This is a genomic window from Allobaculum fili (genome assembly GCF_020969955.1).
Taxonomy (GTDB): Bacteria; Bacillota_I; Bacilli_A; order Erysipelotrichales; family Erysipelotrichaceae; genus Allobaculum; species Allobaculum fili.
This window is the reverse complement of record NZ_JAHDSX010000014.1, coordinates 1-51,650: the sequence shown is the minus strand read 5'-3', so window position 1 is coordinate 51,650 and position 51,650 is coordinate 1. Positions and strand designations below refer to the sequence as shown.

Genomic DNA, 51,650 nt, shown 5'->3' with positions numbered 1-51,650 from the left:
GTTAATCGTAGTTATGGTCATTGAGCCAGGGGAAAATTAAAAAGAGAGCCTCGGAAAAAGGCTCTCTGATGGGATGAAATTTCAAAAACGAGCGATTTGTATAGTTAAGCTCATTGGGAAAGTTCTATTTCATTACTTCAACCATAGAATCATCCTGTCAAGACCATAAACGTGTAAACCGAAAAAATCTTCGAATCTTTCAAATAAACTCAATCCTTGTCCTTGTTTCTCCCATGGCGCACTGATCCGCTGCAGCAAAATCCACTCGATCTTTCCCACGTACAATTATTCTCCTCCAATCAGGGGTAAACGGGCAGGCAGAAGGGAATTTTTTGCGGGGATTCTAAAATGGAAGAGTAAGGGGGCATTTTATGAAAATCAACTGGTCCGCCGATCTGATTCATTTTCTTCAGACGGCCTGGATTCCCATTGTGGAAGTGACGGCTGGCATTCTGATCGGACCGCGCGTGAAAAAGATGATCGTGAAAGCCGCAGATAAGTCGCAGGATAAGGGGCTGATGACGTTTCTGGGCTCTACAGCCAATATAGCGATCATCGCTTTATCGTTCATTATGGCTGCCGAAGCTTTAGGTATTAAAGTATCGAGCATTGTCTCGCTCGTATCGGCTTTAGGTCTTGGCGTTGCACTTGCCTTAAAAGGCAATATGGCCAATGTTGCGGGTGGCATTCAGATTCTGGTGACAAAACCGTTTAAAATCGGGGACTACATTCAGGTGGCCGGCCATCGCGGGTATGTCACGACTATTGAACTCATGTTTACAACGATTCGTACCGACAATCAGAAAGAGGCGGTTATCCCGAACGCCACCATTGTAGAAGATACGATCACAAACTATACCAAATATCCATATGTACGTGTAAAAGTACCCTTCTCCGTCGCGGTTGGCAACGATATGACAAAAATCCGCACGGAGGCGCTGGAACTGATGAAGCAGAATACGCTTCTGGAAAAAAGCCAGCCCTGCTACATTACCGTTCGGGAGATTTCTTCCGGCTATGTGACCATGGAAGCCATTGGCTACGTCCAGGTAAAGGACCATGAACTTTGCAGCCATCAGCTGGCTGAAACGTTTGCGCTCAATCTTTCGATCTATAAGCCGCAGCACGCTTCCATAGAAGAAGTCGAACTCGTTCACAAAGAGAAAGAGACGGAAGAACAAAGCGATAAGACCGATTCCAAAGCAAGTGAAACCTTCAGTCCAGAAACGCAATTCGAAACGCGTCCAGAGCTGCATCCAGAGACAGTATCTTACGCGACTGTAGAAAAGAAGGCATCTTCTGCATCCTCCGCTTCTTCTGCCGCTGCAGTCTCCTGCAGCGGCGCGCCCATTGGCCAGTCCGCTGCTTCTCTGAAATCAGGCAAATCAAAGTCAGGCAGCAAATCGCAAAATGGATCGGGGCCCTCTTCCTCTTTGTCCGCAGCCGGAAGCAGCTCCAGCGACGAAACGAAACCCGGCAACTGAACCGATCGGCCAAACGAACTGAACCGATCTTTTCTCCAATATAACCGCTTAACCCTCTTCGAAATTCAGGAAGAGGGTTAATTTTTTTGGCAAAAAGAAAAGACTCCGCCTTCTTAGCCGGGATGATTCCGGAATCGAACAGGAGTCCTGATGCGTGAGCCATTGCGCTCGCGCGCCGACTCGTGAGGGATAATGGGCAGAAGAATGAGGGACTTCTTCTATCCGGTCTGTAACAGCGCCGCAAAGTGGTCAGCCATTGCGGCCAGATTTTCATCTGTTCTGTTTACGTGTTTCATTGTAAAAAGAAGCCGTATGCATGCCAATTTGAACGCTTGAATCGTTTTGGGCAGTCCATAAAAAAAACAGGGAGGACTCCCTGCTTTTTATAGATCATTTGTGATGGAGAAATCTCTGGACTTAGTAGTCGACTTTGAGAATCTGTCGATAGCCTAAAGACGGCGAATTGATATTGACGGTAATTCCATTGTGGAGTTTGGACGCGAAATCTGGAACGGAATCCGGCGCTTCAAAGAGAATCGAAGCAGAAACTTCCTGCTGCGGTCCGAGATAGAACAGCTCATAGCCGTACGACTGTGCGCGAATGCTTTCGGTTTTTGCCGGCAGACCTTTATCGGTAAACGCGTACTGTTCGATCTGCTCCTGACTCATTGCCCGGAGCTCGTCGGCGTTGGCCATACCGGAGAAATCGTAGCCGTCGATCGTGCAGATCGGGGAAAGATACGGAACAACCAGGCGCTGATCCGTTTTATTGCGGTAGTTAATTTTCAAGCCTTCGATGATCGACTTTCCGTTTTCATAACGATAGGAAAGCTGTGATGCATCCACATCAAATTCGTAATATTCATCTTCATAAATCGTGAATTTCTTTTCATCGGAATTCTTGATTTTGGAATCATCGATTTTACGGATGCTTGTGGACGAGAACGGAAGGAAAGTATCATCCTTTTCGATGTAAAGACCAAGGTTTCGATCTGACGTTTTGGGAACGCCGATATAGCCGTAAATGTACGTCGACAGGCCTGGCTGAACATCGTTGGTAACGATCGTCTTGAACTGATCGATCGGATTGATCGTTTTGAAGTCATTGCTGTTTTTCGCCCGCAGCGAATACACCAGGTTGCTCATGTGATAGACGGAATCGGAATTATTGTCTACGCCGGCCAGAAAGTAGAAAAAGACTGTATTGGCCGACTTGTTATCGACTTCGAGCACATCTACCATGGAAAGGGTTACCCCCTCCTGAAGCTGTGCGCTCGAAGCGCCCTGTTCCTTCGAACAGGCTGCCGCGCTGTAAGCCAGTAAAAAAGCCATCAGCAGTTTTATCCATTTTTTCATAAAAATCACCATCCGTATTGTAAGGGTTCCTGTCATTGGGCTCAACCGCACCGGGTTTTATAACACAATTGTACACATTATCCTGCTCTTTCTTCCCACACCCGAAGGTCTTATGGCAGCCTGAAGGCGGGTTTCGTGACTTTTTCAGAATTTCTTTCCCGATTCAAAGACGCTTCCTTTTTCCCATTCGATGCGATTTTTGGGGGAAAGACGACAAGAAAGGGGTATTTCCTTTCCAGAATCCCAACGTCTTTCAGGGGAATTGTGCCGCTCTCTATCAAAACCAGCCGGCCCTTGTTTAGATTTTTGATAAACTGAGACTATGACTGACAACGAATCAAAAGAAAAGCTCGATCAGATCGCCCGCAATCTGGCGACCTATCAGGGACCGCGCTTTGCCGAATTCCCGAATGTACCGCTGTACATGGATCAGGTCGTGGAACTGCTCAACCGCTGGCTCGATCCGCTCTATTTCAACCAGAAGCCGGGATGCATCACTTCCAGCATGATCAATAATTACGTGAAAAACTCCATCGTTCATCCCCCGCTGAAAAAACGCTACAAAGCGTATCATCTGGCCTATCTGTATGTAGTCATGATTCTCAAGCAGTGCTTTACGCTGCAGGAGATCGCCTCCCTGATTACGATTTATACCGAAATTAGTTCAAGCGACCGCTTCTCTCATGACTTTGACTGTTTCGTGCGCGTCTTTGAAATCCTTCTGCACAATGTGATGGAGGGCGGCGATACGGCCGTGGAAATTTTCGATGAGCCTTCCTGGCAGCAGACGCTCATGGTGGATGTGATCCGCGCGGCGGTATGCCGGTTGTACGGAACGTATCAGATTTACCGCTTCAATATGGAAAACGAGGAGAATCCATCCAAATAGGGCGCCGGTCCGTATACAGACTTCCAATCGCCCCGTTCCTATTTATCGGCTATACAAAAAGCTGTGTCCTCTCATCACAGCTTTCCAGAGAATCGGCTGGCAGATCTGCCTGCAGCCGGCATTTGGAAAGCCAAAATGGATAAGAACACAGCTTTTATTATGGATATCGAAAAAATGAGGACTGGCTTTTCTACGCTCTGGATCGGAGCTATGCGTCCAGTTCCTGCAGACCGAATCGGTCGAGCAGAGCTTTTCGGGCTTCCGCTTCCCAGGGATTATCGAGCTCAGCCAGATCGCTGAGGGTAAATCCTGGATGGGTTCGGGCAATCGCTTTGGCCAGAACAAAATCGGCGAGCCGGCCGTTTTTGGGCAGAAGCGGACCGTGCAGATACGTTCCGAGAATTCGGCCGTCGTAATAGCCTTCAAAGCCCGCATTGAACGCATTTCCGCTTCCCTTTACGACTTTGCCTAATGGGGAGGTGACATTCAGGGTCTGGCCGCCGTGATTTTCAAATCCGATCAGACGCAGTGTCTGTCCATCGAGATCGGCATCGATCACGATATTGCCGATGCAGCGGCTCTTCCCTTTTCCGGTTTCTGTATACAGATCGAGAATCTGCAGACCGGGAATCTTATTGTGATCGGCGGTCTCATAATACTGACCAAACAGCTGGTAGCCGCCGCAGATCAGAAGGAAAAAGGTACCGCCATCAAGTGCTTTTAAAATGTTTTCCTTCCGCGCCAGCAAATCCGGAATCAGCGCCATCTGCTCCCTGTCTGCGCCGCCGCCCATGAAGACCAGATCAAACGCGGATAAATCCGCTTTTTGACCAATCCCGACGGTCGTTACCTCGAGATCGATGCCGCGCGATTTTGCGCGGCTCTGCAGGGTCATGATATTGCCCTTGTCTCCATACAGGTCCATGATGTCGTGATACATCCATGCGCATTTCAGTTTCATAGCGACATCTCCTTTTCAATGGCTTTGCGGCTTTCGAGCAGTGCCGTATACGTGGCCATGACGTACACCACATCCGCTGCCTGCAGTCCCTGCGCTGCGGCCTGTTCGAGATTGTGCTCGATCGACATGTCTCCGGTATAGCCGCCAAAGTACATGCGCAGCGCCATATCCCCTGCACGAAGTCCGGTGCAGATGACTTTTTTCGTCTGATCGTTCATGAACTTTTCAAACTGGGTGTCGTAAATCCAGGAAACGTCGGTGCCATCCTGTTCCCGGTCGTTTAAGACGATAACGATGGATTTCTCACGGTCGTCTTTTTCGATGACCTTCATGACTTCGTTGGCTCCGGTCGGGTTTTTGACCAGGTTCAGAATGACGCTCTTGCCGTTCTTTTCGAATTTTTCATTCCGTCCAGCCGGCTGCGGAGCGCTTCTGGCCATGGCATCAAACGCATCAGCACTTACGCCAAACGCCTGACTGGCCGCCAGTACGCCGGCATAGTTGTACATCGAATACAGGCCCTCATACGGTCCTTTGTGCTTCTTGTTTTCAAACACAAAAGACTGATCGTCCAGATTGATATCTTGCAGTTCGACATCGAGCTCTGGCGTTTTAAAGCCGCACTTTGGACAGTGAAATGAGCCGATATGGGAATACTGATAAAAATCGTATTCGAGACGCTCGCCGCAGACCGGGCAGAATTTGCCTTCGCTCGCTTCGTTTGTCGTCTTTTTGGAATAGGCGTTTTCGGCCAGACCAAAATAGACGGCTTTGGCTTTCGGAGCCTTGAGCGCGAGACGGACAGTATTCGGGTCATTGCCGTTTAAAACGAGCAGGCCCTGGTATTCGGGAAGAACGCCTTCAATCGAATCAATCAGCTGCTCCATTTCTCTGGCGCGATCGAGCTGGTCGCGAAAGAAGTTATTGACGACCAGCGCTTTTACCGGAAGGACCGGGAGAACGTGGCGGATATTGAGTTCATCCACTTCCAGAACGACAGCATCCGCATCGATTTCCCCGTTCATTTTCGCCGCCTGCAAAAGTGCCGAAGTAATGCCGGCTTTCAGGTTGTCGCCCTTGCGGTTGGTGACGACTTTGCGCCCGGCTTTTTCAAAGACGGACGATAACATGTTCGCCGTCGAGGTTTTTCCATTCGTGCCGGTCACAAGAATGACCGGTCCGCGAAACTTCAGTCTGGAAAGCGAGTTCGGATCGATTTTCAGTGCGATCGATCCCGGCATGGATCCACCCCGTCCAATCAGAGACAGCAGTCCGGCCGACGTCTTCGCTCCCAGAATGGAGAGTCTGCTCATACGTGTTCAGCTCCTTTATAAAATCCTCTTGCATTAGACCGCTTTTGGGGCCGGTCTGCAGGAATAGAGGATGGATAGAATTTTACATCAATTTCCAGATTCGTTTTGCGAATAGGGTTTCCTCTATTTTACCGGATCTTCCTGCAGGAACGCTTCAATCTTTGCCGCGTCCGCAACGCCTTCTTTATAGAGGGCGTCGATGGCTTCCGGTGTTCCCATAAGAGACTCTACATGATGGAGCGTTTCGGGAGAAAGGATGAGCGCTTTCCCCTGCTCTTCCAGCTCTCTGGCTTTTCGCATCGACGCATTATTGACGTGCGGACGCTTCTTGAGCGCATCAAGCACAGCGGGAAAATGCGTTCCATAGCGGGTGTAAGCCAGAAGACGATTCATTGGGCTTTCCGATTCGTCTTCTTCGATATTGGACGCTTTGCGCGGAAGCAGAATGACGATCTTCTCTGCCCCCATTTCCAGCGCCTTATCGACTGGAATCGGATCCGAAACGGTACCGTCACAACACGGAACGCCAAAGGCTGTATAGGCATGACAGATCAGCGGGACAGCGCAGGACGCCTTGAAAATGGAATACTCATCCTGCGTAAGGTGTTTCTTTGTAAAGTATGCTGGCCGCCCGCTCAGCGCGTTCGTCGCTACGGTAATCAGTTTGGCGGGATTTTGAAGAAGAGCCGGCGCATCGAGCGGATATTCGCCGTCGGAATTGCTTAAGTCCGAATAGATGTAGTCCAGATCAAAAAACGATTTTCGAAAAATGAAGTTTTGCAGGGAAGCATATTCTTTTCGAAACGAATAGTCGTGATAGTACGTGTACGTTCGTGTTTTCTGTCCGGCAATATAAGTCGCCAGGTTGGCTGCGCCGGCGGAAACGCCGATGTTCAGCTCGGCCATGATTCCGCGATCAAGAAGACCGTCCAGAACGCCGGCAGCATACACACCGCGCAGTCCTCCGCCCACATCAATCAGGCAAAGGCCTTTACAGAGGGTGTATTCCGGCAATTTTGAAGGGATAGCAGGGGTAAGATGAAACGATTGCATGTACGCTCCTTTGAAATGAGTCTGCTTTTTTCTCACGCAGCCGCTTTTCAAAAAGAAAGTCCTCTGCCGGCTCAGCCTAAGCCCCTTTCGTTGGGCTGCCACGATTTTCGGGACAAAAAGAAAAGAGCCCTGCAGGCGGGTGCGTGAAAAGAGTACGGGATGGAAAAAGCACTGCCTTTCTTGTTCGTTTTCTATAGTAACAGGATAGTCGAGTGTCTTACCCCTGCGCCGCCTGCAGGAGCATTCGACACTTGCGCCGATCTGTCGAAAAGCAGAGGCAAACGATTTGAGGATTCTGTATAAACTTCTGAGCTGTCGGCATTCATGACTGCATTCTTACTGAGTTTGCCTAAAATTTCTAGCTTTACCCCCTTTTTGAATCAGAAGAGAAAAGAAAATGTCGCAGAAGAACCAGACTGCTGCGACGTATCAGAGAGAGATCAATAGTCTTGTTTAGTCCATCTCGCTCCAGGAAGAACGGATCTGAAGCCTTGCGTACAGATCCAGCAGTTCGCTGACAAACAGACGGAAAGTTTCGGCGGTCATCATCTGATCTTCGGCATGCATCAGAAGCAGACTGAATTCATACCGGGCTCCGCCGGCTTCCTTGGAAAGCAGACGGGAATGAGCTTTCTGTGCTTCGAGAAGCGCTTCATCCCCCGCTTCCATCGTATGTTCTGCCTGGGCAAACCGGCCATCCTTGGCTTCTTTAAGAGCACTCATGTAAAACGTCTTGGCGCTTCCGCTTGATGCGATCATTTCAAAGCAGATCTGTTCGAATTCATTCATGGCGAATCCTCATCTTCCTTTTTCGCTCGTTAAGCAAAACGATCATGCAAAACACATGATCGTCGGATTTCAAATCATCAATTCTTTACAAAAGAACAATATCAGCCAGATCGTCTATCTGCGAATGGAGTAGACGGAGAAACGGAAAAGATCGTAGCGGTGTCTGGAAATGGAATATTCAAAAGGTACGCCATTATCCAGAAAAGCGATCTGCTCCACTACAAGAACCGGTTCCACTTCGGAAAGGCCGAGTTCCTTATGGTCTGTCTCATTGGAAATATCCGCGCTGGTCGTTTTCTGCGCAGCGCCGATCCGAAGGCCTAAATCGTTTTCGATATACGAATAGATCGAATGGTTCAGGATGTCGAGAGTCAGGCCTGGAATTACAGCCGGAGACATATACGTCTGTTCAATTACGTAGGGGCGATCATTGAGCAGACGGACACGGCAAATATCATAAACGGGATCATTCACATGGATGTTCAGGGCCTTGGCGATCTTTTCCGTGGCGAACATCAGCTGGAAACGAAGGACTTTGGAGGTTCCTTCTCCATTGGTTGCCTTAGTAAATCCAACGAGTTCTCTCTCCTGGATTTCTACTTCCGGACGATTGATTTTACTGGAAAGAACAAAGCTTCCCTGTCCCTGCTTGCGATAGATCAGTCCTTCCATCACCAGCATGTCATAGGCTTTTTTTACGGTCATGCGGGAACAGCCAAAGTTCTGGCAGACCGTTTTTTCATCCGGAATCTGAGCGCCTACTTCGTATTCTCCACTTAAAATACGGCCTTTAACATCCTCATAAATCATCATGTACTTTTTTTTCATAGCGGTTACCTTTTCACAGATTTCGTCATATTGCTATAAGTAGTATACCCATCATTTGATTTCCTACAAAGGGTTCTGGTGAAGGAAACTCATATTATTTATAAGTTAAACACATATTGGATAGAATTATCTTGTATGAATATATGTCTAGTCAAATAGTAGGATTATTTGACAGCGGGTATTCTGTCCATTTATAACGGACAAATGTATTTAATTGAAAGACGATTTGAAATTTAACAGCAGAAATAGTGTTGCTATTGAAACGTTTCAAAACCATTAAATATGACACGAATATTCAGAAATACAATTTATTTGTCTGTCAAATTCAGATTACGCGTGTCATTAAACAGCATCGAAAAAAGCCAATGAGAATTGTAAATTAAGCAACAGGTTACGCAATATTGCTTCTGCCATTTTCAATGAATTCGGACGATTTTCCTTTAAAATTCCGTTGATTCAGGCGATTTTTACGTATTTTGAAACATGAGTCGGTTGCATGTTTCAAAAATTATCAGCATTCACAGGTCTCAATGCTCCATCAAATCCAGCGGCAGGATTTCCGGCGGATCTGTTCTTTTCTTCCCCTGACGAAAGAAAGGGAGCGGGCTGTAAAGCACCGTTCCCATAGTCTTGGTACGCTTATCGAAAAACTGTATGAATTGAAAAGACAGGAAAAGAAAATTTGAAGAAAATCCCCAGAAAAAATCCGCTCAGCGCGAAACTGTCCCTTTGGTCTGACTGGCGCGCTCTTTGTTTCGCCGTTTGAGCATCGTCCGAAAACCAGATCCGCTCTCTTCTTTTCGTCTTGCCGGTTTTGCATTCTGCTTTTTTGATGCAGAAGCGAGGCTGACTTTTGCGGCAGGCATCTGCGGATCCGTCGCTCCACCTGGATTGTGTACCCGAACCTGTTCCTTGAGCTTACGGCTGGATCTGGCTTTCTGCTTTTCAAGCTTGGATGTCTGCATCTGAATGATTTTCTGCTGGACGCCTTTTAAGCCGTACCAGTTCACCCCATGACCCTGCAGCAGCTTAATGCCGCGGTTTAAAACCCGAATGGCATCGTATTGCATGTTCAATCCTTCGTAGGTCTGGGCAAGCCGCATGTAAACCGAGGGAGCGAGCGATTCTTTGGCGATGGCGAGTTCATAGTTGAAAATGATGCCTTCATAATCCTGGGCACGAAACGCCTGATCGCCTCTGGCCTTGGCTTTCTTTTTCGAGATCTGCGCATTTTCCCCGTTTTGAGAAATCTGCCGGCGCGTATACGTCAGAAACTGACTCATCTGATTGCGGGACGGCTTATGCGAGGGTTTTGGCGGTTTTGGCCGATATTCCGGGATCGGCTTGATAAAGGGCATCAGATCCATATCGAAATAGCGGTACATGTACTTCAGAATTTCAAAGCAGACGTTGACGTCGCTTTCCGGATTGTGATGATCGATTTCAATGCCAAGACGCTCGGCAATATGGTTGAGGCGCAGATCCCCTTTTTTCTGCTTTTTGCGGTAGTAAAACTGCTCCATGATATCCATCGTATCGATGTAGTAGGAAGCGTGGATTTTTTCATGGAAGCGGGAGAGATCCTTATTGATGACGCACATGTCGCTGTTCGTATTGTGAGCGACGAGAATATACGGCTCTTCAAAATAGCGGCCGTAGTCTTTCCAGTATTCTTCCAGCGAACGGGCGTTTAGAACGTCCTTGCGCAAAATGTGGTGAATCTGAATGTTCTGTGCGGAAAAGAACGTTTTCGGATTGATCAGTTCGGTATGGCGTTCCGTTTCCTTATGATTTTCCACAACGATGATGCTGATGGCACAAATACAGTCATTGTTCAGGTTTGGAATTTCCACGTCCACAAACGTGAATTTTCCTGGATAGGGGAAATCTTGCATAGGCCATCCTCCAAATTCTAATCTTTACTGGTCATCCGGCTGCTCCATTGGACAGGCAGCTGAACCGCCTTCCCGTTCCAGCGGCGATCGTTATTTAGTACAGCAGGCAGAAAAAGCCATAAACCGTCTGAAACATCCACAGGTTCTGTCCTCATTCTACGCGTTGGCATTGTGTTCTTTTTAGAATCACGCTCACGAAAGCCAGAAAGCAGGACAAAGGTCCGACTAGCGTTTCTGATCGCGATTTGCTTTAGTCAGGTCCGCATTCAGGCTTGAGAGCATGGCGGCCAGCCGGGCAATCCGCCGCCGCTTTTCCAGGCGGGCTTTCAGTCCTTCTTTCTCACCGGAAAAATCGTTGGATTCCACCGTCTGGCGAATGGTGAGCTTCGTACTGGATCCGTCCGCGTCCAGACGATAGTCATTGGAGATTTTCTGTCCTTCGAGCAGGGTGACCAGTTTAAAGGACTCTCCACGAACCGCCTGCAGTATGCGCAGACGCAAAACGGGCCCTCTTCGATCGTCAAGCAGACGGGTTTTCAGAGCATAGCCGGACGTCAGATCTTCCGGTTCGATGCGTACGCCATACTGCTCCGAGATCTGACGGGCAATTTTTTCCATGAGAAAATCGTAGAGGACATCGCCGGGCGTTTCAAAAATACGGGTGACTTCTACTTGCATGCGTTCTCCTTTGCCTGTATCGTTCTGTCTTTTCTATTGTTTCGTTTCCGCCTTATCGGGCATTCCTGTTTTCTGGTCTGCCGATGGAAGAGATGTCTGTCCGCCTTCAATCAGAGCGAGCGCCTGTCTGAACGCTTCCGGACTGGCCACGCGAAAAATGAGTGTCGTCTTTTCCTTTTTTACGCTCAGGCGTTCCCCGTTCTGGCGCAGTTCAAGACGATTCAGCGGATAGGAAAAGGCGAAATCCTCATCCAGACAGGTCAGGCTCTGATCGGTCAGATAAATAATGTGCACTTTCGCCCCTTCATAATCGACACGCATCGCATCCGCCCAGTACAGGGTTTCTCCAGGTTTGCATTTCAGAGCGCTGCGATACGCCGGAATCTCGCCTCTGGCCAGTGCATCCTTGGCACCCTGCGGCAAAACGGATGGCAGCGCTTCGGATTTTTGCCGATTGCCTGCATAGCGATAGAGATACCAGCCAAGAAGGACGAGCGTAACGGCCAGCGCGATCGGGCTGGACGAAGACTGGCGGGTACATAAAATGGCACTTACAGCGGCGGCAAGAATAAGGAGCCAGAAGAGCAGAGTTTTTTTCAGAGGCGTTTTCATATACGACAAATCTTAGCACGATTTAAGCGAACTGTGTTCCCTCCTCTGATTCCTTTTGCGCAGTTCCTTCCCGCTTCTGGACTGACCGCTTCTCTGATTCAAACCGATTCGTCTGGAGCTGTCTGTACCTGTACCCGTCGCAGTCTGAGACCACATGCAGGTCCCTCTTGGCAGAAAACTCCTGAAACCGTGAAAGGAGGGAAAGCAAAATAAAAAGCCCCGGGATTCCGTCGGGCTGAATCCAGTCAGCTCGGCTCAGAAATGCGCGGGGCACAATACGACGGGTTTGGATCGATAAACGGCTCATGAAAGCCGAGAAGATCGCTCGACCACTGGCAGAAGACGCCCTGCAAGTCGAAACTTCCTTCCTGACTGGCCCAGACGATGCAAAGGCCATCGTTGATCTGCATGAGCAGAGACGCGAGCGACATCGGATCCTGGCGGGATTCGATCGCGTTTTCTTCCTGCAGCTGTCGAATGCATTCTGCGGCCAGATCCAGCCATTTTTCATAGTCCACATGATAGATGTCCGGATTTTGAAGGATGTAATTGGAATAGACCGCATACAGTTCCGGACCCATCCTGTTCGCAATCTGATGAAAGCAGGAGAAGAGCTTAGGAAAAGCAGCGCGCGGACCCTTTTCTTCCAGAATCTGCCGGGCTTCGGGCAAAGCATTCACGCTCTGTTCGTTGAACCAGTGGATGAGAATCATTTCCTTGCGGCCGATCCGGTTATAAAACGTCGGTTTGGTCACATGGATCCGCGCGCAGATTTCTTCCACCGAAACTTTCTCATAGCCTTTTTCCTTGAACAGGGCGATACCGGCGGCAATCAGGGCCGCTCTTTTTTCTTCCATTTTCATACAGTCGCCTCCCCATTGCGACGAAGCAGCGCATGAAGTCCTTCATGCATCTCTTCAAACGTACCTTCGATCTGCGAAACCGAAAACTGCATGCAAAGGCCGATAAGCCAGCTGCCCACAATCTGCGTCAGCTGCAGAGGGTCAATCGTGCTGAGAATCTGTTTCGCATTTTGTGCATCGAGAACAGCATCCACAATCGAGTTTTTCCATTCGGGACTGATGATGATTTCAAAAACCGGCCGCTCCAGTGAGACCGCCAGCAGATCGCTCAGTATCTTCTTGCCTGAAAGCAGAAGCCGCGCGTAAAGCTTGTCGCAAAGGGCTTCAATTTTTTCCAAAGCGCCAAGCGGCGATTTGGCAATTTGATGAATTTCCTTTTCGTCAAGACAGAACACGTTGACGAGAAGATCGGATTTCGTCAGTCTGGCCGCGTAAAACGTCGGTTTGGAGATTCCGGCCTGATCGCAGATTTCATCGATCGTAACCGCCTGATAGCCCTTTTTCAAAAACAGGGCTTTTGAAATTTCGCAAATATGGCGGCGGTCCGCCTTTTTCTTTCTCATAAGTATCGCTCCCTTCTGTCGGGCAATGTTTAAAGCGATTCTCCTTCTGTGTTTTTCAGAGTGAATGGTGGATGAGAAAAATTTATCAGAGTGATGCGCGAACAACTCAAAGAATGCCTGATCTGTTTCGCAATGGTTTACAGGAATATCGATTGCGCCGGACTCAATCTGTTTTGTAAACGATATTGTCTTTTCTGTGAATCAATTTTATCCAAAATAAGAGCTCCATCCCAAGACTGCTTTTCTGAGTCGTCCCGAATTTACCCAAATATATGCATATTTCCCAAATAAATTTAGATGAAACATCAATGTTGCCTATTCTCACAATCGTTGCTTTCCTGCGCCTGCACCATAAAAAAAGACCGGTACGTCCTGAGGCACAGGACATACCGGAAAGAGGCGGAAACTTACTTTTCGAGCTTTTCGAGATCTTCGCAGAGTTCCTTAGCGAACTCGACAAAGAGCGCTTTGACTTCATCCATCTGCGCGATGGTAAAGGTATCAAAATCATTCGTACGGCGCAGCAGATCATCGGTCGGCAGCATCGCGTACATCTTGACTTCTTCAAGGCCTTCCATGCCGACAAACTTGCCGTTTTCATCGGTCGAATAGAAATTGATGCGTTCATTGCAGTGCGGGCAGTTCATGTAGGCCATGTTTTCAACCATGCCCAGTACGGGGATATTCATCTTTTTGCACATGCGAACAGCTTTCGTAACGATCATGGAAACCATCGGCTGCGGCGTGGTGACCATAACGACACCGGTTACCGGCAGCTCCTGCAAAATCGTCAGCGCAGTATCGCCGGTTCCTGGCGGCATGTCGATCAGAAGTACATCGAGATCGCCCCAGATGACGTCCGTATAAAACTGCTTCAGCATATTGGAAACGATCGGACCTCTCCATACGACTGGATCGCCTTCGTTGGCCATCATGTAGTTTAAGGACATCGTCTTGATATGATCGCTCGTTTCTACCGGCAGAACGAAGTTCTCGGCATTGGCGTACGCCTGTTCATCCTGCAGATCGAACAGACGCGGAATGGACGGTCCAGTCACATCGGCATCCATGATACCTACCGATTTGCCCATGGCAGCCAGCGCGCGTGCGAGCATAACCGTCACGGTGGATTTGCCTACACCGCCTTTTCCGGACATGATCGGAACAATGGCTTTGATATGATTAGCCGGATTGGGCTGCAGTCCGCAGCTTTCCGGATTTTTTGAACAGTTACCTTTTGAAGGGCATCCTTCACAACTCATGCTTATTCCTCCCGGCCAGATTGGCCTTTTCAAAATAGAAAAGAGAAAGACTCTTTTCTGGTCGGCCTGTGCGGCCGGCTTTTTCATTTTGCCACGATTTCATACTTCTGTCTCTATTCTTCGATTTAGCCCGTCCGTGAGGCTGAGCGTATAGGGCTTCGATCGTACAAAAGGACACACATTTTTTCAAAAGTACTCCATCGTCTATTGTTTCGACGCCTTTTCGGCTTTCTTTCGCTGCGCTCTCGAAAGCCGTCTGCGCTCATGAACTTCCTGACTCGCCGGTTCGATCGAAGAGGATACATCCGTACTGGAGATCGATTTTGCATCCGACACAGATGACTCCAGCCGATCGGCTCGTTCTTTTGGTTCAGACACGTTTTGTGAAAGCGATGGAGCGTCTTTCTCCGCGACCGTTCCTTCTTCCTGTCCATCCGCAATCCCGCCAAGGGTGCCGAAATCGGGCAGCGCCTGATCGTACGTACTGAGCAGGCGGTTTGTATCAATATGGGTGTAAATCTGGGTGGTCGAAATATCGCTGTGTCCAAGCAGTTCCTGGAGCGAGCGCAAATCGCTTTCGTGCTCCATCAGTCTTGTCGCAAAGGAATGGCGAAGCGTATGCGGACTCGAAGAAGGCGGAAGACTGCCCTGAATTGACGCTTTCTTAACCAGACGATAGACGTACTGCCGGTTGAGCTTTTCGCCTTTGAGCGAAACGAAGAAAAACTTGCGCATGCCGGCTTTGGGATCCCGTACGCGCTTTCGGTATTCGTCCATCTGAGTGCAAAGCGAATCGGGCAGCGGAATGACCCGCTCCTTTCTTCCCTTTCCAATGACGCGAAGCAGCTTCTGATCGAGACGGACGTTCCGCTCTTCGAGCGTGCACAGTTCACTGACACGCAGTCCGCAGCAGTACAGCGTCATCAGAATCGTTTTATCCAGTATGCCCTTATCGTCGGCTTCAAAGATTTCGAGCGTCTTTTCAAATTCTTCGGCGCTCACCCACAGCGGCAAAGCCCGGCTTAAATGCGGCGCGCGCAGCGTCATAGCCGGATCGGGCTGATCGAGACGAAGCGACAAATAGGAATAAAACGAACGAAGCGTCGAACAAAGACGCGCGATGGAAGAAGGGGCATAACCGGAGGCAAGTCCGTCGATGACGCTCTGCATTTCGCTGGTATTCAGATTCAGCAGGGAAAGTTCTCCTTGCCTGCATTCTTCAAAAAAGAGGCGCAGATCATTTTTCTGCGCCTGAATGGAAGACTGAGAAAGCATGCGTCCGCCGGCTGCCTGTGAAAAGTAGTCGGAAACGATCGACTCGAGCATCGGATCCATCGGCTTTGAAGAAGCCGATGTCAGAGAAGACTGCATAAGATCTTCATCCGCGGGATTTTTATCCAGGCGTTCTTCGGTCGATTTATTGCTTTCCGTCATTTTCCTCGCCTTCCTTTCTGACCATACAGGTACCGTCCGTACTTTCTGGATTGATCTCTGCGCCGCCAGCCGATCCATTCAGATCGTGAGTCCGGAAATATTCTTCCATCGTTTTCGGACGGCACGTTCCATCATAAAGAAGAGCCGTTTCCAGTACGGGATCAACAAAGCGATCCAGCACGGCTTCGACCAGGACGGCACACGGCTGAAACGTTCGAATATCGTAGGCGGTCTGCAGACGGGAAATGGAAAAACGGTTTTCCTTCAATAATGCAAAAATCTCGGTAAGCCGGGAAGGACGATGGACAAAGCAGAACCGCCCGCCCGATTTCAAATGGCGTCTGGCACTTTCAATCATCGTCTTCAGATTCAGATCGCCTTCTACGCGAGCAATTTCCCGTGAAGTAAGGGGTCGTACGGCCTGCTCAGGAGACGGGGCAAAATAGGGCGGATTGCAAAGGACCAGATCGAACTCTCCCGCATTCAGATCCAGAATGGAACCGTTTCGAATTTCAAACGAAGACGTTTTCGAAAAAAGCTTCATGTTGATCTGCGCGAGCTTTGCGGCGCTTTCCTGCAGTTCCACGCCGCAAAGGAAGGCAGGATTTTCCTGGGAAATATACGCAAGAATGGCTCCGTTGTTGCAGCCGATTTCAAGCACTTTGCGATTGCGGATTTTGGAAACGAACAATGCAAGCGCAGCACTGTCGCTGTTGATGCAAAACTGCGTGCGGTTCTGGATCAGGCGGTTATAGGGGGCCAGAAAATAATCCAGTGCAAAATTTGCTTCGCTGCGCAGAAAGTGCAGCTCGTCCTGATTCAGACGCTCTTTCTGCGCAGCGGAAAGCAGATCGAGAATGGGCGGCCGTTTACGCATACGCGTTCTCCGAAGCCGCAGGCGCGGCTGTCTTTTCCTCATCCGGATTGGCTTTCGGAGATTTGGCATCCGCCTTGTCGCTGCTTTTTTCTTCTTCCTTTTTTCGCATGAGATCGCCAAGCGTCATGAGCTTTCCGCCCGTTTCTTCATTAGACAGCGAGCGGTTTAAGGACTCAAGCAGATGATCGGGCGCGCCGGCGTCGAAATCAAAGAGCGTCGGCTGAAACAGCATCTGTTCTTCATTGGCCAGCGAACCGACGGTTACTCCGATATGCCGGTAGCCGACGGGATCAAACTCCTTCTGGAGCAGACCGCTGACGGCTTCGTACAAAATGATCGGATCGTTCGTATAGCCGGAAAGCTTTTTCGAGCGCACCTTATTGCGAAAGTGAATATCGCGCAAAACGAGCGAAACCTGCGCGCCGCGCTGATTTTTCTTTTTCATGCTTTCCGCCAGCTCGTACACGAGCGTACGACACTGGCTCTGCAGATCTTCGAGCGAGTACAGATCCGACAGAAATGTCCGGGAATGTGAAATGGATTTGCGCGAGCTCGAGAAGACGAGCTGGTCGCTCGACTGCCCATGAATTCGCGCCTTCATTTCCGGCCAGGAATTTTTGAAAATCTGCGCACAGAGCGCTTCGTTTTCCGGATCCGCCAGATCGCCGATTGTTGTAATGCCCGCTTCCTGCAGCTTTGGGACGGTTTTCGTTCCGATGCCAATGCACGTTTCCACGCCAAGCGGGTAAAGCTTGGCCGGGATATCGCGTTTTCGAATAACGGAAAGGCCCATCGGCTTGCGCAGATCGGAAGCCATTTTTGCCAGGAAGCGCGTCGGCGCCACGCCGATCGAACACTTCAGACCCAGCTTTTCATAAACGGCACGCTGAATGGCGACGGCCAGATCGAGCGGTCTTGGATACTTCGTAATGACATCGGTCGCATCGACGAAACACTCATCAATGGAAAGAATTTCCATGCGCGGACAGTACTGACGGATGAGCGCGAAAAACTGACCGGACAGCTTGCGGTAGTATTCCCCGTCGGGCGGAAGCAAAACCAGTTCCGGACACATTTCCTTCGCCTGCAGGACCGGCATGGCGGAATGCAGACCGGCCTGACGGGCGATGTAATTGCAGGTGCTCAGAACGCCGCGCGAAGAATTGCCGCCAATGCCAAGCGGCTTTCCCTTCAGTTCGGGATGGCGCAGTTCTTCGGCGAAGGCAAAGAAGGCGTTGAGATCGATATGAAAAAGCACTCTAGCCATGGCGTACCCGTCTGGCGAGCTCTTTCATGCTCGAAACGCCGGCTTCATCGGCGTTGCCGCTGGCCATGATGGCCAGCTCTTTAAAATGATCTTCTTGAGACAGTTCGCTCACCTGGGTTGTCGTAATCGTTCCGTCGGTCGATTTGGAGACGCAGTAGTGATCGTCCGCCCATACGGCAACGGACGGAAGATGGGTAATGCAGAGTACCTGATAGTCTTTGGCCAGCGCATGCATTTTCGATCCCATCGCCAGTGCGACTTTTCCGGAAACGCCGGTATCGATTTCGTCGAACACCAGGGTTCCGATGCCATCTTCGGCCTGGAACACGACTTTCAGCGCCAGCATCAGTCGGGACAGCTCACCGCCGCTGGCCGAAGCTTTTAACGGGGAAGGAGCCTGGCCGGGGTTCATGGACGCGTAAAACTCCACTGCATCCATACCATCGCTTGACGGCTGCTTTTTATCGAAATGAATGTCGAACACGCAGTGCTCGAGCATCAGATCCCGCGCGTGCTTTTCCACCAGTTCCTTCAGTGCAGGAACGACCGCCTTGCGCGCCTGATGCAGCAATGACGCCTGCTTCGTGTATTCGCTCATGACATGGCGGCGTTCTTTTTCCAGACGTTCAAAGACATCCTGACGATGCAGAATCTGATCGATCTGCTCTTCCATATCTTTAGCGGCTTTGGTCATCGACTCGTACGTGCCGCCGTTTTCCCGGAAGAGATCCTTAATGAGAAACAGACGTTCCTGCATTTTGTCGAGATGGCCTTCCTGCATCATCGTTTCGTTTTTTACATCGGATACCCGCTCAAACAGATCCTGGACTTCAAAAGCCAGATCGGTCAGACGGGTTCCGAATTCTTCTTCAGTCTGATGATTTTTCAGGCAGCCGGCCGCTTCGACGAGCAGATCCTGAATGCCGCCTTCCTTGCGGTAGAGATAGAGCGCTTCGGACATCGAGTCAAACGCGTCCTGAATCTGTTCGGCTTTGGCGATTTTCTGTTCTAAAGCTTCGAGTTCGCCTTCCTTGATTTTCGCGTTCTGAATGGCGTTGAGCCGTGTGGTCAGATAATCGAGACGATCCTGCGAAAACGTTTCGTTTTTGAGCTTGCGAATTTTGGCAGAAACCGCACGCAGACGCGAATAGGCGGCGCGGGTCTGTGCCAGCCGCTCCTCATTTTTTGCAAAGCGGTCCAGCATTTCCAGCTGCAAAGCTGGATCCATCAGCCGGATGGTATCCATCTGGGAATGGATGTCGACCATGCGGGAGACAATTTTGGCGACAAAGCTGTTCGTGGTGGTCCGGGAATTGAGAAGCATGCGACTTTTTCCCGAAGCGCTGACGATGCGGGTAATGATGATCGTATCTTCGACATCAAATCCGTTTTCCTCGAGCATCTGGCATACTTCTTTAGACGGGTTGGAAAGGACCATCTGCAAAATGGCCTTGTCCTTTCCCTTACGGACGACGCCTTTTCCGATGCGTTCGCCGGAAATCGCCTGAATGGCATCAATGAGCAGCGATTTACCGGCACCGGTTTCGCCGGTGATGACCGACATGTTCTGATCAAAATCGATCTGAGCCTGATCAAAGAGGATGTAATCCTGGACTGTCAGCTGTTCAATCATGGTGATCCCTCTTTCTAAATGATTTTGTTCTTTGGAAATACTTTCGTTTTCTTTAAAACGGGCCGTATTTCCATATTCCGTTAGTCAGTCAGCCGCCTGCTTCCTAAGAGGCAGGCGGCTGACTGTATTGTCTTCAGTTGTATCCGCAAAAAGGCTATCCAGCCGTAACGTCTTTTCGGCTTCTTTCCGTTATACGTCCAGACGCGATCCTGGTTATTTGAGTTATTCCGGTTTTGCCGGAGCATCCGTCGGTTCAGGCGCGCTGTGGATCTCTTTTGGCCGGCACGCGTACAGGAGGTATTCCTGATTGCCGCTGCGGCCGACGACCGGCGAGGGAATTTTGCGTACTTTTGCGTAGTGCATCAAAAGTGCGTTCTGAATTTTCTCTACGGCCTGCGCTTCGTATTTCGGATTTTTAATGACGCCTTTTTTGTTGAGTGCGTTTTTGGTGCATTCAAACTGCGGTTTTACGAGCACGCACAGATGCTCGGGCATCATCTGCAAAAACAGCGGTTCGAGTATGGAAAGGGCGGAAATAAAGCTGACATCCATGCAAATAAAGTCGATTTTGTCCGAAAACCAGCTTTTTAAAATGCTGCGCGCGTTCATGCCTTCCATCTCCACCACCCGCGAATCCGCTTTGAGCGCGGGTGAAAGCTGCAGATGACCAACATCTAAAGCGTATACTTTGCGCGCACCATGTTCAAGTACGCATTGCGTAAAACCTCCGGTGGAGGCGCCGATATCGAGAACACACTGATCTTTCACGTCGATGTGAAAGGCGTCAAAGGCGGCCTGAAGCTTTCCGCCGGCACGGCTGACATAATCGTGCTCGACAGGACGGATTTCAATCTGATCCTGTTCTTCTTCCTTCAGTTCATACGCCGGCTTGGTAATGGTTTTTCCGGCGATCGAGACGCGGCCCTGCTTGATGGCATCGGCTGCACGGGTGCGCGTCTGCAGTTCTTTGGCCAGATACTGATCAAGACGCATGATCTTTCAGCCTTTCCATTAAATCGTCGAGCGAAATGTGCTGCTCCTTTTTGAGCTGTTCCACGCTTCCCTGCTCAATAAAGCCATCCTTTAACGTCAGCACATCGATATCTCGCTTATAGTCAGAGGCTCTGGCCTGAATCTGCATCGCCAGTCCGCCTTCGTACGAATCCGTTTCATAGACGGTAATCGGCTTGCCGGATTCAAAGAGCTTTTTGAGCAGATCGTCATCGAGCGGTTTTAAAAAGCGTGCGTTAACAACCATCAGGGACAGATTTTCCTGACGAGCCCGGTCGAGAATACGATCGACGTCCGGACCGTAGGCGATCACGATCTGATCGGCTGGCCGATCCGCAAACGTTGAATACACCGTCCACGTTCCAGCGGGAATGAGCGCGAGATGCTCCTTTGGCGTAAAGGGTACTTTTCCACGCGGATAGCGGATAAACCAGGGCATATTCTGATGGAAGCCCGAATAGAGGAGATCCTGCGCTTCGAGCGCATCCTTTGGCTGGCACAGAACGATATCAGGAACGGTCGACAAAAAGGCGATGTCGTAAATGCCCTGATGCGTATCTCCGTCCGCGCCGACCAGACCGGCGCGGTCTATGCCGACAACGACCGGCAGATGCATGCGTGCGGTATCGTGCAAAACCTGATCGTACGCTCTCTGCAAAAAGGAACTGTAAATCGAAAGAAACGGGTGCAGACCGCCGGCAGCCATTGCCGCCGTCATCGTCATGGCGTGTTCTTCCGCAATGCCGGTATCGAAAAAGCGATCCGGATAGCGGCGGGCAATGGGCAGCAGTTCGCTTCCAGTCGCCATGGCCGGGGTAACGACGGCCAGCTTGGGATCGAGGGCCAGAAGACGCATGAGCGTGCGCGCGATCGCTTCCGACCAGCTTAAAACGCCGGGAACCGGTGCGGCCAGCGGCTTTCCGGTATACACATCAAACGGACCGACGCCATGCCACAGACCGATCGTATCGTTTTCGGCCATGGGATAGCCTTTTCCCTTTTTCGTAATAACGTGCACCACGACCGGTTCATCTTTTTCTCTGGCCGTCTGAAACGCGGAAATGAGTGCGCCGATATCGTGGCCGTCCACCGGTCCGATGTAGTTGAGATTAAACTGCGAAAAGAGCGGCGCGTCGACAACGGCCTGCCGGACCATGTCCCGGCTGCGCTTGAGAAAATGCAAAATTTCCTGTCCGGCTTCAGAGCTGGAAAGCGACTGACTGAGATCCTTTTTCGTATCCCGGTACACTTTCGACGTCCTAAGACGAGTAATCGATTTTTCCAGTCCGCTGTCGTTAGGCGAAATGGACATCGTATTGTCGTTAAAGACGATAATCATCTTGCGGCGCTGGCGGCCCAGATCGTTGAGCGCTTCGAGCGCCATTCCCGATCCGATCGCGCCATCGCCGATTACGCTGACGACTTCGTAATCCTGATGAAGCAGATCGCGGGCTGCCGCAAAGCCGAGCCCCGCCGAAATGGACGTCGAGGAATGGCCGGCTTCCCACGGGTCTGCCGGACTTTCGCTGCGTTTCTGAAAGCCGGAAAGGCCGTGAAACTGGCGCAGCGTGGAAAACTGATCGGCACGGCCGGTCAGAATTTTATGCGCATACGACTGATGGCCGACATCAAAAATCAGCTTGTCTTTCGACGCATCAAAGACGTAGTGGAGGGCGATCGTCAGTTCGACGACGCCGAGGTTGCTGGAGAGATGGCCGCCGGTTTCCGAAACGGAATACAGCAGAAACAGCCGGATCTGACGCGCCAGAACTTCCATCTCCTTCAGGGAAAGTCTGCGCAGATCGTCACAGGTTTTCAGCTCGGTCAGATTCATCACAACACTCCTTTCCCTTATCGCCTGAAGGCGTATTCTAAGAGTTTTTTGAATTCGTTTGTTTTTCAGGCCGAAGCCTGATTTCGGATCAGTGAGTACGATGGCGAATTTCATCAAAAAGTTCGCGCAGAGTCTGATCCTGCAGACCGAGCGCATCCAGCGTACGATCGATTTTCGCGTAGCATTCTTCGATTTTGCGCGTCGCCTGATCGATTCCGTACTGCGTCAGGGCGGTCGCTTTGTCATTGCGCGTATCCGAAAGGGACTTGCCCATCTTCTCTTCGGTACTCGTCATTTCCAGCAGATCATCCTGTAACTGGAAAAGAATGCCGAGTTCCCTGCCGATTTCATCCCACGCGTCCAGATCTTCTTCATGATCCGCAATAAGAGCGGCTGAACTGAGCGGCAGCTGAAAGAGACAGCCGGTTTTGAGCGTTTCAATGCGCACGAGCTGCTCCAGGCTTTCGTCATCCGAAGCCGAACTCCACAAATCGAGATCCTGTCCGAGACACATGCCATTGGCGCCGGCTTTCTGCGCCATCAGGCGGCAGAGTGCAGCTGCATCTTTTGGATTTTCCGCCTTTGCGGCCATTTCAAAGGCCAGCGTCTGCAGGGCATCGCCTGCCAGAAGGCCGACATCCGTTCCAAACAGAATGTGTGTGCACGGTTTGCCGCGGCGCATCCTGTCGTCGTCCATTTCCGGCATGTCGTCATGAATGAGCGAGTATGTATGCATCATTTCAATGCCGCACGCCATATCCAGACCTTTTAAGGGATCCAGACCATACGCCTCAAGGGCCGCAAAGAGCAGCAGCGGACGAAGCCGCTTGCCGCCGCCAAGTAGGGCGTACCCCATGGCTTCCTGAATCCGGGACGGTTCTAAAGCGGCAATGCTTTCGTCCAGGCGCTTTTCCAGCACCTGTTTACACGTTTCCAGTTCAGGCTTCATGGACGTCTCCTCGATTGGCCTGAGCGCTCAGCTGATTCATTTCCATCTGGAACTGATCGAGCTGCTGCGAGCAGAACTGTGAAATCTGAAGGCCTTCCTTGTAAAGAACAAGCGCGGTTTCCAGATCGAGATTGGGATCGTTGAGCTGGTTAACAATTTCTTCCAGGCGCTTCATGGCTTTCTGAAAGCTCATGGGCTGACCCTGGGCATCGAGCGGTGCCGGGATCGCTGTCGTTTTTTGAACCATGGCAGTATGGCTCCTTTCTGTATGGGAAACGAAACGATTCGATCCAGAGGACTGAACCGAATCTTCCGGTTACTGTGCAAAGACGTTTGGTTTAAACGCTATTTTCAGAAATTTTATGTCCTTTGCCGCCTGGGATGAACCCAGGCGTTTTTTACTGATCCGTGTCCGGCGCTTCGCCTTCCGTTTTCAGATCCGGTGAAACCGACTGAACCACGGATACAGCCGAGCCCCTCGCAAAGCGGATATCAAGCGAATCGCCGGCTTTGAGCGAATCGGCCGAAGAGAGAACGTGTCCGTTCTGGCGGACGATGGAAAAGCCGCGTTCAAGCGTACGCTCTACGGAGAGCGCCTGCAAAAGCGCGTCCAGTTTATCAAGCGCACTGCGGCTGCGTTCATAGTGCCAGTCCATGGCTTTTTCCATTTTCTGCACGTTCTGGCCGATCTCATTTTGCATCAGAGTAATGCGATGAACGGGCGCTGCAAAATAGAGCGCGGACGTCGTGCTCGACAGCCGGTTTTTCTGCGTGCGCAAAAGATTTTCCATTTCGACCGGCAAAAAGGCTGAAGCTTTTTCCAGACGGCTTTGCGCGCTGGACAGAATGGCCGCAAAGGCACCGTTAAGCTTTTGAATCTGCACATTGAGGGGTGCTCTTCGCGTTTCCAGATAGCCCTGCACATTGGACAGGGGCGAAGAGCCGACCAGATACAGGAGATTTTGCCGGCTGACCTGAAGCAGGCGGCGTGTCCGCTCTTCCATCTGGCGCGTGAGCACATCCAGTCTGGCCCGTACTTCGTTCTGATCGGGCGTCACCCACTGCGCCGCGGCTGTTGGCGTCAGAGCACGATGGTCGGCGGCCAGATCGGCCAGCGACGTATCGATTTCATGGCCGATGCCCGTGACGGTGTACGTTTTCATGGCTGCGAGCGTACGGACGATCTGCTCGTCGTTAAAGCAGAAGAGATCTTCAAAGCTTCCTCCGCCGCGAATGAGCAGAACGGCATCCATGCCGGCCGCATCGGCTTCTTTGAGCGCCGCAACAATTTTGGGCGGGGCGTCATTTCCCTGCACCGGTGCGGGAAACAGGGTGGCCTGAAGCATCGGCCAGCGCAGACGGATGGTTTTCAGGGCATCCTGCAGGCCGGCGGTCGTCTTGCCCGTTACGATCGCGATTTTATTGATTTCCTCGGGTCTTGGCTTTTTGCGGCCCTGATCAAAAAGACCTTCGGCAGCCAGTCGTTTCTTGCGCTCTTCAAGCTGCAGATAGAGCGCGCCGATGCCGCCGAGTTCTACATGGTCGACATTGAACTTCAGCTGACCGCGCTTTACGTAAAGATCGAGCGTTCCATGAACAAGGACAGCCATTCCGTCCTCGAGAGTAAATCCTACCCGGCTCGCATTCGAGCGCCAGAGAGTACAGGAAAGCTGTCCTTCTTCATCCTTAAGATCAAAGTAGCAGTGGCCGCTGACATAGCGAACGTTGGAAAGTTCGCCGGAAATCATGACGCTGTCCGTATGGACTTTCGACGTCAGAAACTGACTGACCAGCGTGACCAGCTGGGAAACTTTTATAGTTTTCATTTCAGCGAATCAAGAATCGCATTCACCATTTTGGCAGAACCGGGCTCGCTGTACTCCTTGCAAAGCGTGATCGCTTCGTTGATGACCGCAGGTTTCGGGGCGATTCCTTCCAGAATTTCCTGCGTGCTCATCAGAAGGATGGCCTGTTCAATAACCGGCATGCGGTTCCAGGTCCAGTCCCTGCGCAGCTTGGAGGAGAGCAGTTCGATGTATTCGTCCTTGTGTTCCATAGTGCCGATGGAAAGCTCATACAGGTAGCCGTCAATGGCGTTATGGCCATGAAGCAGATCAAAGAGCGCCTTGCGGATATCGGTTCCGACGAGCAGATTCTGATAGATCGCCTTCAGCGCGATAATGCGCATCTGGTGACGGTTAAACGGGATGCCGTATTTCAGCATGAGATCGGTGCTCAGCGGAATTTTCTGTACGAGCGCTTCCTGAATTTCCACAGGAATTTCGTCGAGTCGATCCTTGATGGCGTCATAAATAAACGGAGAGAGATTCGAAAGTCCTTTTTCGAGTTCTTCCGGGCTCATCGGCTCAACATCGGCCAGGGTCTTTTTCTGTTTCATAGTGTCTTGTATTCCTTTCAAAAAAAGGGAAATCCGCCGATTTCCCTAAAAGATAAATCCGACGACCTGAATCTCAATCGATTCTGGTTTGTAGTCGGTCATGTATTCAATGCTTTCGTAAATCTTGTTCTGCAGGGCCGCGCATAAATCCGTAACATTGGCATTTACGCCAAGCCGAACGGGAATGGAAATATACAGTTTTCCGTCTTCAATCCAGGAAAGCTTGTCGGCATGGAATACTTTGGAGCTTTCTGCGACTTCAACGTCTTTCGATTCATCAATCACATTGCGGGCGATTGCAGAAAAAACGGAACGGTTGTATACGATCGAGCCGTACTGGTCCGTTACTTTCATTGCACTAGTTTGATTTGACATAATTTCACCTGACTTCACGGTTCAAGTATACCATCGAGCCCATCCAAACTCCATAAATTAACTGTATGGTCCAGACGGGCATCCGGCAACGCTAGTGCCTTTAAAGATGCCTTCTCGTCCCGCCTGAGCTGTTCCTTTAAATCGTCTACGCTCGCAAAGCGGATTTCTGAACGCAGGCGCCTGGCGAACAGAAAGCGCACTTTTTTGCCATAGAGGGAGCCGGAATAGTCAAACAGATGGGCTTCAATCGTCTTTTCCCGGTTGTTAAACGTCGGATTGGTGCCGACATTGATCATCGCCTTGTACGCGTGATTCTTTACGAGAACATACCCTGCGTACACGCCGGAAGCCGGGCAGAGCTCTTCTTTGGAAAAGGAGAGATTGGCGGTCGGAAAGCCAAGCTTGCGGCCGCGCTGAAAGCCCGATTCCACCGTGCCTTTCATCGTGTACAAATAGCCGAGCAGTTCGCCGGCTTCTTCCACATTGCCTTCGCGAATCAGCGCTTCGATCCGGCTGGAGGAAATTTTTTCTTCGTGATCGCTGATCTGTTCGATCACATCGACCGGAAGACCGCTGTCCTTTCTGAGCGTTTCAATATTGCCGCTTCCCTTTTTCCCGTACGTGTAGTCAAAGCCGCAGACGACTTCTGTAATGTTCAGATCCTTTAAAAACTGATGGAACTGTTCGTTGGAAAGGCCCGCGAATTCCCGGGTAAAGTTCACGATGTAAAAGCAGTCGATGCCCATCGACTCGAGAATCATCGCCTTGTCTTCGAGATCGCTTAGATGATGCAGATCCGCATTCGGCTTCAGCACCTGCCAGGGGTCCGGATCAAACGTCAGGACGGCACTCTGTATTCCGGCGGCTTTGGCTTTGGCTATCGCCGTCTCCATCAGCTGCCGGTGTCCTCGATGGACGCCGTCAAAATAGCCAAGGGCGCAGACGCTTTTCTCTAAAGCCGGAATCTGATCGAATTCTATGCGTATGCTTTTCATTGCCAGAGCCCCCTTGTACAGGAAAACAGATCCCGGTCCCTGAATTTTCGCGTATAAATGGCGAGAACTTCGTTTCCGTCCATCATCAGAACCTGATCGTATTCGCTTTGAAAATGGATCGTTTTTCCGTTTCGAATATCGTCCGGTGTTTCGTAATCGACTTTGGGCAGATCCAGGAGCCGGTCCATCGGATAAAGCGTATGTTCTGGTGCTTCTAAGTCTTCGGCTTCTTCAATCGTAAAGCCGTTGGCTTTTGTTCGCTGCAGGGCGCTCATTGCGGCGAGGTTTCCGCTCTTTACGCCAAAATCCCGGCAGATGGAGCGAACGTACGTACCGGAAGAGCATGAAACCCAGAACGAGAAATCCGCTTTCTGAACGGATTCTCTTTCCTCCAGTTCGATCTGTTCATTTTGTTCCTTCTCAGCCGCTTCCCCCTCGGTTGCTTCTGTCTTTTCTTCAGAAGCAAGCGTCACGAAATCGTCCATCCATTGGGGCGCATCCAGGGCACGGATATCGTAAATGGTAATATCCGAATACACTTTGGGGACTTCCTTACCTTCTCGCAGGTATTCATACAGCTTCTTTCCGTCCACCTTTTTAGCTGCTGCTTTGGGAACGAGCTGATGCTGCTCGCCTTTAAAGGAATCCAGAAGACTCTGCACATCAAAATCCAGAGTGACCGGGCGAATCGCTTCGAGCTTTCCGGTGATGTCATCGGTGTCATAAGAAGCGCCAAGTTCGCAGCGCGCGATATACTCTTTATCGGTATCTTTTAAAAACGGCAGAAGCTTGCAGGCTCTGCCGGCGAGAACGACCAGAACGCCGGAAGCCATGGGATCCAGAGTGCCGGCGTGGCCGAATTTTTTCTGTTTATATTGTTTACGAAGCCTGGCAATGACATCAAAACTCGTCATCCCCGCCGGCTTGTTGATTACAAGAATTCCATCCATACCGCTATTTTAAGCAATTCCGAACAAACATCAAAACAGACAGACCTGTCCCCTTTCCGCACCCTCCCTTCAGCCATTGCATTTGCGAAAAATTGCTGGTGACGTTTTCCATGCAGGAAAGCATTCAAGGGGCACATGCGACCTTGCCGTATGCCGCTCGGGCAGCCTGCCGTCTGTCTTTTCCCCGAAAGGTTAAACACAAACCCATATTTATGAAACTGCAGACTCTACTTCGAAAAATCCGCCTGGCCGATCAGGACTTTCGCCTGATTGAACCTGGCGATATGCTCGCCCTAGCTCTTTCTGGCGGCAAGGATTCCATGCTGCTGTGGCTGGCGCTGAGCATGTATCAGAAATTCAAGGGAAAGGATTTTTCCCTTTGCGCGATTCATATCGACGTCGGCTTTTCCAGCAAGGAAACCGAGCTCATGAAAGAATTCGCCGAGAAATACAATCTTGAACTTCACATTGTCGACACCCGCATTTTCGATATTTTAAATCTTCCCGAAAATCTGCAGGGCGATCGGATTTCCTGTTCGCTCTGTTCCACGCTCAAAAAAGGAACACTCATCGAAGAAGCCAAAAAGCTTGGCTGCAATAAAGTCGTCTTCGGTCATCATGCCGACGATGCGACGGAAACCATCCTGCTCAATCTCATTCACGGCGGACGCTTCGCCTGCTTCTCGCCCAGCCAGTACATGTCCAGAACGGACGTTACGCTCATTCGTCCGCTCGTCTACGCCACGGAAGAAGAAATCATCAAAGCGTGCCGGGACAATGAGATTCCTGCCGTGAAACCCGTCTGTCCAAACGACGGCCATTCACAGCGTCAGGAAATGAAGGAGCTTTTAAACGAGCTGTATGCACACTATCCGATGGCTAAAGAAAACTTTCAGCTTGCGCTGACCAACCGCAAGGAAGACCGGCTCTGGCAAAAAGTCGAAGACCAGAAGTAAAGCCGTACACTCCTGCCCTCAGGATCAGAGCTCAGTTCCATGCCGCAGGCAGAATATGCAGCAACACGCCGCAGAAGCGGAAATTTTCCCGTCTGCGTCGTGTTCCTTTGCTTCCGCTTCAACAATAAGCGGACATACCATTCGAGCAATATAAAAACGGCTTTTTCAAGCCGAATTTCCGGACGCAGGCCGTGAGAATCCGATGGAAAAGCCGTTTAAACTCTGTTTTCCTTGAAAACTAGATATTGGATACGTTGTGGTAAACGTTCTGTACGTCATCGACTTCGTCAAGCAGAGTCAGCAGACGGCGGAACAGTTCGAGATCTTCGCCCTCGAGCTCAACGGTTTCGTTTGGAACCATGCGGCGTTCGAGAACTTCGTATTTTACATCCGGAATCAGCTTATCGATGGCTTCCTTGGCTTCATCGAGCTGAGTCGGATCGACCGTAACGGTCATGTAGCCGTCTTCCACTTCCACATCGCGCAGATCGATATCGCCTTCGAGCATGGCTTCCATCATGGCATCTTCGTCTTCAAACGGAACAACAATGACGCCGAGATCTTCGTAGCCGAAGGATACGGATCCGTTTACGCCCATTTTGGAATGGGACTTGTTGAAACAGGCACGCAGGTTTGCGATAGTGCGGTTGGCGTTGTCAGTCAGGCAGTCGACGATGATGGTGGAGCCGGCGCCGGCGCCGAATCCTTCGTAACGAGCTGCCGAGAAGCTTTCATCCGCAGAGGATTTTGCTTTATCAATGGCACGTTTGATGACATCGGAGGGGACGGAGTTAGCCTTGGCGCGGGCGATTGCCTTTTTGAGCGCCTGGTTCATATCGGGATCAGGGACACCGCTCTTTGCGGCCACTAAGATTTCTTTCGAGTATCTGGAGTATACCTTTGCTTTGGCGGCGGCAGTTTTGGCCATGGCTGCTGCACGCACTTCAAAATGTCTTCCCATAATTCATCCTTTCAAAAATTACTTTGTTAATATATCACTTTTTCGGACAGGTACAATCTGACCCGCCTCTTTGATCGTAGAAGATTCGAAAAAAGACGCTTATATAAAGAAGGAAACGATTCCCTTACGATCGTTTTCTGAGGGTGAATAAAACACTCTATCACACAATTTTCCGTAATTTAAAAATGCGGAGCGCTTTCATCTTTAAAATTGCGGTTTTTCAAAGTGAAATTTGAATCGGTCTTGTATCTTGCCTACCCTTTGGATAGGATTAATTCGCTGTTAAGAACTCTAAGAAAGGAGCTGAATTCAGCCGTATGAATAATACCGTATTGTTCTATACTTCCCCCGGCTGTTCAAACTGCCGAAAAGCCAAAAAATGGCTCGATGAAAATCATATTCATTATATTGAAAAAAACGTCTTCTCGTCTGATCTGACCGAGCAGGAGATTAAATATCTGATGGCCCGCTGCGAAAACGGAACAGAGGACATCATTTCTACCCGTTCCAAGACTTATGCTTTGCTTAACGGAAGAATTGACGATATGACGATCTCTGAACTGACCAGTTTCATCCACGAAAATCCGTCCATTCTCAAGCGTCCGATTCTTCTTTCCGAACGCAGCATGGCGGTTGGATACGACCACGACGAAATCACAGCCCTGATTCCCCGCCGCGGCAGAGGTCGCGACCTGGCCAATCCTTACGTTTACTAGATCATTTGTCACCCATTTTATAAACCGGATTCTTCTTACGGGAACCCGGTTTTTTCGTGTCTTTTTGAGATGATTTCTTTATCTGAATTTAATACTTAATTAACGTGTCAGACGTTGCCGAGAACGACCGTTTTCAGATATTTCTTCGCAGTATTCTGCAGTTTTTTCAAGGTTTCGATCGGCGTAGGGTCTTCTTTTTCGTGATAGCGGGGGAAATACCGACTGAGATGCAAAACGATATCCGGCGAAATCGAAGCGATCCATTTGGCCATGCGTTCCATATCCTCAACGGAATCGTTTTTTCCAGGAACAATGAGCGTCGTCAGTTCGACATGGGCCGCCTTAGCGGCTTTTTCAATAAAGCATTTGGTCATGTCCAGATTTCCGCCGACGTAGCGGTAATAGTCGTCGGTAAATCCCTTGAGATCGATGTTATAGGCGTCGATATACGGAAGCAGTTCATCGAGCACTTTTTCGGACGCATTTCCCGAAGTGACCAGGACGGTCTTAAGACCGTTCTCTTTGGCAAGCCGGGCGCTGTCCCGTACGAACTCGTAACCGATCAGCGGTTCGTTGTACGTAAAGGCGATGCCGATATTGCCGTACGGCACAAGAGAAAGGGCCTTGTCGACGAGCTGCTGCGGAGTTACCGTTTCACACTGCCCTTCCAGATCCTGCTGGCTGATTTCATGATTCTGGCAAAACGGACAGCGAAGGGAGCAGCCGTAGCTGCCGACCGAGAGAATCAGACTGCCGGGGTAAAAATCGACAAGCGGCTTCTTTTCAATCGGATCGAGCGCCGCGGAAGAAATGCGGCCGTAATTGCGGGGAACAATTTTACCGTTTCGATTTTCCCGCCCCTTGCAAAACCCGATCTGGCCGTCTTTCAGATCGCATTTCCGGAAGCAGACGTCGCATTTCATACGTGACGTACGACCTCAAAACGTTCCAGTTCGACATCGTCTGCATGCGCCGGAATGCCGGCTTTCTGCATGGCGATGGAAATCTGCTCGTCCACGCTGTTTACGCCTTCCAGATCCGGAAGCAGAACGCCCCGTTTATTACCCTGACGGACGATGACGCCGTACTTTTTCGGATCCAGCTGGTCTTTCGTACACGGTTCCGGTTTGGTCAGAACATCGACGTTAATGTCCAGGTAATCGAGTTCGTCAGGACGAACGGCTGGAAAACGCGGATCCGCGGAGCAGGCGGAAGCCGCATTGGCCGCGATTTCCGCGGCAATATTTTCATGAACCGGAGCAATCGTTCCGATGCAGCCGCGCAGGTTTCCAAATTCATGGATAGAAACAAAGACACCGGCACGGTCCTTTAACATTTCTTCGGGCAGACCGCTGTGGGCGGAAAGACTGACCGTCTTGCCGTCGCGAACAAACGATTCGATGTTCTTGCGCGCAAACCGAACGTAGACATCTTCTTTCATCCGCTTGGCGTGCCGTCTGGCTTTTAAGTCGTTTTCAATCGTTTCTTCCAGCTTGCGGCTTTCCTCTTCCTTAAGATGGGTATACGTGCAGATGCCATAGCCCACGCCAAATTCCGCGCTGTGCGCGAGGGCTTTCGACTCTGGCATCAGACCGTCTAATGCGCCGGCCATAACGCAGAACGGTTTCTGACCGCAGGACATGGCATCTTCGGCTTCGTTTTCCGGCATTTCTACGAGTGTCTTAAAATCGCCTTTGCCCATGACGTCCATGATTTTGGCATCATACACCGGACCGCAGGCTTTAAAGCCGTAGCTGGAGCCTTCCTTCTGGCAATGTGAAAGATCGCCGGAAGCGACAACCGCCACTTTCCGGTTCAGGTTTTTCGCCGCCTGGGCCAGAATTTTGCCGGCTTTGTAATGATCGAGCTGACTGAGTCCGCCAATGCTCATCCGAACGATCCGGGTATGGTGGCCGATCTGCGGATTGAGAAAGTACAGCGGAACTACGGTTCCGTGATCCAGGTTTCCGCCCTGCTGTCCAAGCGTCCCCATCGGGAAATTCTGTTCTTCGGCCAGCCGGCTCATTTCCTGTACGAGTTCAACGTCATTATCGATAATGTAGTGATCTTCGTGATCGCCAAACTGACTCAGATCGCCTCCGGAAATTTTCGGCGAAGTCAGCTGAATGTAGTCAAAATAGCTTGGAGCGTGCGGCGAGATGATGACGACCGTGTCCGGGTTCATCGCGCCGATTTCTGCAGCCGCCTGCTCATAGGCGTCTGTAATGTCCTGGATGCGGCGCTCTTCCCCCTGCCCTACGTTGGGCACGATAATGGGCGGATGACAGACCATAACCGCTCCGAGAATCGGATTTTCATTTTGAACCGTTTCAGTATTGGATTCCATTTCAAATCCCTCCTGTTTCTGAACAATGTCCTGTACAAATCGGATGAGATAAGAATTCACAAAGGACATTTCTTAGTGCTTTCATTGTATCCGTATTGACCTTGCACCGTTTTTGGTTTGACCTAGAGGCCGCAGGCCAGAATCGGATATCCAAAGAAAAAGCGTCCGGCTTAGCGGGCGCTGTTTTCATAGCGTTCAATGATTTTCTGTACCAGAGGATTTCGTACGACATCGCTCTGATCCAGGTACAGGATTTTAATGCCGTCAATGCCCTGTAAAATTTTGCAGGCGTCGATCAGACCGGAATCTTCCTTGCGGATCAGGTCGATCTGCGAGACGTCGCCGTTAATGATCATGCGGCAGTTTTTGCCCATTCGGGTCAGGAACATCTTCATCTGCGCTTTTGTGGTATTCTGCGCTTCATCGAGAATGACGATGGCGTCGTTGAGCGTACGGCCGCGCATGAAGGCAAGCGGCGCGATTTCAATGATTTCCTTTTCCTGCAGCTTTTCGACTGTATCCGCGCCCAGCATTTCGTTGAGCGCGTCATAGAGCGGACGCAGATACGGATCGACCTTTTCTTTCATGTCGCCAGGCAGAAAGCCCAGGGATTCGCCGGCTTCGACCGCCGGACGGGTCAGAATGATCTTGGAAATCTTTTCCTTTTTGAACTGATCGACCGCGAACGCGACCGACAGATACGTTTTTCCGGTACCTGCTACGCCCGAGGCGAAAATGATCTTTTCATTGCGGAATGCTTCCGCCAGTTCCTTCTGGTGAGGCGTGCGCGGATAAATAAGCTTTCCGGCGCGCGTACGGGCAATCGGTGCTTCTTCTGCGCCGTCGACAATCAGCGCGGTCTGTCCCTTGGAGGAAAGGAAGCAGAGGCGTTCCACCTCATCAAGATCGATGTGCCCGTTTCGATCGAGCGACTGTACCATGGCATCGAGAACCTGTTCGGTTTTCTCAATCGCCGCATCCAAAGAACCGACAATTTTCAGCGTCTGGTTTTTCAGAAAAATCTGAACCGGAAAGGCCTTTTCAATGACTTTGAAATTGGCATCCTGAAATCCGGGCAGAGCGACCAGAATGTCATAGGGCAGTTCGGAACAATCGAGAAGTTTTTCCATAAAAATCTCCTTTTCAGACCGCAGCCTGTTATGGACTCAAGCCGATTTTAATCCGATCGGCCAGAGGTTGGTTCCTTCTTGCATTAAAAAGCCGAAAATCGAATTCGCGCGGGGTCAAACCTGCTGGATCCGTCCGCTCCTTTTGGGCGTTTTCGCTTTATTCAAGCAAACCGGAATGAAATATTCGTAAAAAAAAATCTGCTTCTAAGCAGATTGTTTGGCATTACTTGCCGCGGCGAACCTTGCGTGCAGCTTCGGATTTCAGTTTCTTCTTAACGCCCGGTTTAACATAGAATTCTCTTTTACGGGCCTCAGCAAGGGTACCGTTGCGGGAGACCTGACGTTTGAAACGACGAAGTGCGTCATCCAGCTGTTCGTTTTCTTTAACAACTACTTTTGGCATACTACAACCCCCCTTCCTGAATCACATTCACTATTATAGGTGACTACGAAAAGATTTCAACTGATAACGTTCAAAAATGTGAAAATTTCCGCTGCGGCCGAGGCGCCGCCTCTCCAGGTTTTCTCATGGAGTTTTGCCTAGTCGCCGCGTGTATTCCGGATCCAGGCGGACTGCCAAAATCCGGATCGTCTATGCGGATTCTAACGCTATCCGATATCGAAACATAAAAAATCAGCGCGTTCCCGCCTGCCTGGGTCCGCGCTGTTTAAACATAGTAGAAAGGATTTCACGATTTCGCCAGAAGAATGACCGAATGGCAGGATTGGCAAAAACAAAGAGGATCACGATTTTTCGTCATCCTCTGTATGGTGGATTGAATTCTCGGTTTTGATGCGGAAAAGAGTGCTAGTCTTCGTCGACGGTTTCACCCTGAAGACGCTTGAGGCACTCTCTGGCGGCGTTATTGTCGCCCACCCATGGGCCGCGTCCGTTTTCATAGTACATGAAGGGTTCATCCCCTTTTCCAAGAATGAGAACCGTATCGCCTTCATTGGCGGCTTCGATCGCCTGCCGAATGGCTTCATAGCGGTCAGAAACAAAAACGTTCGGTACGTTTTTCATGCCTTCGCGAATCTGGTCCGCAATTTTTTTTGGATCTTCATCGCGCGGGTCGTCTTCGGTCAGATAGACCATGCTGCAGAACTGATCGGCCAGTTCGCCGAACACTTTGCGTTTGGGCTTGTCGCGCTTGCCCGCCGATCCGAAGACGGCGATCAGCGATCCGCCCGGCTTGGTAATGGAACGGCCAAACTGGAACATCTTTTCCAGACCGTCCGGCGTATGCGCGAAGTCGACGATCACATTGAAGTTCTGACCTTCCTTGATTTGCTCCATGCGTCCGGCGATCTGCGGAATGTTCGCGGTTTTCGTCAGAATTTCTTCGAGGGACTGCGGATCGCTGCTTTCGTGCACCGCCGCAATGGCTGCCAGAAGGTTGGCTACGTTGAAATCGCCGACGAGGTTGGAAACGACCGGATACGTTTTGGAGCCGTACACGAGATCAAAGGACGTCGATGTGCTCGTGAGCACGACGTTGATCGCGCGGTAGTCGGCCGGTGAATTGATGCCGTACGTTTTTACGCGAGCCGCACTGAGCGCAGCCAGATCCGCGCATTTCGGATCGTCCGCGTTGAGAATGGAGACGCCTTCGCTTTTTACACGCCTGGAAAACAGCAGGGATTTGGCTTCAAAATAGCGTTCCATCGTTCCGTGGAAGTCGAGATGATCGTAGGTGAAGTTGGTAAAGACTGCCACATCGAAATCGATGCCTTTCACGCGCTTCTGCGCCAGGCCGTGCGAAGAAACTTCCATGGCGCAGGCTTTCATGCCCGCGTCGACCATATCGCGAAGCAGACGCTGCAGCGTGATCGCGTCCGGCGTCGTCAGTTCCGGCACGAGCGTCTTGTCGCCATAGGAAATCGCAATGGTTCCGATATAGCCGCAGGGGGTCTGCGGCTGGCTGAGGTGGCGAATAATGTTGGTGACGGTACTCTTTCCGTTCGTTCCCGTCACGCCGTACATGCGCAGATCGTCGCTTGGACGGTTGTAGAAAATCCGCGCCGCCTGATTCATCGCGTCGAGCGTATCGTCTACACGGATATAGACTACGCCGGCAGCCGACGGTACAACCGGCTTGGAATGCACAATCGCGATGGCGCCTTTTTCAATCGCCTGATCGATATAGTCGTGACCGTCGCTCGACAGACCGGGCAGGCAGAAGTACATATCGCCTTTTTTAATCGTTCGCGTATCGAAGGACAGCCCTTCGATGTTGATGGTCGGGGTATCCTTGAACATTTTTGAAAGTCTCATAAATCCCTTTCTACTCTTCTTCTACTCTTCTTTTAAAACGGCGAGGTAATGGCCGTCCTGGATTTCCGTCATTTTAACATTTACGCGGCCATTCAGCGGCGTTTCGCTGAGAATCTGGATCGGATGGTACTGGGATGTATACCCAAGATACCGGTTTGGATCGTTCGCGTCCGCACGTTCGACTAAAACCTGTGCCTCGTCAAAGCGGTCCATATCCTTTTCGCGCAGCCTTGCGGACAGCTCGAGCAGCTGATCGGTGCGGGCTTTGGCGATATCGCCGCGAATAAAGCCGGTCATCGCATCCGCCGCGGTTCCCTTGCGTCTCGAATACGGGAACACATGCAGAAAGGAAAAGCGGCAGTCTTCGAGCGTTTTTACGGTTGTCGCAAATTCGTCATCGCTTTCCTGCACAAATCCACAGATCACATCGGTGGAAATCGAAATGTGCGGAATGCGCGCGCGGATTTCTTCGAGACGCTTTTCAAAATCTTCGACCGTATACGGACGTTTCATACGTGCGAGGGTCCGGTTATCGCCGGCCTGAATTGGAATATGAAGGTGCGGCAGAATGCGCGGATTTTCAGCCATCAGATCGAGAAGCGCGTCGCTGACTTCGGTAATTTCAATGCTGGAAATGCGATAGCAAACGTCTTCCGGTGTATTTTCCAGAAGCCGCTTTAAAAGCTGGCTGAGATCCGTCTGGCGGAAGCGATAGCGGCCGGTATGAATACCGGTCAGTACGATTTCCTTATGGCCACTTTTTGCCAGGGAAACGGCGCTCTTAACGACTTCCTCGGGAATCTGGCTGCGTTCCGGTCCGCGCGCTAATGGAATCTGACAATAGGCGCAGTACTGGTTGCAGCCGTCCTGAATTTTGAGGAAGGCGCGGTGCTGGCCTTCAAAATGACCGATCGGCATCGATTCAAAGCGCGTCAGATCGCGTGAGGATTCCACAAGATCCTCCACGCCATCCCTGGAGGAGAAGGCCGTCTCTGCATCTGGTCCTGCAGAATAATTTTCATTCGCCTGTTCTTCCTTTTGGCGCATGGTTTCCAGAAGAATCTGGGCCAGCTGATCTTTATGGGCAGCGCCGATCAGAACGTCAACGCCGAGTTCTTCGCGCTCTTCTTTTGAGCTGACCTGTACGTAGCAGCCGACCGCCGCGGTAACCGCCTGCGGATTTTCCCGCTTTACCCGGTGAATTTTGCGCCGGGATTTGGCGGCAGCTGTATTGGTTACCGTGCACGTATTGATGACGAGCACATCCGCCGTTTCGCCGGGCTGTACTTTGCGAAAGCCGGCCTTTTCGAGCTGTTCGGCATAATAGGCGGATTCATATTCATTGACCTTGCATCCAAGGGTTTCAATTTCAAACGTTTTATTCATGAAAAGGGGTTTCTCCTTTCAGCGGCCGCAAGAAAACAAGCGCCGGAAGGCGCCTGTCTGATTCTGAATTAGCCGATGGAAAATCGTCTTAAAGGGCAGACGAACCGTCTTTGGCGGCATTGGCCTGCAGCTGATACTGCGCAGCCGAAAGCACGAAGCACGCGGCGGTTTCCGCGCGTAAAATACCGGTACCTAACGAACAGAGCGCAAAGCCTTTTTCTTCAAGGCGTTCCGCTTCGCCTGGCGCAAACCCGCCTTCCGGCCCGATCACAAAGCAGGCCGAAGAAAACGGATTTTTCAGGACATCGTACAGCACATGATGTTCGTCTTCTTTTTCATAGGCGCAGACATTGACCTCGCCTTTATAGGCTTCGAGCTGATTGATCGAGCAGACGGGTTCAAGATGCACAAGGCTCGTCCGGTTGGACTGGCGGCAGGCCTGTTCAAGAATGGCATTCCATCTGGCCTGCTTCTTGGCTTCCTTTTTCGGATCGATCTGAACAATCGAGCGGGCGCACGTAAACGGTACGATGCGGCTTACGCCAAGTTCCGCTGCTTTCTGCAGCATCCATTCAAACTTGTCGGCCTTAATCAGCGCCGCGCAAAGCGTCAGTTCGGCTGCCTGGCTTTGGCCCGCGCTTTCGAGCTTTTTTTCAATGCGCAAATACGGCTTCTGCTCGGTATGGGCCAGATACACTTCCTGTCCGCTAATGAGGCGGACGTCTTCTTTGGACTCGGTGCGCAGCACATCAAAGAGATGATGGGCCGTCGCTTCATCGAGTTCGACCAGGTCTCCCGCATTTAAAGGGAGCGGATAAAAAATCTGTTTCATTTTGAACTGTTTCCGCCCTGCTCGCTCATGGCTTCGAGCTTGCGCACATCGTAGCGTTTCAGACGACGGCATTCGCCTGGACGCATGTCATCAACACGGACAAAGCCGAACGCCGAACGGTTCAGACGGCGCACTTCATGACCGAGCGCTTCCATCATCTTTTTGACCTGGTGGTTTTTGCCTTCATAAATCGTCAGATCCACGAGCATGCGATCGCGGGTGACGTCCTTGTTTTTAATGAAGACTTTGGCCGGCGCAAACGTTTCGCCATTGTAGCTGAACCCTTTACGCAGTTTGCGGACATCGTCCTCGCTGAGCATGCCCTGCAAGTTGATTTCGTATGTTTTGGGCAGATGGTAGCGCGGGTGCATCATCTTGTTGGCAAAATCGCCGTCGTTAGTCAGCAGCAGTACGCCGCTTGTATCGTAGTCCAGACGGCCGATCGGAAAGACGCGCACATCGGAGGGAACATAGTCCATCACCGTCGGGCGGTCCTTTTCGTCTTTCATGGACGTGATGCAGCCTTTCGGCTTATTGAGGACATAGTAAACTTTTTCGTCTTTGGAAATGGCCTTGCCATTGACCGTAATCCGGTCCGAACTGCTGGCTTTCGTGCCTAAAGTCGTGACGACTTTTCCATTGACTTTTACTTTTCCCGCCAGAATCAGCTCTTCCGCTTTACGGCGCGAGCAGATGCCGGACTGGGCAATGAGTTTCTGAAGACGTTCTTCCATATGATTATCTTGCCTTCCTGTTTTTTATGAAGCCAAACGGCGCATCGGATCTCGATGCGTCCGGCTAAGATTTAGACAAACCGATGCATCCACCGGTTTTTTTATTTGGATTCGAAAACTGGATCAGACGAAGTCTCTTTCGTCTGGTCTGTTTCTACAATACCCTGTTGCGGCCTCTCGGGCGTCTGGTCTGCCTTTGAAGCGGATTCTTCTGCGGCTTCTGAAGAGTCTGACGCCTGCGGAGTGTTCGCCGATTCCGGCTGTTTTTCTTTATCTTCCACTGTAAGTGCCTCTTCACGTTCAAAAAGAGAGCTTTCCTTCTGTTCAACTTCCACCGCCGGCAGATCGGAAAGGGCGGAAATGCCCAGGGTATCGAAAAATGATTCGCTGACCTGATAGAGCAGCGGGCGCCCGATCGTGTCGAGATGGCCGCACGTTTCAATCAGCCCGCGCGCCTGGAGCTTTTTGAGCGTAGCGTCACTGGAGACGCCGCGGATTTCATCGATTTCCACCCGGGTAATCGGCTGCCGGTACGCGACCAGCGAGAGAACTTCCATGGCAGACGGCGTCAGCGACGCGCTCTGAATTTTCGAATAGAGCTTCTGCGCGAGGGGATAGACGGATTCCTTGGCGACGTATTTCCAGCTGCCGCCATAGCGGACGAGTTCCACGCCGCGCGCTTCCTTTTTTGTATCCGCCTGCATTTCTTCCAGCGTTTCTAAAAGCGTAGAACGCTGGCACCAGTCGAGAACCGACTGAATCTGCAGAAGGGTCAGGCCTTCTTCGCCGCTGACAAAAATCAGCCCTTCCAGAAGCGCTTTTAATGATTCGTTGGTACCTGCTGAATCCATATTTCGTCCTTTCCAGAGCCGTCCGCTCGTTCTCCTTCGGAAGTATTCGCATCGCCTTCGATTTCGTCTTTTTCCTGCAGAAAGACCGCCGCGCTGCCTTCGTGCACGAGTTCGAGAACCGCAAGAAACGTCACGATCGCTTCATGAAGCGTCGTCACTTTGTCGAGCAGCTGCTCAAATCGGAAGGGCGTGGGCGTAAAAATTTCCATATTGAGAATCTGCGCCATGCGCTCTTCTACGCTCAGCTCCTTGACTTCGACTTTCGTCTGGTAGGGCTGAAGCAGCTGATGACGGCGCAGCACGCGAAGAAACGCCGAAGCGAGTGCGTTGGGTGCAATCGTAAGCGGCGTTTCGTCGCTGACCATGCTCGCCCATTCGTCGATCTGACTGGAGGGTTCCCGGCTCAGCCGCTTTTCCCGCTTTTCGTACAGTCTTGCGAGAACTTCGGCTTCCGCCTTGCACTTTTCGTATTCGCGCAGACGTCTGGCCAGCTGCTCGGCGGGATCTTCTTCGTACGTACTTTCCGGATCGTCTTCGATACACGGTTTGGGAAGCAGCTTTTTCGACTTGTATTCGAGAAGGCTGCTGAATTCGACAAGATATTCGCTGCTGACATCGAGCGCCTGCTTGAGCGCTTCGTGAATGTAGGCGCAGTACTGGCTGGCGAGCACATCGAGATTTAGCTCAAACAGATCGAGCTGAGACGAGCGGACCAGATGCAGCATCAGATCGAGCGGTCCTTCAAACTGATCGAGACAGACTTTAAATTCCATGCGCTTTGCTCCTTTCCAGTATATCTGCAGGCCAGAACAGCCTATTTCCTTTAAATAAGAGACGAATAAGAAACGAGAATGAAACGAAATACGAAGCGTTTCTTATCTAAAACGTACGGCGCTTGCGGATCTGCCCTTTCCTTTTGGAAATCCTCGGTATCGTCTGGCATGCAGACTTGATTCGGCTTGCAGGCGTGATAGATTTTTAGAGAAAGAGTGGCAGAGCCAGAGCGGCTTTGTTAAGATTGAAATTCGGTTTAACAAAAGCCAAATCCATGTTTTTTATCCGTGCGTCTGCAGACTAGGCTTTAAGCAGACGATAACTTTGTGATTATATACGATTCCGGTCCATCTTGCGAAATGCGAACGAGCCAGAGCCGGATCCCGCTTTGCATTCAGCGTAAGGAAAGGAGGAAGTCAGATCATGAAACGCGCCATTTTCTTTCTGATTGCGGCACTGTTTATTTTGCTGGTCATCGACCCAAATCTGTCGGCTTCCCTTTCACCAGAAAGTACGCAGATTCCGGTTTATGACGAAAATCAGCCGCTGCGTACTAACAACGACGTCGATACGCGAAGAAGTTCGTCCTCTCCGCTCATTTACATCAATCCCGCCCGCGGAGGCACGGATACCGGCTACATTAACCAGAACGGAACGAGCGAAAAGGATCTGCTCATGCAGATGGCGCTGACAATCGGCAGCGCGCTCGAAAACGCCGGCTACCGGGTGGAATATTCCCGCTGGTATGACGACGTTCCCGCCTGTTCAAGCACGGACGAATGCGAACAGACCCGCATGGACAAAGCCAAAGAACTCGGCGCGGACTACATTCTCGAACTTCAGGTCAATCAGGACAACTCCCTGCATCAGGGCTATTCCCTGTTTACAAGACCCGACAAGCCGGTTCTCAACGATCTGGCCAGAGAAATCGCCAGAGAAATGGAGCGGATCAGCTACTCGCGCTATGAAGGTCACGATACCGATCATTACGATTCCTTCCCCATTTTAAAGTCGGATGACATCAACGCCGTTCTGCTTCAGGTCGGCTACATTACCAATCCGCAGGATTATGAACGCATGAGCGATACCAAGTTCCAGACGCGAATCGCCCAGGCCATTACGCAGGCCTTCCTCGATACCGTCGACTGACCTATTCAATGACATCCTCAGACCATACGCCGCAGGGAAAACGGGATTTTTGGAAATCCCTTTCCCTGCGGCTTTTTTTACGAAAATCTGCCTTATGTACAAAAGAAAATCAGAAAGGATGAACAACGCATCAAAAAGTACTTAAAATGAAAAACAGCAGAAATTCCCTGGCTGAGAAAAAAGAAAACGCAAACCGGTATTCTGTGCACGGTCTGCATTCTGTATAATCAGCATTCGGATCCTGAAATCAATTCTGCGCAAAACAAATTCCCCCGCAAAACGGACCGGCTGCCCAGTTTAGACAGCCCGTCCGTTTCAGGAAAAGAGCAGATAGAAAGGCAGTTATGGACGAAAAAACGATCTATCAGGGACCCATTTTCTCGCTGATCAAAACCGGCATGCTCCTCAATGGAAAAGAAGTCGAACGCGATGTGATCCGTCACGTCGGCGGTGCCGCCGTTGTCGCATTAAAAGACAGCCAGATTCTTCTGGTCCGGCAGCATCGCGCCGGATCCGGAGAGGTCATGATCGAAATTCCCGCTGGCATGATCGATCCGGGCGAAACACCCGAACAGACGGCCATGCGCGAACTTAACGAAGAAACCGGCTATGTCTGCGATCCTCTGGAAAAGCTCTGTTCCTTTTATCCGACCCCCGGCTACGACAGCGAAAAGCTGCACGTCTATCTCGGACAGAACGCCAGAGCGGCCAGAAACCGGCTGGATCCGGATGAAAACGAGGAAATTCATCTGTTCTGGATGGATTTCGATAAAGCGCTGGAAATGGTTATAAATGGGGAAATCGATGATGCCAAAACCATCATCGGCATTCTTTTAACGGAAAGAAAACGGACAAAACGCTGACCTCACAATCGCTGCAGGCTGAGGCAGCCTGTTCTTTTTCCCAAGGCAATATAGAAATCAGACAAGAAAGATTAAGAAAAGAGAGAACAAGAGAGGAGAACCCTGTTTGGAAAACTTTATTTTCATCTCCCCCAACTACCCGGAAAGCTACTGGATGTTCTGCCGGGGCCTGAAAGAAATGGGCGCTCGCGTTCTTGGCATTATCGATACGGACTACGATTCGCTCAAGCCGGAACTCAAGGCGTACATGGACGAGTGCTATCGCGTCTCTTCCTTTCACAACTATTCGGAAGTGTACAAAGGCGTCGCCTATTTCGCCTGCAAGTACGGCAAGCCCGACTGGATCGAATCCAACAACGAAGCCTGGCTCGATCTGGACGCAAGACTGCGCGACGATTTCAACGTGAAATCCGGCTTCAGTCTGGCACAGGTTGAAGAATTCCAGTCCAAGGCCGCCATGAAGGCGTATTACGAAAAAGCCGGCATCCCTACGGCGCCCTACATCCTGCCGACTTCCTATGAAGAAGCGGTCGGCTTTGCTGAGGTACACGGGTACAATCTGGTTTTAAAACCGGATCATGGCGTCGGCGCCAGCTATACCTGGCACATCCATAATCCGGAAGAGCTCGAACGCTACTGGCAGGAAGCCGAACATCTGTCGATGCAGATGATTCTCGAGCAGTTTGTCGCCGGCAATGTTACAACCCTTGACGGTCTGGCCGACAAGAACGGAAAGATCCGCTTTCTTTGCGGCATGTCCTACGTTTCCAACTGCATGGACTCCGTTCAGAATCACGATTCGATCGGAACGTACTACAACTTTGCTATTCCCGCAGAACGCGCCGCAATCGCGCAGAGCGTGATCGACGCCTTCGGCATTAAGAGCCGCTTTTTCCACGGCGAATACTTTGAACTGACCGAAGATCAGCCGGGCCTTGGAAAGAAGGGCGATCTCTGCGCGCTGGAAATGAACTTCCGACCGCCAGGCGGCTTCTGTCCGGATCTGATCAACTATTCGTTCGATCAGGATATTTACCGTCTGTGGGCGCAGGTCACTTTAGGCTCTTCGATTGAGATGGACCTTACCGCGCCGTATTCGGCCGGTTTTGTCGGCCGTCGTACTGGCGTAAACTATCTCAATTCGGTAGAAATGTTAATGAGCAAGTACGCCAGCGAACTGATTGGCGTAGAAGTTCTTCCGCCTGCGTTTGCGAGCGCAATGGGTGACGTAACGATCAAAGCGCGTTTTACTACCCCTGAAAGGCGAAATGAGTTCTTCATCGACTCCTTTGCGAAAAACGATTAACCGACATGATTATTAAATACGATCTTTATTCCAGCAGTCTCGAGCGCGATGTGACTATTCACATGTATTTGCCCGATGACTACATGAACAGTCACAAAACTTATCCGGTCCTTTACATGTTTGACGGACACAATCTCTTCTTCGACGAAGATGCGACCTACGGCCGCTCGTGGCGGCTGCTCAACCATCTGTACGCCCTTGAAGAGGACATTATTGTCGTTGGGATCGAATGCAGTCACGAAGGCAATGAGCGGCTTTCCGAATACGCGCCCTTCGATTTTTATGATGCTGAATTTGGCGGAGGCATTGACGGAAAAGGCGATGCGACGATGGACTTCATTCTCCATACGCTCAAGCCGTACGTCGACCATCACTTCCCTGCCCGCAAGGATCGCCGGCACACATGGATCGGCGGCTCGTCCTGCGGCGGCCTGATGGCAATTTACGCCCTGTGCACCTGCTCGTCCGTTTTCTCCAAAGCCGTGGCTCTGTCCCCGTACGTTCTGCCCTGCGATTCGAGTCTTCTCTATTGTGCCGATCAGGTTTACATTCACTCGCCGAGTTCTCTCTATCTTTCCTGGGGTGCACGAGAAGGCAATACCGCGCATGAGTTCGTCGGAGAAACGGCCTGCCTGACGGAACTGGCCAACATTCTGCTTTCCAAAGGCGTCAGGATGGAATTTCATGTCAAACCTCTGGGCGAACACGATGAGGCGGAATGGGAAAGTCTGGCGGATTCCTTTCTGAGGTTTCTGGTTTCATGAACCGCAAGCCAGTAATCCGTCATCTGCACGATTTTGACGGACGGACCATCGTCATTTCCGATCTGCACGGAAACGACACCCTCTTTACACGACTGCTCGAAAAATGCTCGTACAAACCGGGAGAAGACCGGCTGATTCTCCTTGGCGATCTCGTAGAAAAAGGAACACAGAATCTCGACATTCTGCATCACATCATGGAACTGTCCAAGTATCCGGAAGTGTATGCGATCATGGGAAACTGCGATTTTGTAGCCAAAAACGTTTTGTATTCCTATCGTCTGGACTATTTGCGAAAGGTCTTAACCAACCGAAAAGAATCGCTGATTCACGAAATGGCCGCAAAGCTGAATCTTGGTCCGTTTGAAGACGTACAGGATATGAATTCGTGGGCGGCCACGATTCGAAAAGGCTTTTTAGAGGAGCTTTCCTTTCTGAACGATCTGCCGCATGTGCTTATTACCCCGACGTACATTTTTGCCCATTCCGGCATCGAAAACGAAGAGACGATCGCGGACGATTTCCGCTATGTCATGACCCGCTATCACTTTGAGGAAGAAGATCATCACTTTTCCCATATCGTCGTGGTCGGTCATATGCCGGTCAGCGAATACTGTCATCGACGCGCCGATTTTTCTGTACGCCTCGAATATCAGAAAAACATTATTTCCATCGACGGCGGCAACGCAGTGAAAATTGCCGGACAGCTCAACGCTTTAATCATCAGCCGCAACTATATGGAAACCGTCAGCGACGATCTGCTCGACCGGGTCAAAGCCGTACGGACGACCCGTCCGAAAAACTTTGCGCCGTATTATGTCACATGGGCGGATTCCGAGCTGCAGATTCTAGAAAAACGCGAGAAGCAGTCGCTTGTCTATTCCCCGGGAGCGCACCGCCGCTTCTGGATCGACAATGAATTTCTCGTCGACGGCAAAGGCAGCAATTTCACCAACTACGAAATGCCGCTCAATGCCGGCGAAACCGTTCATCTCGTCAACGTCTGGGGTCATAAGGCGCAGATCAAGAAAAACAGCATTCTCGGCTGGACGGACATTTCCAACCTGGAACTGAGCGAAGAGCAGAAAGCCAGACCACTCGATCTCAGCTGAACTTGTCTATAAACAGTCAAAAGCCGCTTCGACGCGTTTCGAAGCGGCTTTTCACGTTCTTTGGACGGCTACTTGGCAAGTGGTATTGCATGGAGTAAATCAGTTGTCGGAATTGGAGGAAGAGTCTTTGAATTCAGGAATCTTATATTGGGATGTCTGAAAATCCTCTTCCCGAAAATGCCTTTCTTTTGCATTGGAGACATTTTGATCCAGTTCATTTTCCGGAATCACAGGGCAGCATGGGTTTGATCCGCCCGCGTCCTTCGGCTTTTCGTCGTCTATAAGAGCTGCAGCCGATTTGCGTACATTCGTCTTTGGACGAATTCCCTGACCGGCCAGCTGCTGCTGGACGCGCATAAGCTTTTCATGCGTTTTTTTCACCTGTCGCTTGGAATAGAAGAAAAAGCGGGTGAGTGTGGAAACGACCAGAATGCCCATCGCCAGCATTCCCGATATGGATAGCATGGAGATCAGCTTGGTAATGCCCGTCGCGATTTCTCCGGTCGCAAACTGCACCATCATTTCGTACGCGGTTCCTCCAGGAACGAGCGGAATGAGAGCGGGAGCCGTAAAGGTCGTCACCGTCGTCCGACATTTGCGCGCGAAAATTTCACCGAGTGTGCCGATCACCATGGCTGCCATGAAATTGGCCAGACCTTCCGGCCATTTCAGAGAAGAAAGAGCAATATAGACCACACCGCCTGCAGCGCCCGTTAAAGCGGCCAGCAGAAGATTTTTCGAGCGGACGTTGAACAGGACGCCAAAGCCCATTGTGGCCAGTCCGGCGCCCAGGAAGCCTTCCCAGAGGCATTTGACAAACAGTTCGTTCATATCAGTGCCTCCATCACGTACAGACCGATCAGAACGCCGATGGCGATGGCGCAGGCGATCAGTACGGCCTGCATCAAAATGACGACGGCGCTGAGCGGTTCATCCATAACCGAGTCGCGCAGCGCGTTGGTAATCATCAGACCCGGTACCAGCAGCATGATCGAAGAGATGATCATAATATCCTGCGACGCTTCCGGAACTAGGCAATGAAACAGTACCGCCAGAATCGCGGTCAGAAAGGCGAGAAACATGTTTACGAAATAGCTGTTGATGTGGATCTTTTCGCAGACGACGGAAAAGAAGCGAACGATCAGACCGATCAGAAAAACAAAGCCCAGCTCATAAAATCCGCCGCCAAAAAACAGGGAGAAGCCCGCGGCGCCAATCGCGCCCCACAGCGCTTTCCAGCCTGACGAATAATCGGGAAGATGTTCAATCGCTTCGATTTTTTCGAGAAGCTGATCGCACGTATAGTGATGCGATTCGGCTTTTCGGCTCAGTTCATTGACCGCACTGACCACCAGCAGATTTCGAGACGTGTCGTGAATGCGGGCCATTCGCGTAACAGTCTGTCCGCCCATTTCCACCGAGCAGATAATTCCCGTAACCATGACGTAGCTTTCGCTGCTGTCGACGCCGGGAATCGAATTGCCAAGACGGTTCATCGTCTCTTCCACGCGGTACACCTCGGCACCCGAAGACATGAGCAGAACCCCGGCTTTCAGGACGCAGTTCGCGCTTTTTTCCGCCTGATTCAGCCAGTTTTCCCACTCTCTCCACTCTCGTATTTCTTTCATCGCCATCACCCGCTCCTATCTTTTCATGCCAGGTCCTTCGCGGGCGGTTTTACGCCCGTCGGAAAAAGAAGATTCTTCTACGATAGCCGATTGAACGTTCGGCTTCAACCGGGATTCCCTGGCGTTCAAAAGGCTGCGGGTCCGAGAGCGAAAATCGTATACGCAGCCGGATCCGCAGCCGCAGGGTGCGGCTTTTCCGTACAATCTGTATCAACGTAAACGAGATCCTGCACATATGGAAAAAGCCGTACAGAAGCAAAAGCTTCCATACGGCCAGATGAACTTGCGATATGAATTGATAATCAGATGAGCAATACCTTACTTCGATAAAGTCGGCTTAAAGGCTTTTTTCAGGCGTTTCTTCCTGCGCTTCGGCAGCCAGAACGGCTTCGTCATTGCGGCGGGAGCGGCTCATGGCCAGTTCAAGATACTGGCAGAGCGTTTTGACATCGTTCTGCGAGGTATGCCAGCTGGTGACCAGACGAATAACTACGTTGTCATCCCAGTATGTCCAGATTTCAAAATCGACTTTATCGCGCAGATAGTCAAACTGATAACGGTTGAGTACAAGGAAAATCTGGTTCGTCGTCGTCTTCATGAACAGCGGATAGCCCAGTTCAATGGCACGGTTCTGAATTTCCGCACCCAGCTTATTGGCGTAGCCCGCGTTCTTGTAAAAAGCGTCGTTTTCAAACAGACCGATAAACTGCATGCCGATCAGCCAGCCCTTGGCTAAAATGGCTCCGGACTGCTTGGCTACGTAGCGGAAATACGGACGCAGATCCGGATTGACGACAACGACCGCTTCTCCAAAAAGCGCACCGTTCTTCGTTCCGCCAATCGAGAAAATATCGACCCATTTGGCGATATCGTTCAAAGAGTAGTCAATGCCGCTCATCAGTGCGGCGCCGAGTCTTGCCCCGTCCATCATCAGATACAGACCCATTTTCTTGCAGACAGCACTCAGCGCTTCGAGCTCCTGTCTTGTATAGACGGTACCGAGTTCCGTCGCGTTGGAAATGTAGACCAGTCTTGGTTCAATCAGATAGTTTGGATCCTTGCGCATGCGCTCAACGGTCTTTTCCAGAACCGAGGCGGTCATTTTTCCATTGGAATTTGGAACAGAAATAATTTTGTGACCAATCGCTTCAATCGCGCCGGCTTCGTGTTCAATGATGTGTCCGGTATCGACCGAAAGTACGGCTTCCCAGTCGCGAAGAACGCGGCGAATCATGACAATGTTGGTCAGCGTACCCGAAACGACGAAATGAATATCGGAAGGTACGTCTGGCAGTTTGGACTGAATCAGTTCGGCTGCCTTTTTGGAATAAGAATCGGTGCCGTATCCAGGGTTGGATTCGTCGTTGGCCTGTTTAAGCAGGTCAAGAATAGGCTCTATGCAGCCTTCACCGTAATCGTTTCGAAAAAATAACATAAGTCCCCTCTTTTTCCCATTGGTATTCAGCTAAAAAATTGCTGTGATGTCAGTCAAATTATAACGGCAAACCGCCGTATGCCGACATGATTTTCCGAATTTCCCCTTACGAAATCGGATTCTAAGAATTGTACGATTTAAATGGACATCCATTTGGATGAATCTTTATGCAAAAATCATCGTTCGTCCGACATATCATGGGTGCAGACAAAAGAAATGGCCAGATCTGTTCGATGTCGATCTGGCCATCTGCTTTCCTTTTGAAAATCGGTCCGATTTTTCGCTGCGAATAATTTCTTCTGGCTTCCTGCCTGTTTTCCTGCTGTCCTCTTTTATTTCAGGAGCGCCATGGAATTGGCCGGCAGAGTCAGAATGTTGTTTTCAAGCGTAACGGGAGAAGTGCCCGTCAGCAGTTCCCCGCCCAGTTCCGCAGGCAGGCTGTTGATCTTTACGGAAGAAAGATCCACCGTCGCCTCTTTGGAAGAGAGGTTGAAGACCAGAACCGCTTCCGAGTTGGACTGGCGCTTGTCGAGAACGAGAACCTGATCAGTGGACAGATCCTGCAGACACGTTGTGGTGCCTTCGGAAATGGCGAGCCAGGAGTTTCTCAGCTTAATCGCCTGCTGTACGAAATTGAGAATCGAGTTTCCGTCCGCTTTCTGCTCGGAAAGCGAGGCGAATTCGAGATCGATTTCCTGTCCTTTGGTTTCGGAATCGGTGTTTTCTTCTTCGTCTTCTTTCGGCATTTCAATAGCGTCAACAATCAGATCGGTCTGTTCACTGGTCAGGCCGAGTTCATCGCCGGAAAGGATAAAGATCTGCCCGCTGGTCATAATCTGCAAAGCCAGCGCCATTTTATACTGCGGCAGGCGGCTGCTCACTTTGAGCAGATCGAGAGAATTCTGGTCGGAATTGATAAAGGAAGCGTTCATTCCGTTGGACTGGTTAACCGCCGACTCGAGCCACAGACCAAGATCCTTGGCTGGAATCGCACCGGTTACGGCTTTGCCGATCATGCCCTGTGCGCCTTCCCCTTCTTTGCAGGCACTGTAGGCGGGGATCGGCGCAAGCGCATCGTTCCAGTTTGTATACGAATAAACGACTTTGGCGTTCGGGTTCATTTCCTGTACGCTTTCGCTCATCCAGGTCATGAATTCCGCGCCCTGTTCCTGGTTTTCACCGAATACGGCATCAAAATCAGGAATGTAGAACCCACTGACACCAAGATTGATCAGATGGCGCAGTCCGGTCTGCAGCTGTACACGGACATTGATATTGCCCATGTTGAGTTTTGGAATGGATGTCTGCGGCAGAGAACGGTAATAGTAGGCCGTTGTTCCAATCTGGGTCCAGCCGTCCTGTCCGCCGTGGTCCTTTTCAATAAAGAACATGTCGAAAAGATCCGGGTTCAGACTGAAGAGATCTTCATGATCCGGGTTCTGATTCACAAGATCGCACATGGCTTTAAAATCCGCATTTTCCTGCGAAATATAGCCGATTTCCAGAGAAACCATAACCGGAAGGTTCAGACTTGCTCCGCGATTGCAAAGCGAAGAGAGATCGTCATCGATTCCCAGATTGGGATCGATCGTCACAAAATCCTTTGGCGCGTTCTGGTCGTCGACCGCAAAGAGATTGGTCAGCAGAATTCCGCTCATGTTCAGATCGTTAGTCGTCTCCATGTCGCCGTCCGACAAGTATTCGATATCGGTAAGAATGCTGGAAATGGTTCCGGCCGCCCCGGTCGCCCGGTCTGTAAACAGCGCCGGATTCACCTGATACCAAAGGCGCATGTCGCTTTCGGAATTTACGATATTTTTCGAGTTGACCGTATCCATTACGCTGAGGGCGGTCACCTTTGGTTCTTCTTTCGTTTGATTCGAGCAGCCTGCCGCACTGATGAGAAGTGCCGTAGAAAGGGCCGCCATTAAAAACTTTTTCATGAAAGTCCCCCTGGTCTGAAGGCCGTAAACAAGATGGAATGGATCTTTCCGGATCCAGTTGTTAAAAGCGATCGTCTTTTTTGTTTGAGGCCTCATCAATGTCATTAAGTTAAGATTTCTCAGACCACATCAGCGTTAAGCAGTGATGTGGTCTTTTTTCTACTCTTCAAGTCAAATCTCGAATGATTCGAGTTTTTTCACTTTTTTCTAAAAATCTATTGA

Annotated in this window: 49 protein-coding genes; 9 read left to right on the top strand and 40 right to left on the bottom strand. The window is 50.7% G+C overall.

Annotated features, from left to right (window positions below):
* Window positions 1-371: 371 nt before the first annotated feature.
* A complete protein-coding gene (locus Afil_RS04960; RefSeq protein ID WP_230267445.1) occupies window positions 372-1,484 on the top strand; it encodes a mechanosensitive ion channel family protein in 1,113 nt (370 codons plus the stop codon).
* A 417-nt stretch (window positions 1,485-1,901) separates the two neighbouring features.
* Here the strand turns inward: Afil_RS04960 and Afil_RS04955 are convergent, their stop codons facing one another.
* Window positions 1,902-2,840 carry a hypothetical protein gene (locus Afil_RS04955; protein WP_230267444.1) on the bottom strand — a complete coding sequence of 313 codons (939 nt, stop codon included), beginning with the start codon at window positions 2,838-2,840 and terminating at the stop codon, window positions 1,902-1,904.
* A 322-nt stretch (window positions 2,841-3,162) separates the two neighbouring features.
* Here Afil_RS04955 and Afil_RS04950 point away from each other — a divergent pair, with 322 nt between their 5' ends.
* Window positions 3,163-3,729: a DUF1836 domain-containing protein gene (locus Afil_RS04950; protein ID WP_230267443.1), complete on the top strand. Its 567-nt coding sequence runs from the start codon at window positions 3,163-3,165 to the stop codon at window positions 3,727-3,729.
* 208 nt (window positions 3,730-3,937) lie between these two features.
* On the opposite strand, the gene Afil_RS04945 is transcribed toward Afil_RS04950, so the two are convergent.
* From Afil_RS04945 to truB, 24 genes are all read right to left on the bottom strand, one after another.
* A complete protein-coding gene (locus Afil_RS04945; RefSeq protein WP_230267442.1) occupies window positions 3,938-4,690 on the bottom strand; it encodes a type 1 glutamine amidotransferase in 753 nt (250 codons plus the stop codon).
* Entirely contained in the window at window positions 4,687-6,003 is a 1,317-nt protein-coding gene (locus Afil_RS04940; RefSeq protein ID WP_230267440.1) for a MurT ligase domain-containing protein, read from the bottom strand. Before Afil_RS04940 ends, Afil_RS04945 begins: the two co-directional genes overlap by 4 nt.
* A 123-nt stretch (window positions 6,004-6,126) precedes the next feature.
* Window positions 6,127-7,056, bottom strand: coding sequence for a patatin-like phospholipase family protein (locus Afil_RS04935; RefSeq protein WP_230267439.1), 930 nt, complete (start codon window positions 7,054-7,056; stop codon window positions 6,127-6,129).
* A gap of 453 nt (window positions 7,057-7,509) precedes the next feature.
* On the bottom strand, window positions 7,510-7,845 hold the full coding sequence (locus tag Afil_RS04930) for a PTS sugar transporter subunit IIA (RefSeq protein ID WP_230267437.1): 336 nt from the start codon (window positions 7,843-7,845) through the stop codon (window positions 7,510-7,512).
* A 114-nt stretch (window positions 7,846-7,959) separates the two neighbouring features.
* Complete coding sequence (locus Afil_RS04925) at window positions 7,960-8,673, bottom strand: GntR family transcriptional regulator (RefSeq protein WP_230267435.1); 714 nt, start codon at window positions 8,671-8,673, stop codon at window positions 7,960-7,962.
* A gap of 710 nt (window positions 8,674-9,383) precedes the next feature.
* Entirely contained in the window at window positions 9,384-10,568 is a 1,185-nt protein-coding gene (locus Afil_RS04920) for an exonuclease domain-containing protein (RefSeq protein ID WP_230267434.1), read from the bottom strand.
* 225 nt (window positions 10,569-10,793) lie between these two features.
* Window positions 10,794-11,246: a DUF3284 domain-containing protein gene (locus Afil_RS04915; RefSeq protein WP_230267433.1), complete on the bottom strand. Its 453-nt coding sequence runs from the start codon at window positions 11,244-11,246 to the stop codon at window positions 10,794-10,796.
* A 33-nt stretch (window positions 11,247-11,279) separates the two neighbouring features.
* Window positions 11,280-11,858, bottom strand: coding sequence for a hypothetical protein (locus tag Afil_RS04910; protein WP_230267432.1), 579 nt, complete (start codon window positions 11,856-11,858; stop codon window positions 11,280-11,282).
* Between the two features lie 245 nt (window positions 11,859-12,103).
* A complete protein-coding gene (locus Afil_RS04905) occupies window positions 12,104-12,721 on the bottom strand; it encodes a TetR/AcrR family transcriptional regulator (protein ID WP_230267431.1) in 618 nt (205 codons plus the stop codon).
* Complete coding sequence (locus Afil_RS04900; RefSeq protein ID WP_230267429.1) at window positions 12,718-13,284, bottom strand: TetR/AcrR family transcriptional regulator; 567 nt, start codon at window positions 13,282-13,284, stop codon at window positions 12,718-12,720. The genes Afil_RS04905 and Afil_RS04900 overlap by 4 nt, the downstream gene beginning before the upstream one ends.
* Before the next feature lie 407 nt (window positions 13,285-13,691).
* Window positions 13,692-14,546, bottom strand: a complete 855-nt coding sequence (locus Afil_RS04895; RefSeq protein WP_230267428.1) for an Mrp/NBP35 family ATP-binding protein — start codon at window positions 14,544-14,546, stop codon at window positions 13,692-13,694.
* Between the two features lie 204 nt (window positions 14,547-14,750).
* The gene (locus Afil_RS04890) at window positions 14,751-15,980 is read right to left on the bottom strand and encodes a tyrosine-type recombinase/integrase (RefSeq protein ID WP_230267426.1); all 1,230 of its coding nucleotides are present in this window, start codon (window positions 15,978-15,980) and stop codon (window positions 14,751-14,753) included.
* Complete coding sequence (locus Afil_RS04885) at window positions 15,964-16,857, bottom strand: tRNA1(Val) (adenine(37)-N6)-methyltransferase (RefSeq protein WP_230267424.1); 894 nt, start codon at window positions 16,855-16,857, stop codon at window positions 15,964-15,966. The genes Afil_RS04890 and Afil_RS04885 overlap by 17 nt, the downstream gene beginning before the upstream one ends.
* Window positions 16,850-18,124 (bottom strand): DNA polymerase IV, encoded by a 1,275-nt coding sequence (dinB, locus tag Afil_RS04880; RefSeq protein WP_230267422.1) that lies wholly within the window; start codon window positions 18,122-18,124, stop codon window positions 16,850-16,852. The genes Afil_RS04885 and dinB overlap by 8 nt, the downstream gene beginning before the upstream one ends.
* Window positions 18,117-19,757: a DNA repair protein RecN gene (locus Afil_RS04875; RefSeq protein WP_230267421.1), complete on the bottom strand. Its 1,641-nt coding sequence runs from the start codon at window positions 19,755-19,757 to the stop codon at window positions 18,117-18,119. The genes dinB and Afil_RS04875 overlap by 8 nt, the downstream gene beginning before the upstream one ends.
* Window positions 19,758-19,979: 222 nt before the next feature.
* Window positions 19,980-20,750 (bottom strand): TlyA family RNA methyltransferase, encoded by a 771-nt coding sequence (locus Afil_RS04870; RefSeq protein WP_230267419.1) that lies wholly within the window; start codon window positions 20,748-20,750, stop codon window positions 19,980-19,982.
* Window positions 20,740-22,602, bottom strand: a complete 1,863-nt coding sequence (dxs, locus tag Afil_RS04865) for a 1-deoxy-D-xylulose-5-phosphate synthase (protein WP_230267418.1) — start codon at window positions 22,600-22,602, stop codon at window positions 20,740-20,742. The genes Afil_RS04870 and dxs overlap by 11 nt, the downstream gene beginning before the upstream one ends.
* Window positions 22,603-22,690: 88 nt before the next feature.
* The gene (locus Afil_RS04860) at window positions 22,691-23,551 is read right to left on the bottom strand and encodes a polyprenyl synthetase family protein (RefSeq protein WP_230267416.1); all 861 of its coding nucleotides are present in this window, start codon (window positions 23,549-23,551) and stop codon (window positions 22,691-22,693) included.
* Window positions 23,541-23,798, bottom strand: a complete 258-nt coding sequence (xseB, locus tag Afil_RS04855; RefSeq protein WP_230267415.1) for an exodeoxyribonuclease VII small subunit — start codon at window positions 23,796-23,798, stop codon at window positions 23,541-23,543. The genes Afil_RS04860 and xseB overlap by 11 nt, the downstream gene beginning before the upstream one ends.
* A gap of 151 nt (window positions 23,799-23,949) precedes the next feature.
* Window positions 23,950-25,377 (bottom strand): exodeoxyribonuclease VII large subunit, encoded by a 1,428-nt coding sequence (xseA, locus tag Afil_RS04850; RefSeq protein ID WP_230267414.1) that lies wholly within the window; start codon window positions 25,375-25,377, stop codon window positions 23,950-23,952.
* Window positions 25,374-25,949: a transcription antitermination factor NusB gene (gene nusB / locus Afil_RS04845; RefSeq protein ID WP_230267412.1), complete on the bottom strand. Its 576-nt coding sequence runs from the start codon at window positions 25,947-25,949 to the stop codon at window positions 25,374-25,376. Before nusB ends, xseA begins: the two co-directional genes overlap by 4 nt.
* A 45-nt stretch (window positions 25,950-25,994) precedes the next feature.
* Complete coding sequence (locus Afil_RS04840; RefSeq protein WP_230267410.1) at window positions 25,995-26,324, bottom strand: Asp23/Gls24 family envelope stress response protein; 330 nt, start codon at window positions 26,322-26,324, stop codon at window positions 25,995-25,997.
* 14 nt (window positions 26,325-26,338) lie between these two features.
* Complete coding sequence (locus Afil_RS04835; RefSeq protein ID WP_230267408.1) at window positions 26,339-27,319, bottom strand: bifunctional riboflavin kinase/FAD synthetase; 981 nt, start codon at window positions 27,317-27,319, stop codon at window positions 26,339-26,341.
* Window positions 27,316-28,269, bottom strand: coding sequence for a tRNA pseudouridine(55) synthase TruB (truB, locus tag Afil_RS04830; RefSeq protein ID WP_230267407.1), 954 nt, complete (start codon window positions 28,267-28,269; stop codon window positions 27,316-27,318). The genes Afil_RS04835 and truB overlap by 4 nt, the downstream gene beginning before the upstream one ends.
* A 212-nt stretch (window positions 28,270-28,481) precedes the next feature.
* Here truB and Afil_RS04825 point away from each other — a divergent pair, with 212 nt between their 5' ends.
* Window positions 28,482-29,225, top strand: a complete 744-nt coding sequence (locus Afil_RS04825) for a tRNA lysidine(34) synthetase (RefSeq protein ID WP_230267405.1) — start codon at window positions 28,482-28,484, stop codon at window positions 29,223-29,225.
* Window positions 29,226-29,463: 238 nt separating this feature from the next.
* Here Afil_RS04825 and Afil_RS04820 read toward each other — a convergent pair whose 3' ends face one another.
* Window positions 29,464-30,186, bottom strand: coding sequence for a YebC/PmpR family DNA-binding transcriptional regulator (locus tag Afil_RS04820; protein ID WP_230267404.1), 723 nt, complete (start codon window positions 30,184-30,186; stop codon window positions 29,464-29,466).
* 317 nt (window positions 30,187-30,503) lie between these two features.
* On the opposite strand from Afil_RS04820, the gene Afil_RS04815 reads away from it, so the two are divergent.
* Window positions 30,504-30,902, top strand: a complete 399-nt coding sequence (locus Afil_RS04815) for a Spx/MgsR family RNA polymerase-binding regulatory protein (RefSeq protein ID WP_230267402.1) — start codon at window positions 30,504-30,506, stop codon at window positions 30,900-30,902.
* A 107-nt stretch (window positions 30,903-31,009) separates the two neighbouring features.
* Here Afil_RS04815 and amrS read toward each other — a convergent pair whose 3' ends face one another.
* The 10 genes from amrS to Afil_RS04765 form a co-directional block, all read right to left on the bottom strand.
* Window positions 31,010-31,825, bottom strand: a complete 816-nt coding sequence (gene amrS / locus Afil_RS04810) for an AmmeMemoRadiSam system radical SAM enzyme (protein WP_230267400.1) — start codon at window positions 31,823-31,825, stop codon at window positions 31,010-31,012.
* A complete protein-coding gene (amrA, locus tag Afil_RS04805) occupies window positions 31,822-33,249 on the bottom strand; it encodes an AmmeMemoRadiSam system protein A (RefSeq protein WP_230267399.1) in 1,428 nt (475 codons plus the stop codon). Before amrA ends, amrS begins: the two co-directional genes overlap by 4 nt.
* A gap of 170 nt (window positions 33,250-33,419) precedes the next feature.
* Entirely contained in the window at window positions 33,420-34,379 is a 960-nt protein-coding gene (locus tag Afil_RS04800) for a PhoH family protein (protein ID WP_230267397.1), read from the bottom strand.
* Window positions 34,380-34,602: 223 nt separating this feature from the next.
* Window positions 34,603-34,782 carry a 30S ribosomal protein S21 gene (gene rpsU, locus Afil_RS04795; RefSeq protein WP_230267396.1) on the bottom strand — a complete coding sequence of 60 codons (180 nt, stop codon included), beginning with the start codon at window positions 34,780-34,782 and terminating at the stop codon, window positions 34,603-34,605.
* A gap of 405 nt (window positions 34,783-35,187) precedes the next feature.
* Window positions 35,188-36,654: a UDP-N-acetylmuramoyl-L-alanyl-D-glutamate--2,6-diaminopimelate ligase gene (locus tag Afil_RS04790; protein WP_230267394.1), complete on the bottom strand. Its 1,467-nt coding sequence runs from the start codon at window positions 36,652-36,654 to the stop codon at window positions 35,188-35,190.
* A 21-nt stretch (window positions 36,655-36,675) separates the two neighbouring features.
* Window positions 36,676-38,040 carry a tRNA (N(6)-L-threonylcarbamoyladenosine(37)-C(2))-methylthiotransferase MtaB gene (gene mtaB, locus Afil_RS04785; RefSeq protein ID WP_230267393.1) on the bottom strand — a complete coding sequence of 455 codons (1,365 nt, stop codon included), beginning with the start codon at window positions 38,038-38,040 and terminating at the stop codon, window positions 36,676-36,678.
* A gap of 88 nt (window positions 38,041-38,128) precedes the next feature.
* The gene (locus tag Afil_RS04780; protein ID WP_230267391.1) at window positions 38,129-38,872 is read right to left on the bottom strand and encodes an RsmE family RNA methyltransferase; all 744 of its coding nucleotides are present in this window, start codon (window positions 38,870-38,872) and stop codon (window positions 38,129-38,131) included.
* On the bottom strand, window positions 38,869-39,606 hold the full coding sequence (locus tag Afil_RS04775) for a pseudouridine synthase (protein ID WP_230267390.1): 738 nt from the start codon (window positions 39,604-39,606) through the stop codon (window positions 38,869-38,871). The genes Afil_RS04780 and Afil_RS04775 overlap by 4 nt, the downstream gene beginning before the upstream one ends.
* A gap of 101 nt (window positions 39,607-39,707) precedes the next feature.
* Window positions 39,708-40,457, bottom strand: a complete 750-nt coding sequence (scpB, locus tag Afil_RS04770; protein ID WP_230267388.1) for an SMC-Scp complex subunit ScpB — start codon at window positions 40,455-40,457, stop codon at window positions 39,708-39,710.
* Complete coding sequence (locus Afil_RS04765; RefSeq protein WP_230267386.1) at window positions 40,427-41,230, bottom strand: segregation and condensation protein A; 804 nt, start codon at window positions 41,228-41,230, stop codon at window positions 40,427-40,429. The genes scpB and Afil_RS04765 overlap by 31 nt, the downstream gene beginning before the upstream one ends.
* A gap of 424 nt (window positions 41,231-41,654) precedes the next feature.
* On the opposite strand from Afil_RS04765, the gene Afil_RS04760 reads away from it, so the two are divergent.
* The 5 genes from Afil_RS04760 (at window position 41,655) to Afil_RS04740 (ending at window position 46,422) form a co-directional block, all read left to right on the top strand.
* Window positions 41,655-42,380, top strand: coding sequence for an N-acetylmuramoyl-L-alanine amidase family protein (locus tag Afil_RS04760; protein WP_230267384.1), 726 nt, complete (start codon window positions 41,655-41,657; stop codon window positions 42,378-42,380).
* 344 nt (window positions 42,381-42,724) lie between these two features.
* Window positions 42,725-43,243: an NUDIX hydrolase gene (locus Afil_RS04755; RefSeq protein WP_230267383.1), complete on the top strand. Its 519-nt coding sequence runs from the start codon at window positions 42,725-42,727 to the stop codon at window positions 43,241-43,243.
* Window positions 43,244-43,349: 106 nt separating this feature from the next.
* Window positions 43,350-44,549 (top strand): ATP-grasp domain-containing protein, encoded by a 1,200-nt coding sequence (locus Afil_RS04750; protein ID WP_230267381.1) that lies wholly within the window; start codon window positions 43,350-43,352, stop codon window positions 44,547-44,549.
* 5 nt (window positions 44,550-44,554) lie between these two features.
* Window positions 44,555-45,313, top strand: coding sequence for an alpha/beta hydrolase (locus Afil_RS04745; RefSeq protein ID WP_230267380.1), 759 nt, complete (start codon window positions 44,555-44,557; stop codon window positions 45,311-45,313).
* Window positions 45,310-46,422 (top strand): metallophosphoesterase, encoded by a 1,113-nt coding sequence (locus tag Afil_RS04740; protein ID WP_230267377.1) that lies wholly within the window; start codon window positions 45,310-45,312, stop codon window positions 46,420-46,422. Before Afil_RS04745 ends, Afil_RS04740 begins: the two co-directional genes overlap by 4 nt.
* Before the next feature lie 99 nt (window positions 46,423-46,521).
* Here the strand turns inward: Afil_RS04740 and Afil_RS04735 are convergent, their stop codons facing one another.
* From Afil_RS04735 to Afil_RS04720, 4 genes are all read right to left on the bottom strand, one after another.
* Window positions 46,522-47,253 carry a threonine/serine exporter family protein gene (locus Afil_RS04735; RefSeq protein WP_230267376.1) on the bottom strand — a complete coding sequence of 244 codons (732 nt, stop codon included), beginning with the start codon at window positions 47,251-47,253 and terminating at the stop codon, window positions 46,522-46,524.
* The gene (locus Afil_RS04730; protein WP_230267374.1) at window positions 47,250-48,056 is read right to left on the bottom strand and encodes a threonine/serine exporter family protein; all 807 of its coding nucleotides are present in this window, start codon (window positions 48,054-48,056) and stop codon (window positions 47,250-47,252) included. The genes Afil_RS04735 and Afil_RS04730 overlap by 4 nt, the downstream gene beginning before the upstream one ends.
* A gap of 331 nt (window positions 48,057-48,387) precedes the next feature.
* Window positions 48,388-49,485: a threonine aldolase family protein gene (locus Afil_RS04725; RefSeq protein WP_230267372.1), complete on the bottom strand. Its 1,098-nt coding sequence runs from the start codon at window positions 49,483-49,485 to the stop codon at window positions 48,388-48,390.
* Between the two features lie 332 nt (window positions 49,486-49,817).
* A complete protein-coding gene (locus Afil_RS04720; protein WP_230267370.1) occupies window positions 49,818-51,428 on the bottom strand; it encodes an alpha-amylase family glycosyl hydrolase in 1,611 nt (536 codons plus the stop codon).
* Window positions 51,429-51,650 lie beyond the last annotated feature (222 nt).

Excerpts from the sequence above, each read along its gene's own strand:
- xseA (WP_230267414.1), bottom strand. The coding sequence starts at position 25,377 with ATGAAAACTATAAAAGTTTCCCAGCTGGTCACGCTGGTCAGTCAGTTT.
- Afil_RS04790 (WP_230267394.1), bottom strand. The coding sequence starts at position 36,654 with ATGAGACTTTCAAAAATGTTCAAGGATACCCCGACCATCAACATCGAA.
- Afil_RS04900 (WP_230267429.1), bottom strand. The coding sequence starts at position 13,284 with ATGAGAAAGAAAAAGGCGGACCGCCGCCATATTTGCGAAATTTCAAAA.
- Afil_RS04935 (WP_230267439.1), bottom strand. The coding sequence starts at position 7,056 with ATGCAATCGTTTCATCTTACCCCTGCTATCCCTTCAAAATTGCCGGAA.
- amrA (WP_230267399.1), bottom strand. The coding sequence starts at position 33,249 with ATGGAATCCAATACTGAAACGGTTCAAAATGAAAATCCGATTCTCGGA.
- Afil_RS04915 (WP_230267433.1), bottom strand. The coding sequence starts at position 11,246 with ATGCAAGTAGAAGTCACCCGTATTTTTGAAACGCCCGGCGATGTCCTC.
- Afil_RS04860 (WP_230267416.1), bottom strand. The coding sequence starts at position 23,551 with ATGAAGCCTGAACTGGAAACGTGTAAACAGGTGCTGGAAAAGCGCCTG.
- amrS (WP_230267400.1), bottom strand. The coding sequence starts at position 31,825 with ATGAAATGCGACGTCTGCTTCCGGAAATGCGATCTGAAAGACGGCCAG.
- Afil_RS04940 (WP_230267440.1), bottom strand. The coding sequence starts at position 6,003 with ATGAGCAGACTCTCCATTCTGGGAGCGAAGACGTCGGCCGGACTGCTG.
- Afil_RS04800 (WP_230267397.1), bottom strand. The coding sequence starts at position 34,379 with ATGGAAAAACTTCTCGATTGTTCCGAACTGCCCTATGACATTCTGGTC.
- Afil_RS04870 (WP_230267419.1), bottom strand. The coding sequence starts at position 20,750 with ATGCGTCTTGATCAGTATCTGGCCAAAGAACTGCAGACGCGCACCCGT.
- Afil_RS04895 (WP_230267428.1), bottom strand. The coding sequence starts at position 14,546 with ATGAGTTGTGAAGGATGCCCTTCAAAAGGTAACTGTTCAAAAAATCCG.
- Afil_RS04780 (WP_230267391.1), bottom strand. The coding sequence starts at position 38,872 with ATGAAACAGATTTTTTATCCGCTCCCTTTAAATGCGGGAGACCTGGTC.
- Afil_RS04740 (WP_230267377.1), top strand. The coding sequence starts at position 45,310 with ATGAACCGCAAGCCAGTAATCCGTCATCTGCACGATTTTGACGGACGG.
- nusB (WP_230267412.1), bottom strand. The coding sequence starts at position 25,949 with ATGAAACAGAAAAAGACCCTGGCCGATGTTGAGCCGATGAGCCCGGAA.
- Afil_RS04955 (WP_230267444.1), bottom strand. The coding sequence starts at position 2,840 with ATGAAAAAATGGATAAAACTGCTGATGGCTTTTTTACTGGCTTACAGC.
- Afil_RS04825 (WP_230267405.1), top strand. The coding sequence starts at position 28,482 with ATGAAACTGCAGACTCTACTTCGAAAAATCCGCCTGGCCGATCAGGAC.
- Afil_RS04945 (WP_230267442.1), bottom strand. The coding sequence starts at position 4,690 with ATGAAACTGAAATGCGCATGGATGTATCACGACATCATGGACCTGTAT.
- Afil_RS04775 (WP_230267390.1), bottom strand. The coding sequence starts at position 39,606 with ATGGAAGAACGTCTTCAGAAACTCATTGCCCAGTCCGGCATCTGCTCG.
- Afil_RS04920 (WP_230267434.1), bottom strand. The coding sequence starts at position 10,568 with ATGCAAGATTTCCCCTATCCAGGAAAATTCACGTTTGTGGACGTGGAA.
- Afil_RS04840 (WP_230267410.1), bottom strand. The coding sequence starts at position 26,324 with ATGTCAAATCAAACTAGTGCAATGAAAGTAACGGACCAGTACGGCTCG.
- Afil_RS04960 (WP_230267445.1), top strand. The coding sequence starts at position 372 with ATGAAAATCAACTGGTCCGCCGATCTGATTCATTTTCTTCAGACGGCC.
- Afil_RS04720 (WP_230267370.1), bottom strand. The coding sequence starts at position 51,428 with ATGAAAAAGTTTTTAATGGCGGCCCTTTCTACGGCACTTCTCATCAGT.
- Afil_RS04815 (WP_230267402.1), top strand. The coding sequence starts at position 30,504 with ATGAATAATACCGTATTGTTCTATACTTCCCCCGGCTGTTCAAACTGC.
- Afil_RS04905 (WP_230267431.1), bottom strand. The coding sequence starts at position 12,721 with ATGAAAATGGAAGAAAAAAGAGCGGCCCTGATTGCCGCCGGTATCGCC.
- Afil_RS04730 (WP_230267374.1), bottom strand. The coding sequence starts at position 48,056 with ATGGCGATGAAAGAAATACGAGAGTGGAGAGAGTGGGAAAACTGGCTG.
- rpsU (WP_230267396.1), bottom strand. The coding sequence starts at position 34,782 with ATGCCAAAAGTAGTTGTTAAAGAAAACGAACAGCTGGATGACGCACTT.
- Afil_RS04820 (WP_230267404.1), bottom strand. The coding sequence starts at position 30,186 with ATGGGAAGACATTTTGAAGTGCGTGCAGCAGCCATGGCCAAAACTGCC.
- truB (WP_230267407.1), bottom strand. The coding sequence starts at position 28,269 with ATGGATGGAATTCTTGTAATCAACAAGCCGGCGGGGATGACGAGTTTT.
- Afil_RS04835 (WP_230267408.1), bottom strand. The coding sequence starts at position 27,319 with ATGAAAAGCATACGCATAGAATTCGATCAGATTCCGGCTTTAGAGAAA.
- Afil_RS04910 (WP_230267432.1), bottom strand. The coding sequence starts at position 11,858 with ATGAAAACGCCTCTGAAAAAAACTCTGCTCTTCTGGCTCCTTATTCTT.
- Afil_RS04930 (WP_230267437.1), bottom strand. The coding sequence starts at position 7,845 with ATGAATGAATTCGAACAGATCTGCTTTGAAATGATCGCATCAAGCGGA.
- Afil_RS04875 (WP_230267421.1), bottom strand. The coding sequence starts at position 19,757 with ATGATTGAACAGCTGACAGTCCAGGATTACATCCTCTTTGATCAGGCT.
- Afil_RS04735 (WP_230267376.1), bottom strand. The coding sequence starts at position 47,253 with ATGAACGAACTGTTTGTCAAATGCCTCTGGGAAGGCTTCCTGGGCGCC.
- Afil_RS04725 (WP_230267372.1), bottom strand. The coding sequence starts at position 49,485 with ATGTTATTTTTTCGAAACGATTACGGTGAAGGCTGCATAGAGCCTATT.
- Afil_RS04925 (WP_230267435.1), bottom strand. The coding sequence starts at position 8,673 with ATGAAAAAAAAGTACATGATGATTTATGAGGATGTTAAAGGCCGTATT.
- dxs (WP_230267418.1), bottom strand. The coding sequence starts at position 22,602 with ATGAATCTGACCGAGCTGAAAACCTGTGACGATCTGCGCAGACTTTCC.
- dinB (WP_230267422.1), bottom strand. The coding sequence starts at position 18,124 with ATGGCTAGAGTGCTTTTTCATATCGATCTCAACGCCTTCTTTGCCTTC.
- Afil_RS04950 (WP_230267443.1), top strand. The coding sequence starts at position 3,163 with ATGACTGACAACGAATCAAAAGAAAAGCTCGATCAGATCGCCCGCAAT.
- Afil_RS04745 (WP_230267380.1), top strand. The coding sequence starts at position 44,555 with ATGATTATTAAATACGATCTTTATTCCAGCAGTCTCGAGCGCGATGTG.
- Afil_RS04755 (WP_230267383.1), top strand. The coding sequence starts at position 42,725 with ATGGACGAAAAAACGATCTATCAGGGACCCATTTTCTCGCTGATCAAA.
- mtaB (WP_230267393.1), bottom strand. The coding sequence starts at position 38,040 with ATGAATAAAACGTTTGAAATTGAAACCCTTGGATGCAAGGTCAATGAA.
- Afil_RS04760 (WP_230267384.1), top strand. The coding sequence starts at position 41,655 with ATGAAACGCGCCATTTTCTTTCTGATTGCGGCACTGTTTATTTTGCTG.
- Afil_RS04765 (WP_230267386.1), bottom strand. The coding sequence starts at position 41,230 with ATGGAATTTAAAGTCTGTCTCGATCAGTTTGAAGGACCGCTCGATCTG.
- Afil_RS04890 (WP_230267426.1), bottom strand. The coding sequence starts at position 15,980 with ATGACGGAAAGCAATAAATCGACCGAAGAACGCCTGGATAAAAATCCC.
- Afil_RS04885 (WP_230267424.1), bottom strand. The coding sequence starts at position 16,857 with ATGCGTAAACGGCCGCCCATTCTCGATCTGCTTTCCGCTGCGCAGAAA.
- xseB (WP_230267415.1), bottom strand. The coding sequence starts at position 23,798 with ATGGTTCAAAAAACGACAGCGATCCCGGCACCGCTCGATGCCCAGGGT.
- scpB (WP_230267388.1), bottom strand. The coding sequence starts at position 40,457 with ATGGATTCAGCAGGTACCAACGAATCATTAAAAGCGCTTCTGGAAGGG.